The sequence below is a fragment of the Xanthomonas translucens pv. cerealis genome (assembly GCF_006838285.1).
Classification (GTDB): domain Bacteria; phylum Pseudomonadota; class Gammaproteobacteria; order Xanthomonadales; family Xanthomonadaceae; genus Xanthomonas_A; species Xanthomonas_A cerealis.
This window is the reverse complement of the sequence record NZ_CP038228.1, coordinates 2,056,812-2,114,482: the sequence shown is the minus strand read 5'-3', so window position 1 is coordinate 2,114,482 and position 57,671 is coordinate 2,056,812. Positions and strand designations below refer to the sequence as shown.

Below are 57,671 nucleotides of genomic sequence, written 5' to 3'. Positions count from 1 at the left end.
CCTGCGGTAAGGACTTCGCTATCGTAGGATTGAATGGCGTCCATATTCCCTTCATTTTCAGACATCGCAACCAAGATGTCCCGTTCCGTGGCGGTTACACTGCCAGAAGTAATTAAGGCATCCCAGCCCATGAAGTCAGCTAATTTTAGCTTTCCCCAATATACCGGGCCATACTGCTTTCCATAGCGAGCTGATGCGAAAATTTCGCCTAGGCAGCAGCCACAGGCGCAGCCCGAACTTCCAGGGAAGTTCGCAATCAACCCAATAGGATGGAAAGCATAAACCTTGGCATCCCCCGGCAAAGCTGGAGTGGTTTTTACGTCGCTCCACCACTGCAGGGATTCAATCCGATTCTTTTCCTTGTCCCAATCCGCCTTGCGCGATTCGGGGATATCGCCGTCGATCGCGTTCCATTGCGCACGCGGCGTTCCCCATTCGCTGGTGTGGTGGAAGACCAGGCGGGAAATCGCCTCCGCCAACCAGGGCTGTTTCAGGGCCTTGCGCAGTTCTGCGGGGGTGAGATGACGGTCGTCGTCCAGGTCGATGGCGTCGCATACGCGCGAGAACAGCGGGCCGCCCGTGGCCGCCTGTGCTTTGGCTTCCAGTGCGGCCTGCTCGTCGGGCTTGGCTTGCTTGGTGGCGACCACATGGCGTGCGTACAGCGCTTCCGGCGTAGTGCCGTCGGCTTCGATGAACTCGAAACCCGGCCACTCCCACGGCGAGCAGAGGGTGACCTTGGCATGATCCTTCTCCCTGGCCCAGCCCACGCCGCTGTTGCCGTCGATCTTGCCCACATCCACTTCCCACCAGCGGGTGCCGTCCGCTTCGGTCGCGACCTTTTTCAGTTTCTTGATCGCGGCGACGCGGATGAAGCCCGCCTCCGGTCCGTTGGCCTGGCTGGCCTGTAGCGGGAACGTGCTCCACGCCTTGAGCGAGCGGCCGGCGACGCTGGTGTCGGCGCCCATCAGCGCCTTTTGCACCCACACCGGCGGGCCGCTGGGAACGAGTACCTGGCGGCGCGGGTACTTGTCTTTTTCTTCCTTGGTCTTCAGCGCGTTGTAGGCCGCTTCGGTGATGCTGTCGCTATCGCTGGCACCGAGCACGCGATGCAGGATCTGGCCGCCGCCGTAGGCGTGGGTGGTGCTGTTGAAGCCGCTCAGGCTGCCCTTGTCCATGATCTGCAAAGTGCCTTTGCGCACCTGAACCCAGGCTCCGTCCTTGCCGCCGGGGACCACGGCGGCGGCCTCCTCGGTGCCGATCTGCTGGTCCGGTTCGCTTGGCAGCACAAGCTTGGCGCCCACGTCGATCTTGAGCAGCGTCTTTTGCTTGGCATCCAGCAGCTTCGCCCGCTCACGGCTCTTGGCGATGAAGGTCTTGAGATCTTCTGCGGTGAATACGTCCAACTGGACCAGTGGCCGCACGCCATTCTGCGCGGGGCCGGTTGCCGCCAATGGCTCGAGATCGGCAAAGCGCTGGTAGTGACCGAGATAGCCGATCAAGTCGCCGGCTTTGATCGGGGCAGGGGTTGGCAACACATAGACCGCGTCCTGGCGGTCGGGCTCGGCGCCGGCGGCGGTCAGCTCGGCTTTGTAGGCATACAGTCCTTTTGCGTCGGCAGGAACGGTCTGCCCGCTGACGACCTCGGAGATGACGAAATACCCCTTTTTGTTGGGATTTTCGGCACCCAGCCGCAGCTTGGCGCCGCGTGGCGCATAGCCGACCTTCTGATGCTGCGCGTCGCGCAGGTTAAGGCCTACGCCTGCCTCCGGGATGGAAGGATTGGAGGCCCTGTCGCGGTCCTTGGCCTTGTCGCCGACCACATAGGCCACGCTCTTCCAGAACGCCGGGCGCGGCTTCTTCGGATCGGCTTGGTAGCCGGCCCAGTCGAGCAGGTGGAGATAGACGCTGTAGAAGATCAGCGAAGGCTCTTTCGCCTTCTGATCGGGTGTTGCCGCAGGCTGGGCTGCCGGCTGTGGCGTGGACGGTGCCGTGTTGGCCGCGCCCGGTCCAGCAGGGGCAGGCTGCGCGGTCTGCTTGGGCGCAGGCGGAAGCTCCAGGCAGTGGCGGACCAACACGAAGCCGCGCGAGTAGGTGGCCTTGCCGGCGCTGAAGTCGACGTTCGGGTATTTCGAGTCGATGCGATAAGCGACGACCTCGCCATCGCCGATGCAGCGGATGCCGTCTTCCTGCGCCAGGGTGTTGCCGGTTTGCGTATCGAAATGGATGCCGCCGTGCCATTGCCCATTGGCGCCGATGGGGTAGAACCCGTCCTGCGCGTTGGACAGCGCATCGAAATAGACCTGCGGATCGTCGATGTCGGTCGGCTTGGCGCCGGCCTTGCCTGCTTCTGCGCTTTTCTGGAACGGATAGACCAGCTTGCTGATCTGCGCCAGTTTCTTCTGCTCGGTATCTGCCATGAAGATGTCTTCCTTGTAGAGGGATCAGCCCGAAAAATCGAGCATGCGGTCTGGCTCCAGATGCATCAGCCCATCGGGCAAGGCGAATTGGGGATTGCCGCTCTCCCCACCCAAGAACGGATGCCGACTGGCCTTGACCGTGAACTGCCCCGGGCAGGCGAAGGTGATGTCGCCGCCTTCCAGGGTGAGGCGGGTCTGCCCGGCCTGCAGCACGATCTTCTGCTGCGCCAGCACGTCGATGCGGGTGTCGGTGGCGGTGACGGTCACCGCCTGGTCGGCCAGCAGTTCCAGCGCGCCGGTGTGCGCCTGCAGGCTCACCGGGCCGGCGGCGGCGATCAGCTTGATCGGCCCGCGTTGGGCGAACAGCGCGGTGTGCTGGCCGGACACCGCCGACAGGGTCTGCCCGGCGCTCAGCTGCGCATCGTGCTGCACGGTCAACTGCAGGGCCTGCCCGGCATAGGCCACCGCGCTGGCCGGGGTGGTCCAGGCGATGTGGTCCGGCGACTCGCCGAGCAGGCGCGCCTCGGCGAATCGTTCCACCGGCGCCTGGCCGTCGCGGCCGCCGTCGGCCGGCTTGGTCGCCGGCTGGCCGCCGACCGCAGCGGTGTACTTGCCCTGCGCCTGCGGGTCGATCGCCTCGCGCAGCCGGGTCACGCTGGGATGGGCGTCCAGGCCGGGCACCTGTTGCTGGGTCAGGGTGTCGTGCAGCGCCTGGGCGGTGCGTTCGGCGCCTTGCAACTGGGCCACCGCCTCGGCCACGTCCAGCGCGGTCGAGGCGCCCTGGCCGCGGGCGCTGCTGGACAGCAGCAGGCCTTGCGCGGCATGCACGTTGCCCCAGCCCTGGGAGGCCAGTTCGAAGCCCTGGCCGCGCAGCGCGCCGCGGGCGGTGTCGCTGTGCTGGACCAGGTAGCCCAGTTCCAGCCGGGTGTCGGCCAGCGAGGTGTGCAGGCGCGTGCGCAGCTGGCCGGGGGTGTCGTCCAGCAGCCATTGCTGGGTGCCGCTGCCGTCGTGGGACTGGGTGTGCAGGCCGCTGAGCGTGCCGGGGTGGCTGGCGCTCTCGTCCAGGCCGCCGCCGAAGGGGGGGGCGACCTCGCCGTTGTACAGCTGGCCGGTGATGCGCGGCTGGTCGATGTCCCCGTGCAGGAACTCCACCAGCACTTCGCTGCCGATGCGCGGCAGGAAGTGGCTGCCCCAGTTGGGGCCGGCCACCCACTCGGCCACCGGCACCCAGGTGCCGGCGCGCTGGTCGCCCGGCGCGTGGCCGGGCGCGGTGCTGGCGCTGTCGGTCAACCCGCCGGGAGTGGGCTGGTCGCCGCGCTGCCACGGGAACTGGATCCGCACCTGGTGGTCGCGGCTCGGGCTCAGCGCCGCGTCGGCCACGCCGACCACGCGCGCGCTCTGCGGCCCGGGCATGCGCGGGCGGTCCTGCGGCAGCGCGCGCAGCGGCGTGGCCGCCGGCACTGCCAGGAAGCGGTTGCGGTAGCTGCCGTGCTCCAGCTCCGGCGCATCGAGCAGGGCGACGATGCCTTGGCCCAGGTTGTTCACCGCCACGTGCTCGATCGCCACCGGAACGAACCGCTGGCCGTCGTGCTGGGCGTGCTGGCGCAAGGTGAACGCCGCCCCGGCCGCCAGCACGCGGGCGCTGCCGGCCCCGGCGTGCAGCGTGTGCGGCACGCGCAGCGCGTCCAGCCGCGCCTGCGCCTGATCCTGCGCGGCGACCGCGCGCACTTGCTCGCTGTGCCAGGCCGTCGTAGTAGGGACTGCCCGTGAAGCTGCGCGCCCACCATCAATCCGTGTCGGTGGTTCACCGCCAGACTGACCTTTACCAATGTTCCCCGCAGCTTCCAAGTTTGGCCTATAAAGTTTGACCTATAACGCCATACGAATCCTGCATGGCCGACTACTTAAAACTCATTGACGAGAAGATCTTCTCAATACTTGCCCTTTCCTGACTCTTGTCCTCTTTGTTTATCCAAATAGTATAAGAGGCTGATTTTGAATTGTTTCCAGCCATAAAGACAACCTTTCCCTGAAGGCCGGTTCTGATCATGACGGGAGTTTTATTTTTGGCATCTAAAATGGCTTTATACATGCGGCCGTTATTGAGTTGGGTTTGGTCGAGTTTGTGTAGTAAGAACAACCCCTGTTTATCGGAGTAGCGGGGTTGGTCTTTGCTGGCTTCATTTAAATTAAATCCCTCCTGTTTTGCTGTTGCTGCTAGGTCCTGATTCTTAATTTCTATAAAAATATCGACTAGGCCCTTCCAGTCACTATCGAGTGGCGGTCCGCTATATGATTTTATCTTTTTTCCGGACCATTTAAAAGCTAGAAGGCATCTTTCCCCGCTCTCACTATCTAAGGCTTGCATATCCACATTCACAAGTCCGGCTGGAACCGAGTATGTGATGCCGCATGCAGTGATTTTTTTTTGTTGCTGCGCAGCCTCCGAACTCGGCGCTAGAATTAAAAGCACTGCTGATATTGATAACAATAAGGCTCGTGTCATGACGATGGCTCCGTAATGGCAATATAGTCTGCGGGAGGCGACTTTTCATCGTCAATGCAATTATGCAGTAAATCAATCATCAAACTTGATGGACGAGAATAGCGCGTCAAGATTCTTCTGATCTAGAGCATCTCTTTCTCTGCCGGGTTTGAACCAAGTTGTGTACGACAAGGACTGCTTATCATTTCCAGCCAAATATATTTTCTTCCCTTTCCCCGGCTTTTTTCGGTCAATCATTGTAATTTCATATAAGTCACCTCCATCCAATTTTTTGAAGTTGGAGGAATTTATGTCCAGATTCGGTTCAAATCCATCAAGCTTTTTGCAAACTCTATTTGCATTTTGATCAGCCGCCGAAAATCCATTTTTTTTGATTGCTGTTGCTACGCTAAAAATGTCTACCTGTATGAAAAAATCTACCGAAGCCCTTATCTCATCAGTTGGATAGGGACCTTTAAACGGAGACTTGGGGGCGTACCGCCTGTCGAAAGCCAATACGCATTTCCCCGGAACAAGAATGGCGTCACTGATCTTGATTTCTTTAAATCCTGATGGCACTAAGTAAGAGAGGCCACATTTTGCATTTATTACTCTTTCATTGTTATGCGCGAGCGCGGGGCCGTTCAGAAAAAAGAGAAGGCAAGTTAAGAGTAATATTTTCTTCATGTTTTTGGCTCTATAATGGCGGCATAGTCAGCAGAAACATCCTTGTTGTCATTCAATACATCGGACGCGTGGCCGAAGCAGGCACTTCTGACATCAAAATGCATTAATCCAGGGTTGATGCATTTGGTTACCTCTTTTCGGTCCAAGTATTTTTCGCCTTTGTCAGCCCAATAATTTATTCCAAGCTTGCCCAATGGCAAATATTTTTTATTTGAAAGACTAATCCTCTGTTTGCTTGCCCAGTACCAGCCCGAGGCATCACAGGTGTTGTAGGCCTCTGTCAGTAGGTGGGCGCTGGTCTCATCTGTGAGGAAACTCCTTCCACGATACGTGCCGTAATTTGTATAGTTTGGTCTTCCTGTAACCTGAATTAGACCTCTTCCCTTGAATCTCTTTCCGTCACCAGATGTCGTATTGCCCAAGCGATCTCCCTGAGGTGTATCCGGCTCATACTTATCGAAATAGGAATCAGCACCGCCCTCAACCATTAGCTCTAGCCTCCCGGTTTCGGCAGCCAATTGCCCCCAGAGATGGGCGATGCGTAACGGTGTCGTAATCAGGTACTTTGCGCACATCTTCTGAATCGGTATGTGAATGTTTTCCGGTCGTTTGGCTGAAGCGGTTTCCAGGCGACTTTTCATCGCTTCCCAAGTGAGGGCTCCGTTCTCCGTCACGGCCTGGGTCTTCTTATTCTTTTCCGGGACCGTCTTGCGAGTAGCACGTATGACCTCTCGCTTGCTTAGCCAACCGCACCTCCTGAAATGATCGATGAAGCGGATAGGATGGAAGTGCCAGTGGGCCACCTCCATGCCTTCCAGTTTGGCCTCATCCCAAAAACAAAGTGCCTCTGCATAGCTCTGGAACTTTGCAAAATCCTTCTGCGTTAGATAGGTAGTCGAGCCGGCGCTGTTGGCAGGACTGCCAGGAGGCGATTCTTTCGTGGTCCAACCCCAGCGCGTTGCGATGGTGCTCTTCTGCCATTCGGTTGGAAATTTGCAGATTGTCCCCGCCAAGAACTTTATGATTGTAACCTTCTTGAGTTGGCTTGCCGCTTCTTCGCGTGTATTGATCCCGTCGCTATTGGCATCCAGCAGCTTTTTGATGGTTACGATGGAGCATCGGCTATCGTCTGTCTGATACTCGTTAAGCAGATGCCATCCTGACCAGTGCGGGGCATCGGCGTCGCTGCTTTTCGTGACGCTACTACCGTTGAGATTCACCCACCCGGTGCCGGTGGGCGTGGCGATCTGGCGCCAGTGCGGTGTATCTGCCGGCTTAAGCGGGTCCGGACCCACTGCACGACCGAAGCGCAAGAGTTCGTATACGGCGCTTTGCACCGGAGCATCGGCCTGACCTGCATAGGCTGTGACGATTTCTGCGGACTTAGCGTACAGGTTGTACTCCGCATCCTCTTCGGTCAGCACATTGCCAAGCGTCGTTCCGTCAGCTTTGTATGTAGTGACCTTGGCATCGCCTGCCGCATAGCGGATTCCCACAAATAGCTCTTCATTCAGTGCCGTTCCGCCTGCGCTTGCGGTCTGGCTCAACGCTGGACGCTGCGCATAAACCTGAGTGGTGCCTGGCAGCTTGAAGAACATCTCGCCAAAAATAGCGTCTGTACGTCCGTTCTTGCTTGTGTCCAAATCACCACTATTGCGACCCATCAGCTTCTTGAGATTCGCATCGTTGCAGATGATCTCGAAGTGGATGATCCCGTTGGTGCCCTCAAAGCTACCCGCCGTGCCCAATTCAGCCTTTCGATGGATTTTCTCCCCCGGCTTGACGGTGCTGCGAATAGTGTTTAGGTGAAGATAAATCGAGTAGAACCGCACCTCTGTTTCAGTGGTGTCATCGGCACCAATCGAAGTGTCATGCTGTAGGACAACACACCCATCATCTGTCCATCCCAGATAGTTGAGGGCATGGCTATCGCTCTGTTGGGTAGGTTGGCGGACATAGGCGATTGTGCCATCGGCAATGGCCCTGATCGGCTCGGTACCGGTTCCTGCACTTGGTGCGCGAAGGTGAATGCCTCCATGCCAGCCAAGTAGCTCGCTGACCGGATAGGTACCACTGTCGGCCAATGGCATGGCGCGTGCCAGCCATGAATCTTCGGCCTCATTGGCATTGCGGGCAATCAGAAACGGAGGGCTGATGATCATGTCTCTACCTTGAGAAAGATAATTTCCTGACACCATCGACCGTGCCTTGTGGCAGCTTGTCGATGAGTGCAGTTCCGCTCTCCCCACCCAAGAACGGATGCCGACTGGCCTTGACCGTGAACTGTCCCGGGCAGGCGAAGGTGATGTCGTCGCCTTCCAGGGTGAGGCGGGTCTGCCCGGCCTGCAGCACGATCTTCTGCTGCGCCAGCACGTCGATGCGGGTGTCGGTGGCGGTGACGGTCACCGCCTGGTCGGCCAGCAGTTCCAGCGCGCCGGTGTGCGCCTGCAGGCTCACCGGGCCGGCGGCGGCGATCAGCTTGATCGGCCCGCGTTGGGCGAACAGCGCGGTGTGCTGGCCGGACACCGCCGACAGGGTCTGCCCGGCGCTCAGCTGCGCATCGTGCTGCACGGTCAACTGCAGGGCCTGCCCGGCATAGGCCACCGCGCTGGCCGGGGTGGTCCAGGCGATGTGGTCCGGCGACTCGCCGAGCAGGCGCGCCTCGGCGAATCGTTCCACCGGCGCCTGGCCGTCGCGGCCGCCGTCGGCCGGCTTGGTCGCCGGCTGGCCGCCGACCGCAGCGGTGTACTTGCCCTGCGCCTGCGGGTCGATCGCCTCGCGCAGCCGGGTCACGCTGGGATGGGCGTCCAGGCCGGGCACCTGTTGCTGGGTCAGGGTGTCGTGCAGCGCCTGGGCGGTGCGTTCGGCGCCTTGCAACTGGGCCACCGCCTCGGCCACGTCCAATGCGGTCGAGGCGCCCTGGCCGCGGGCGCTGCTGGACAGCAGCAGGCCTTGCGCGGCATGCACGTTGCCCCAGCCCTGGGAGGCCAGTTCGAAGCCCTGGCCGCGCAGCGCGCCGCGGGCGGTGTCGCTGTGCTGGACCAGGTAGCCCAGTTCCAGCCGGGTGTCGGCCAGCGAGGTGTGCAGGCGCGTGCGCAGCTGGCCGGGGGTGTCGTCCAGCAGCCATTGCTGGGTGCCGCTGCCGTCGTGGGACTGGGTGTGCAGGCCGCTGAGCGTGCCGGGGTGGCTGGCGCTCTCGTCCAGGCCGCCGCCGAAGGGGGGGGCGACCTCGCCGTTGTACAGCTGGCCGGTGATGCGCGGCTGATCGATGTCCCCGTGCAGGAACTCCACCAGCACTTCGCTGCCGATGCGCGGCAGGAAGTGGCTGCCCCAGTTGGGGCCGGCCACCCACTCGGCCACCGGCACCCAGGTGCCGGCGCGCTGGTCGCCCGGCGCGTGGCCGGGCGCGGTGCTGGCGCTGTCGGTCAAGCCGCCGGGAGTGGGCTGGGCGCCGCGCTGCCACGGGAACTGGATCCGCACCTGGTGGTCGCGGCTCGGGCTCACAGCCGCGTCGGCCACGCCGACCACGCGCGCGCTCTGCGGCCCGGGCATGCGCGGGCGGTCCTGCGGCAGCGCGCGCAGCGGCGTGGCCGCCGGCACTGCCAGGAAGCGGTTGCGGTAGCTGCCGTGCTCCAGCTCCGGCGCATCGAGCAGGGCGACGATGCCCTGGCCCAGGTTGTTCACCGCCACGTGCTCGATCGCCACCGGAACGAACCGCTGGCCGTCGTGCTGGGCGTGCTGGCGCAAGGTGAACGCCGCCCCGGCCGCCAGCACGCGGGCGCTGCCGGCCCCGGCGTGCAGCGTGTGCGGCACGCGCAGCGCGTCCAGCCGCGCCTGCGCCTGGTCCTGCGCGGTCGCCTCCTGGGCGAAACGCCCGGCGCGCGGCTGCACGTAGACCTCCAGCGGCGGCAGCGCGCCGGCCTCGGCCTGGGCCTGCGCGGCGACCGCGCGCACTTGCTCGCTGTGCCAGCTGGTCACGGTGCTGGCGGTGGGCACCACGCCGCGGCGCTCGCCGAAGGCGCCGATCGCATCGTCGGCCTCGGCCGCGTCGCTGCGGTGGAAGCGGATCGTGCCGCTGTCCGGCATCTGCGCCTGCGGGTCGAAGATCACCAGCGTGGCCGCGGTCGCCTCGCTGTCCTCGTCCTGCGCGTACGCGTAGCGCCAGGCCAGGCCGGCCTCGGCCAGCAGGCGGGTGACGAAGGCCCAGTCGGTCTCGCGGTATTGGGTGGTGATCGGGTGCGCGGGCAACGCAGCCTGCACGTCGAAGCGGAACGCGGCCTGCGGGTAGTCGGCGAAGATCCGTTCGCAGATCGCGCGCGCGTCCAGGTCCTGGAACACCAGCGCGTTGCGCCGCAGCTCCAGCAGCGCCGTCCACGGCGCCAGGGTCAGCCGGTAGCGGGCCAGGCCGCCGTCGCCGCCCAATTGCGCCACTTCCGTGCACAGGCCCTGCCAGTGGCGTTGCGTGCCGTCGGCCTGGCGCAGCTGCAGGTCCAGCGGCTGCTCCAGCAGCGCCTCGGCCTCGAGAAACGCCGAGGTGGCCAGGCACGCGATCTGCAGCACGGTTCAGTTGCAGGGGGAGTCTAAATATCCATTGGGTGCTGAAAGATACTTAAAAGATTCCGGATCGAAATGTAATGATAATTCGGTAGCTGCCGAGCCTGTATTATCAGGTGTTGGACAGACCCGCTTTGCGGTTAGGTCTGGCCATATTTTTACGATCGAATCGGGAACTCTAAGGTCACTGAAAGCGCCTTCTAATGCGCGAATATATGTACCGTCTCTGCATTGCGCCAGCACGAGATAGTCAACAGCGTCAGTGTCGCCGTAGCTGCTCCCTAGATAGCGGATTACGGCGTCAGCACGGCCATCCTGATTTAGATCAGGAGTAGCCACTAGGTAGGTCTGTCCATGATTAGCACTGTAGGGGCATCCTTCCTCCGCATCAGGTGGACAGGCACTAATCTGCTTACCTTTTATCATACGAAGCACAATATGCTCGTCAATCGGAGCTGACTCGCAGTGTGCTTGTAAAGAATCGCTTGAATCTTTTGTTGGCAATGCTGCTGAGCACGAGGTGGCAAAGCAAAAGCAGGAGGAAAAAATAATAGTGCTTAGGGAAAAATGCATTGATCATATCCCGGTAGTGTCAAAGTGAAAAGAGCGACGTCCAGTCCGCAAAGATCCAAGCTCATTATTGAGTGTATATTGACGTCCGTTGCGACCCGCATATGTTGGCCAAGAAGCGAGTCGGTCCTGCGTATCATTGACAGCTATTGCATCAGCCAACAGCTGTTCGGTGATAGCCAGTTCGTGGGCATCTGTCCATTGCGCGGGTGCGATGTTCCAATTTAGCTGCGGATGTCCGTTGATGGCGCTAATAAGTGAATCACGTACGCGTTGTCCAGTGACGTGTGCTGGGCGGTAAATATGCCAACGCAGCAGAATTCCAATCGCCTTCTCTGACGTGTAAAATTCGCCCAGTGTACTGTTGACTTGGATAGTGCCTGCTTGAACCGATATGGCGACTCCACGTAGATCGCGAATTCGCATGCGGACCATATCCCACATTGATTGCTGCATGCTTGCAACGGTTCGGCCAGCCATGGCAAACCGATAAAACCAGTGCCAGGTCTTGAAGTAGTTGGCCTCGGCTGGAGCGCGATCAACCATCGGCAGTTGCTGATTTACCTGCGCAGCCTGTGCAAGGATGGTAGGCGCTTGTGCTACCTGAGTTTGTTCATTGTGCTGGCGGATCCAGCCCGTGTACTTCCGGCCTGTTTGATTCCAGAGAGGGCCGACATTGGCACCTGCCCAGGCTGATGAAGGATATAGGCCGAAGTTGCCTAGTACTCGCTGGTAATCAGCTTGGTTGCGATGAAGAAAGTAGGAAAGAAAACCGGGAAGTTCGCCATTGTCGTAGCCGCCCTGTGGCATTAAACCCATGGTCCAGTGACAAGGGCCTAGAGAGATCAGCGCATCGTCATAGGCGTTGATACTATCAAACATGCCCATGCATTCTTGTTCGGATGTGGCACGTACAACGCGATATGTAGAGGCCGTTGCTCCATCTGGGGACGCGGCAAGGGTAGCGATGGTCGATGCTGGCCCAATAAGTCGCTCCGGCGTCATCTCAGCTTCTATCCAAGTGTGATTTGGTACTTCGCTCTGCGGTCCTCCGTAAGTTGTGTATCGAGCGTAGCCTCCAAGTGACTGGTAGTGGTCTTGGTTACGCGTCGCAGGGAACGTATAATGGCCTGTAAAGTCACGGCTGAACATGCGAACTCGTGCAATTACTTGGTTGGCGGCGTTGCGTATAATTGCCTGAGTTATCTCATTGTAGTTCCAAATATTAACCCCGTTGGTTGCAACGGTAGTGCGTTGACCATTGCTTGGGTTAACCTGCCAAGCCTCTATGACTACGGGGCAGCGATAATTATTGCGAAGCCAATGCTCGATCGCATTACGAGTTGCAGAATTTACTATGCCGCTGATTGGCCCAGTATAGCGAGCATTGTTGGTAACTCGGTCGAGAGAGCTGACGTAGTAGCTTTCTGGCGGATTGGAGTGAGGGCGCGTGCCAAGTGCGGCTACTTCCGGCGCAGTAATGCCTGCCTGAGGTTGCCATCCATGGAGGCGGGCATCATTAATTCGAGCTACGTTAGCCATGCCGGCGTAGATCTGAAATTCTCGAACTGCCCAATCCGTGCCGGCGCCGAAAGCACCATCAGCATTGGTCACAAATAAAAATCCGAGCGTGCGCAGATCATTTTGCAGCTGACGCACATGTTGAGGAACAGCTATCGTAGCTCCAGCTTGATTCTGGGGCGTCTGAGCAGTGGCCGTAGGGGGCGGAGGGTTATTGGTTCCTCCCCATCGTGGTGGTGAATTGCTTGCGGGATTGCCGTCGTTATCGCCGCGGCGCAAGTCGTAATTGCCGTATATCATGCATCCATCCTAGATGTCGTGGTCGTTGCCTAGTGACGTGACGCCTTGCTGGCTTGGGATGTTGAGACCCGCAATGCCCTTCGCTCGGTGGAAGCGCTGTATGGCCATACGGCTCAAAGGACCGAAGTCGCCGTCAATTTCTCCGTGATAAAATCCGAGATTCTTAAGTCTGGACTGTAAGCCCATGTGTTCACTTGTCTTTTTCTGGGATGCCAAGTCAAGCTTCCATTCCCATGGATGGTTTTCAAGCCCAAAGGGATAAACGGTAAGCTTCCCTTTGCGCGCACCCTTTGGCAGTTCATGGATGACAGTCCCGTCTGAGCTGAGCTCTCCTTCAAATATCTGCCCACCTAGTTCTAATTTGTAAGGTTTCCCTTGCAGCCCGCTTAGATTGAACTGCTGACCAACGCGAATGCCAAATTGCTTGGGCAGAAGCACTGTTTCTTTGGGTAAATGTTCGGGAATGGCTGGATTGGTTTCTGGCCCCAAGAACGGATGCCGACTGGCCTTGACCGTGAACTGTCCCGGGCAGGCGAAGGTGATGTCGCCGCCTTCCAGGGTGAGGCGGGTCTGCCCGGCCTGCAGCACGATCTTCTGCTGCGCCAGCACGTCGATGCGGGTGTCGGTGGCGGTGACGGTCAGCGCCTGGTCGGCCAGCAGTTCCAGCGCGCCGGTGTGCGCCTGCAGGCTCACCGGGCCGGCGGCGGCGATCAGTTTGATCGGCCCGCGTTGGGCGAACAGCGCGGTGTGCTGGCCGGACACCGCCGACAGGGTCTGCCCGGCGCTCAGCTGCGCATCGTGCTGCACGGTCAACTGCAGGGCCTGCCCGGCATAGGCCACCGCGCTGGCCGGGGTGGTCCAGGCGATGTGGTCCGGCGACTCGCCGAGCAGGCGCGCCTCGGCGAATCGTTCCACCGGCGCCTGGCCGTCGCGGCCGCCGTCGGCCGGCTTGGTCGCCGGCTGGCCGCCGACCGCAGCGGTGTACTTGCCCTGCGCCTGCGGGTCGATCGCCTCGCGCAGCCGGGTCACGCTGGGATGGGCGTCCAGGCCGGGCACCTGTTGCTGGGTCAGGGTGTCGTGCAGCGCCTGGGCGGTGCGTTCGGCGCCTTGCAACTGGGCCACCGCCTCGGCCACGTCCAATGCGGTCGAGGCGCCCTGGCCGCGGGCGCTGCTGGACAGCAGCAGGCCTTGCGCGGCATGCACGTTGCCCCAGCCCTGGGAGGCCAGTTCGAAGCCCTGGCCGCGCAGCGCGCCGCGGGCGGTGTCGCTGTGCTGGACCAGGTAGCCCAGTTCCAGCCGGGTGTCGGCCAGCGAGGTGTGCAGGCGCGTGCGCAGCTGGCCGGGGGTGTCGTCCAGCAGCCATTGCTGGGTGCCGCTGCCGTCGTGGGACTGGGTGTGCAGGCCGCTGAGCGTGCCGGGGTGGCTGGCGCTCTCGTCCAGGCCGCCGCCGAAGGGGGGGGCGACCTCGCCGTTGTACAGCTGGCCGGTGATGCGCGGCTGGTCGATGTCCCCGTGCAGGAACTCCACCAGCACTTCGCTGCCGATGCGCGGCAGGAAGTGGCTGCCCCAGTTGGGGCCGGCCACCCACTCGGCCACCGGCACCCAGGTGCCGGCGCGCTGGTCGCCCGGCGCGTGGCCGGGCGCGGTGCTGGCGCTGTCGGTCAACCCGCCGGGAGTGGGCTGGTCGCCGCGCTGCCACGGGAACTGGATCCGCACCTGGTGGTCGCGGCTCGGGCTCAGCGCCGCGTCGGCCACGCCGACCACGCGCGCGCTCTGCGGCCCGGGCATGCGCGGGCGGTCCTGCGGCAGCGCGCGCAGCGGCGTGGCCGCCGGCACTGCCAGGAAGCGGTTGCGGTAGCTGCCGTGCTCCAGCTCCGGCGCATCGAGCAGGGCGACGATGCCCTGGCCCAGGTTGTTCACCGCCACGTGCTCGATCGCCACCGGAACGAACCGCTGGCCGTCGTGCTGGGCGTGCTGGCGCAAGGTGAACGCCGCCCCGGCCGCCAGCACGCGGGCGCTGCCGGCCCCGGCGTGCAGCGTGTGCGGCACGCGCAGCGCGTCCAGCCGCGCCTGCGCCTGGTCCTGCGCGGTCGCCTCCTGGGCGAAACGCCCGGCGCGCGGCTGCACGTAGACCTCCAGCGGCGGCAGCGCGCCGGCCTCGGCCTGGGCCTGCGCGGCGACCGCGCGCACTTGCTCGCTGTGCCAGCTGGTCACGGTGCTGGCGGTGGGCACCACGCCGCGGCGCTCGCCGAAGGCGCCGATCGCATCGTCGGCCTCGGCCGCGTCGCTGCGGTGGAAGCGGATCGTGCCGCTGTCCGGCACCTGCGCCTGCGGGTCGAAGATCACCAGCGTGGCCGCGGTCGCCTCGCTGTCCTCGTCCTGCGCGTACGCGTAGCGCCAGGCCAGGCCGGCCTCGGCCAGCAGGCGGGTGACGAAGGCCCAGTCGGTCTCGCGGTATTGGGTGGTGATCGGGTGCGCGGGCAACGCGGCCTGCACGTCGAAGCGGAACGCGGCCTGCGGGTAGTCGGCGAAGATCCGTTCGCAGATCGCGCGCGCGTCCAGGTCCTGGAACACCAGCGCGTTGCGCCGCAGCTCCAGCAGCGCCGTCCACGGCGCCAGGGTCAGCCGGTAGCGGGCCAGGCCGCCGTCGCCGCCCAGTTGCGCCACTTCGGTGCACAGGCCCTGCCAGTGGCGTTGCGTGCCGTCGGCCTGGCGTAGCTGCAGGTCCAGCGGCTGCTCCAGCAGCGCCTCGGCTTCGAGAAACGCCGAGGTGGCCAGGCACGCGATCTGCAGCACGGTGGCGCCGCACACCGCCTCCTGCCCGTGGAAGCGTTCCACCACCAGCCCCTCGACCGGGGCGCGCAGTTGGATCAGGCGGGCATGTTGGGACGGCTGCGCCAGACTAGCGAGGGCGACGGCCAGCGTCGGCATATCCATATCGACGTACTCACGGCAGGGTGATCGTAATGTGCGCGGTGCGTTGCGGCATCTGCACCACCTGGTTGTAGGCGGCCATGCGCTGCTCGGTCTGGTGGTCCAGAGACAGGCGCAGACCGAAGAAGCCGAGCAGGCCGAAGCCGGCCACCAGCGCGGCCGGCAGCCACAGCGGCACCACACGGCGCAAGGCATGGCGCACGTTGTCCGGTTCGGCCGCGTCGGTGTACAGGTCGCTGGTCGGCCGGTTGAGCTGCTGGTAGCGGGCCAGTTGCGAATCAAGGTTCGGCGAGTACCCATTGCACCTTGCGGCCCTCGTGCAACGGAAGCTCGTCGCCCGCGTTGAACTGCGCGGCCGCGTTGAGATCGTCCATGACCAGCCAACGGCCGGCCTGGGATGCGCGTTGACCGCTCATGGCCGATACCTGCCGGCGCTGCGGCTGGTAATTTGCTGCGGCGGCGCCCGCACGTTCATTGCGCTGCATGAACACATAGCCGGCCTCTTCTTCCGGAATGGTGCCGTCCTCGTAGCGGTCGTCGCGCCAGATCAGGCGCCAGACGACATTGATGTCGATGCTTGCGTCCCTCACAATTTGGCCGGCTTGTGGTGCAGGCGAACCATCATGAAGATAATTGAGTGCGCCTATATAAGGCAAAAATCCAGTCGGTATATCCGGTTTGGAAAACAGGCTGAATTTCTTTGGCTTCGGCGCATCCACCGGCTCCCAGATGCCCGAGCAGGGAATACGACTGCCAGTGGCAACCAGCGTGTTCTCAACGGGGTCAGGTACGTCCGGGATGATCGGAGGAAAGTGCATTTTAGCTACATTTTCCTGGAACCACTTGCCATAGATATTGGGTGCGGGATCTTCGAAGTAACGACCTTCGATGATATCTGCCCAGATTTCGTTTCCGAGATGGCGCATATTTTCGAGGCATTCAGAAAATTCATGCCACAGCGGCGTCATCTCTCGATTTATATTCATTTCCCCGACTTCGACCCTCCATACAAATTCGATCCAATGACTCACTTGGCGGTTGGCCATCACGAATTCACCGTTGGCATCGAACTTGAAGACGCGCTTGTCGCCCTTGCGTAGCCTGCGCACGCCTTCTTCCTGATGGGCGAGTCCCTTCAGTATTCCGACGTAATCCAACTCTTTAATCCCGCTTTTCTCCAACCAACCTTGCGCATCGGCTTGCCGCACACTTTCTTCTGTCACATCCGCCCACGCTTGATACAGCTCAAGCATCCGGTTCCATGCAGTGAACGAAGATTCTTTCTTCAGCTGGTAGAACATCTGCCGACGTTCGAGTTCGTTGGGAAGCTTTAGACCCTCGGGAAAATTGCTGCTCACGGCGATACCACCACTTGACGATGCTCCTTGGTCGCTTGCTCGCGCTCTGCAAGTCGGACGGTTGTGACGCTGGTCGGGCCAGGCGTATGGAAGTAACCGATGATGCCGTTGACATCCTTCCAGCCGGTCGGCTTCACTTCGAAACTCATGCCACTCGCCGGGTCGATCCACGTAAACGGCTTGTTGTCTTTAATGGCAAGCTTGCCCAGAGCCGTCAGTTGTTCCGCTACCGGTTTGTCCAGGGAGAAAAATGCCTGCGTGGCGCCACCAGGCAGGTATTGCCCTGGCAATATGACGCCCACTTGCTCGGCAACCGTGCCGACCACCGCCTTGGGTCCATTTTCGCCGCTTACCTTGCCGGTGACGATAAATCCATTGCGGTTGAATTCGTCCAGTACTGCGGTGGACGGACGCCATTCCTGGGCGCTTTGAGGCGCCTCGCCAATGCCCCACCACATGCCACCTGGCGAGGTCGAACCCACGTTAACACTGTGCGTCACCCCTTCCTCGCCAAAGGCACGGAAAACTTTTTCGCCGTCACGGAGTTGCCTGTTGATCATTTTCCCTGAGTAGGCTTGTAGAGCTTGATAGACACCTTCCTTTTGCCTGTCCGCCAAGTTCGGATACCCGTCTTCCGGCTTGTACAAGTGTTCCCATTGCTCAGGTCTTTTCACCAGCGCCGGATTCTGCTTGAACCCGCCCCGGCTAGACCGCACCGGTAGCACGCCATCTTCCACCAGGCGCGCTTCGTCGGCGCGGGTGATGACGCGCTCGCCGGTGGCCACCCGGTGCAGCGCCACCCGGCTGGTCGTCTCGCCGCCGCTGCGCACGTAGGCCTGCAGTTCGCGCAGGTTCTGGTCCAGTTCCTTGATCGCCTTGGGGATCATCTGCTCGGCTGTCGTGCGCAAGGTGCCCAGACCGCCGATCAGTTCCTTGATTCGCTGTGTCAACATCCCCGGCATCAGCGCCCCCATCCGTGCATTGGCCTTGCGCAGCACCGAGGCGAGGGTATTGGTGAGCGCGGCGAACCGTTCCAGGATCTGCGCTTGATAGTCGGCAAACTTCAGCCGCAGCAGCCATGCCTCGGCGTTGCGCGTGCCGATGCGGTTGAGGAAGGCGATGATGTCCTTGGCACCTTGCAACAGGTGCGCGGCACGCGCGGCGCCGCGCAGTTCGGCGGCGGCCTTGAATACCTTGCACAGGATGCGGCCCACGCCCTTGATGACGCCACCGATCACCGGCACCAAGGCCAGCACCAGCACCACGAGCAACACCCATTCCCAGACCCGTTCGCGCGCCTCCGGATCGTCGATCAGGCGGATGACCACAGCGATGATGTCGCGCGCCGCGGTGACGTCGCCCACCAGCGGGATCATGCCGATCACCGCATCCACCAGGATCTGCGACAGCGAGGCCTTCTCGTTGAAGGCGCCTTGCACCGTGCCCCAGGTCCAGCTGCCGACATCGGCCGCCATCGCCTGGAACTGGCTCCAACTGAGTCCGCCGGGGGGAGATGCCGCAGGTGTAGCCCCCATCACTGCACTCCTTTACCGGAATCGGCGGTGGCGGCGGCCAGATACTTGTCCACCACGCCGTCCAGCCTTGCATCGGCAGGATTGGCCGCGTGATCGGGCGTGGGCGTCATGTCCTTGCGGCCGAACAGGCCCGGCATCGGCGAGAACACCACCTCGGCCGAGCCGCCGGGGACATTCGCCACCTCGGCGCGTCCCTGCGCGTCGAGCGTGCCGTGCCGTTTGCCTCCATCGGCCAGGGTGACCACGTAGTCAGCACCGGCCAGGCCCTGATCGTCGTGGTAGCGATGATCAAGCGACAGCGTTTGCAGGGGAAGGCGTTCTTCCGGCAGCGGGGGGATGGCGACGGTCTTCATCTCCCCACCCAAGAACGGATGCCGACTGGCCTTGACCGTGAACTGTCCCGGGCAGGCGAAGGTGATGTCGTCGCCTTCCAGGGTGAGGCGGGTCTGTCCGGCCTGCAGCACGATCTTGTGCTGCGCCAGCACGTCGATGCGGGTGTCGGTGGCGGTGACGGTCACCGCCTGGTCGGCCAGCAGTTCCAGCGCGCCGGTATGCGCCTGCAGGCTCACCGGGCCGGCGGCGGCGATCAGTTTGATCGGCCCGCGTTGGGCGAACAGCGCGGTGTGCTGGCCGGACACCGCCGACAGGGTCTGCCCGGCGCTCAGCTGCGCATCGTGCTGCACGGTCAACTGCAGGGCCTGCCCGGCATAGGCCACCGCGCTGGCCGGGGTGGTCCAGGCGATGTGGTCCGGCGACTCGCCGAGCAGGCGCGCCTCGGCGAATCGTTCCACCGGCGCCTGGCCGTCGCGGCCGCCGTCGGCCGGCTTGGTCGCCGGCTGGCCGCCGACCGCAGCGGTGTACTTGCCCTGCGCCTGCGGGTCGATCGCCTCGCGCAGCCGGGTCACGCTGGGATGGGCGTCCAGGCCGGGCACCTGTTGCTGGGTCAGGGTGTCGTGCAGCGCCTGGGCGGTGCGTTCGGCGCCTTGCAACTGGGCCACCGCCTCGGCCACGTCCAGCGCGGTCGAGGCGCCCTGGCCGCGGGCGCTGCTGGACAGCAGCAGGCCTTGCGCGGCATGCACGTTGCCCCAGCCCTGGGAGGCCAGTTCGAAGCCCTGGCCGCGCAGCGCGCCGCGGGCGGTGTCGCTGTGCTGGACCAGGTAGCCCAGTTCCAGCCGGGTGTCGGCCAGCGAGGTGTGCAGGCGCGTGCGCAGCTGGCCGGGGGTGTCGTCCAGCAGCCATTGCTGGGTGCCGCTGCCGTCGTGGGACTGGGTGTGCAGGCCGCTGAGCGTGCCGGGGTGGCTGGCGCTCTCGTCCAGGCCGCCGCCGAAGGGGGGGCGACCTCGCCGTTGTACAGCTGGCCGGTGATGCGCGGCTGGTCGATGTCCCCGTGCAGGAACTCCACCAGCACTTCGCTGCCGATGCGCGGCAGGAAGTGGCTGCCCCAGTTGGGGCCGGCCACCCACTCGGCCACCGGCACCCAGGTGCCGGCGCGCTGGTCGCCCGGCGCGTGGCCGGGCGCGGTGCTGGCGCTGTCGGTCAACCCGCCGGGAGTGGGCTGGTCGCCGCGCTGCCACGGGAACTGGATCCGCACCTGGTGGTCGCGGCTCGGGCTCACAGCCGCGTCGGCCACGCCGACCACGCGCGCGCTCTGCGGCCCGGGCATGCGCGGGCGGTCCTGCGGCAGCGCGCGCAGCGGCGTGGCCGCCGGCACTGCCAGGAAGCGGTTGCGGTAGCTGCCGTGCTCCAGCTCCGGCGCATCGAGCAGGGCGACGATGCCCTGGCCCAGGTTGTTCACCGCCACGTGCTCGATCGCCACCGGAACGAACCGCTGGCCGTCGTGCTGGGCGTGCTGGCGCAAGGTGAACGCCGCCCCGGCCGCCAGCACGCGGGCGCTGCCGGCCCCGGCGTGCAGCGTGTGCGGCACGCGCAGCGCGTCCAGCCGCGCCTGCGCCTGGTCCTGCGCGGTCGCCTCCTGGGCGAAACGCCCGGCGCGCGGCTGCACGTAGACCTCCAGCGGCGGCAGCGCGCCGGCCTCGGCCTGGGCCTGCGCGGCGACCGCGCGCACTTGCTCGCTGTGCCAGCTGGTCACGGTGCTGGCGGTGGGCACCACGCCGCGGCGCTCGCCGAAGGCGCTGATCGCATCGTCGGCCTCAGCCGCGTCGCTGCGGTGGAAGCGGATCGTGCCGCTGTCCGGCACCTGCGCCTGCGGGTCGAAGATCACCAGCGTGGCCGCGGTCGCCTCGCTGTCCTCGTCCTGCGCGTACGCGTAGCGCCAGGCCAGGCCGGCCTCGGCCAGCAGGCGGGTGACGAAGGCCCAGTCGGTCTCGCGGTATTGGGTGGTGATCGGGTGCGCGGGCAACGCAGCCTGCACGTCGAAGCGGAACGCGGCCTGCGGGTAGTCGGCGAAGATCCGTTCGCAGATCGCGCGCGCGTCCAGGTCCTGGAACACCAGCGCGTTGCGCCGCAGCTCCAGCAGCGCCGTCCACGGCGCCAGGGTCAGCCGGTAGCGGGCCAGGCCGCCGTCGCCGCCCAGTTGCGCCACTTCGGTGCACAGGCCCTGCCAGTGGCGTTGCGTGCCGTCGGCCTGGCGTAGCTGCAGGTCCAGCGGCTGCTCCAGCAGCGCCTCGGCCTCGAGAAACGCCGAGGTGGCCAGGCACGCGATCTGCAGCACGGTGGCGCCGCACACCGCCTCCTGCCCGTGGAAGCGTTCCACCACCAGCCCCTCGACCGGGGCGCGCAGTTGGATCAGGCGGGCATGTTGGGACGGCTGCGCCAGACTAGCGAGGGCGACGGCCAGCGTCGGCATATCCATATCGACGTACTCACGGCAGGGTGATCGTAATGTGCGCGGTGCGTTGCGGCATCTGCACCACCTGGTTGTAGGCGGCCATGCGTTGCTCGGTCTGATGGTCCAGAGACAGGCGCAGACCGAAGAAGCCGAGCAGGCCGAAGCCGGCCACCAGCGCGGCCGGCAGCCACAGCGGCACCACACGGCGCAAGGCATGGCGCACGGTGTCCGGCGGCGGCCAATGCGGTGCGAAACCGGTGCGCTTGCCCTTGAAATAGATGATCTCGTCGCCCAGCCGTGCGGTCAGGTAGCCGAGCTTCTCCGGCCCTTCCAGCCGATACTTGCCTTCGAAGCCGAGCAGCAGGCAATAGTGGTAGATCTCCAGCGAGGGCAGGCGCACGGCGCCCTGGCGGCGCAGCTCTTCCAGGCGATCGAAGAAATGCTCGCCGGCCAGGTGTTCGCCGAACAGGCGCAGCTGCAGCGGATTGCGTTCCCAGGTTTCGTGCAGGGCCGAGGGCTGCGACAGGATCGCTTCGTCCACCGCCGCGCAGAACGCGTATTTGGCCGCGTAGATGTCCTCGGACGCGATGCCGAGCTTGACCGCGCCGCGTTCCACGCCATCGAGGAATGTCTGCACCGACTGCACGAAGGATTCGGTGTCGCCGGGCATCTGCGCGCGCTTGAGCAGCAGCAACAGGTAGAAGCCGTCGGCCATCAGGTCGAGCAGGCTCTGCGGCGTGGAGGGATGCGCGCTGGCCAGGCCGTGCGGCGCCTGCGCGGTCAGCGACGGCATCGGGCCGGGGGTGGGGGGCAGGGGGTTCATCATGAGGTCACCGCAACAAGTTCCATCTTGAGGTCGTCAATGCCCGACGGCACATAGAGCATCATAGACTGCGCCTTGAGCATGCGCTCGTACAGCGGCCCGCGCGCTTCCAGGGCGAAATAGTAGCTGCCGGGACGGACCGGGATCGCCGCCGGCACCTGCGCGGCGTGGGTCAGCTTCACGCCCGGCAGGGCCGACAGCACGCACTTCTCGACGTCGTCCGGCGCACCGACCTTGAACCGCACCGGCACCGTCTGCACCAGTTCCGGCCCGGGCATGTCGGCCGACACGCTCAGGTAGAACGCGGCGTTCTCGTCGATCCGCTGCGAATCGATCCGGCCCAGGTGGAACGACGGCTTGACCTCGCTCAGCGCGATCTTGAAGTAGCGCGCCGAGATCACCGTGTCGAGCAGGTCGCGCACGATCTGGAACAGGCGCTGGAAGCAGGCTTCCGGCGCGGCGTGGCTGTACCGGGGCAGGTCGTTGAGCTGGTAGGCGTTGGAGAACGTCAGCAACGCGCCGGCCATGCGCAGCAGTTCCTGGTGCAGGCGCTCGGGGTGCAGTTGCGGATGATGGAACAGGTGCGACAGCGCGCCGAACGAGGAGCAGGCGGTATGCAGCAGCCAGAACGAGGCGATGTCGCCGGAGCGGAATTCGATGATGTGCTGCGACGGTTGCCGATGCAGCCCGTACAGCGCATCGACCTTGGCCTGCAGCGAATCGAGCAGGCCGCGCAGTTCGCGATACAGCGTCGGCGAGGCGTCGATGTGCGCGCATGGCGGGATGAAGTCCTCGTCCAGCTCGAAGCCGCCGGTCGGGGTGCGGCGCACGCGCGCCACCGGCACGGTCACGTACGGATCGCGCGGACTGTCGTCGGTGAGCAGCTTCACCGCCTTGCTCAGGTACGCCAGTTCCGATTCGGCCGCGTCGGTGTACAGGTCGCTGGTCGGCCGGTTGAGCTGCTGGTAGCGGGCCAGCTGCGAACCCTCCGCATCGCTGCAGTTGCCGCCGTCGTCGCGCAGCAACGGCAGCGCCAGGTACACCGTGGTGATCTGGATGCCGGCGGGGAGGTCATTCAGCGACAGCGCATCGGGCAGCGCGTCTTGCGCCGGCGCGTCGTACGATTCGCCATCGGCAAAGACCACCGACAGGTCGAGCGCACGCAAGCTGCCGCTGGCCATGCTTTGCGGATCGAAGCGGATCCGCCGCGTTCCCCAGCCATACGGATGCAGCGTCTGCGCCAGATCCTGCAGCCTTGCTTCGTGGTAAGTGTCCTGGCGCTGGAAATGCTGCGGCCGCAGAAACAGCCCTTCGCCCCAAAATACTTTCGACATCCTGCTTACATGAGACACGGGTCTATCCTTGGATTTGAAGAGGTCGGTCCGCACCGAGACGGCCGGCCGCGACAAGCGTGGCCTCGCGTCCATACCGCAGATTCCTTGCAGACGGACGGGATACTACAACAGCACCGTCCGCAGGCGGGCGCTAGCGCGCGGCGGCGCAACGCACGGAGGCCAGGCTGCTGGGATCGCCCGCCAGGCGGGTGACCAGCGCCGGGCTGTCGGTGGTCAGCGCGCAGGCGTGAATGCCGATGGTGATGCCCTGGGTGGGCAATTCCTTGCGCCGCGTATCGAAGGCCATGCGCCAGCGGCCCTCGGCAGGCGCGCGGAACAAGGCCACCACGCCCAGCGTGGTGGTGCCTTCGGACATCTGCTCGTTCAGTTCATTGCGGGCGCTTGGCGTCAGCACGATCTCGTTGACCGACAGCAGGTCCGCGCCCAGCGCCGCCTGCTCTCCGGCCTGATCGAGGAATGCGTTGAACGCAGCCTGCTCGAAGCGTTGCGCGCTGCGCAGGTGATAGATCTTGACCACCGCGGCGGTGGCGTGCGTGTCGGTGCCCGCATTCAAGTTGCTGCCTGCGAATAGCCGCAGCGGAATCATCGGAGGCGCCTCGGGCTTGGCTTCCTTGATGCCCACTGCCTGCAGGGTCTTGTCCATCGCCTTGCCGATGCCGCCGCTGGCGCAGCCGGACAGGGCCAGCGTGGTCGCAACGAGGGCCAATAGAAAAAAATCGAGACGACGGGCGGATATATTCATGCTTGCTCTGACGTTGCGGACGGAGGGCGATCCGCATCCAGCGATTCAGGAGCCTTCGCCCCCGTGCGGCGCGCCCGATCGCCCGTGCACAGACGCAGAATGGGGCAGACTCTGGCCGGCTTGACGCGATTGTGGGACACCACTATACCCGGTCCTATCCGCGGCTGTACACTTGCCGAACAACGCACAGGCTTGGTTCACTCCGCCTTCACATCGGGGTCGCCAGGTTAATTTCAGGATTGGTTTTCAGAGGAAGTCATGATGACGGTAGTCAAGGGGCTGGTCACATTCCGGCCGATGTTCGCACTCGTTCTACTCTCCGCTCTCGTCGGTTGCGCTTCCGCGCCGAAGAAGGCTCCGCCCCCGTCGTCGTTCGACGCCACGATGTCGCGCGCCGAAGCCGAAGTCACCAGCGGCGGCCCCGAGCAGGCTCTGAAAACCTTCGAAGACGCCGGTCGCGCTGACCCCACCCGTAAGGAGCCGTGGGTGCGCATCGCGCAATTGCAGTTCGACCGCGCCAATTACGCGCGCGCCATCGTCGCTGCGCAGGAAGTGCTGCAGCGCGATCCCAACGACCTGGTCGCTGACGGCGTGTTGACCGTCGCCGGCTTCCGTATCGCCAATCAGTCGCTGCAGCGCCTGCAGGGCCGCGGTGCGCTGGCTTCGGGCACAGCTCGCAAGGAGGCCGAGACGCTGGCCAGCACGCTGCGCGCGACCATGGGCGACGAGATCCTGCAGCCCGACGAGCCGAAGAAGCGCAAGCCCGTACGCAACACCCGCCGCGCCGCGCCGCCGGCTGCGAAAGACGCCGCGCCGCCCAAGGAAACGCCCAATGCGTCGGCCGATCCGTTCCAGAACCTGGGCGGCAACTGACCGGTCATCCGGACTCCCCTAAAGCCTTAACGTCAGGAGACACCCATGGCTAAGAAGGAAAGCATCCAGAAACGTCTGCAGAAGATTCGGCCGCCGCGCGTGCAGCTGACCTACGACGTGGAAAAGGGTGACGCGATCGAACAGAAGGAGCTGCCGTTCGTGGTAGGCGTGCTTGGGGATTTCAGCGGCAATCCCGAACAGCCCCTGGCCAAGGTCAAGGACCGCAAATTCGTCAACGTCGACCTCGACAACTTCGACGAGGTGATGGAGGGAATGGCGCCGCGCGCGGTTTACCGCGTGCCGAACAAGATCAGCGATGCCGGCGGCGAGTTCGGCGTCGAACTCAAGTTCAAGTCGATCGACGACTTCCGTCCCGAGGCTGTGGTCGATCAGGTCGAACCGCTGCGCAAGCTGCTCGAATCGCGCACCAAGCTGGCAGACCTGCGCAACAAGCTGGCCGGCAACGAGAAGCTCGAAGACCTGCTAACGGACGTGTTGAACAACACCGAACAGCTGAAGAAGCTGGGTCGGGAAAAGGAGAAGTAAGCCATGGCCGCAGAGGTTTCGAGTGCCACCCACAATTCGGCGCCCGCCACGCTGGCAGAAACAGGCTTGCTCGACCAGATCGTCGAGCAGAGCAAGGTCGCCAAATCGGAGACCGAGCACCAGCGTGCGAAGGACATCATCTCCGAGTTGGCCAAGGAGGTGCTGGAAGGTACCGTCGTGGTGTCGGACAACCTCAATCTGACGCTGGACGCGCGCATTGCCGAGATCGACCGGATCATCTCCGAGCAGCTGAGCGCGGTGATGCATGCGCCGGAGTTCCAGAAGCTGGAGAGCAGCTGGCGCGGCCTGCACTACATGTGCGAACAGACGTCCACCGGCGTGACGATGAAGATCAAGGTCTTCAACTCGCCCCAGCGGGATCTGGTGCGCGACTTCAAGTCGGCGATCGACTTCGATCAAAGCGCGCTGTTCAAGAAGGTCTACGAGGAAGAGTTCGGCACCTTCGGCGGTGCGCCATTCGGCGCATTGGTCGGCGACTACTATATCGGCCGCCAGCCGGAGGACATGTACTTCGTCGAGCAGATGTCACATGTGGCCGCCGCGGCGCACGCGCCCTTCATCTCTGCCGCGTCTGAATCGATGTTCGGTCTGGAAACCTTCACCGACCTGGGCAAACCGCGCGATCTGGCCAAGGTGTTCGACACTGTCGAATACGCCAAGTGGAAGTCGTTCCGTGAGTCGGAGGATAGCCGCTACGTCGGCCTGACCATGCCGCGTTTTCTCGGGCGGCTGCCGTACAACCCGAAGGACGGCACTACGGTGGAAGGCTTCAACTTCGTCGAAGACGTCGACGCCGCCGACCATAGCAAGTATCTGTGGTGCAACACCGCTTATGCGATGGCCACGCGCCTGACCAAGGCGTTCGAGGACTACGGTTGGTGCGCGGCGATCCGCGGTGTGGAAGGCGGTGGCCTGGTCGAAGACCTGCCGACCCACACCTTCCGCACCGACGACGGCGAAGTGGCGCTGAAGTGCCCGACCGAGATCGCGATCACCGACCGCCGCGAGAAGGAACTCAGCGACCTGGGCTTCATTCCGCTGGTGCATTGCAAGAATACCGATTACGCGGCGTTCTTCGGTGCGCAGTCGGCGCAGAAGCCGAAGAAGTACAACACCGATTCGGCCAATGCCAACGCGATCCTGTCGGCGCAGCTGCAGTACATGTTCGCCGTGTCGCGTATCGCCCATTACCTCAAGGCGATGATGCGCGAGAAGATCGGCAGTTTCGCCTCGGCGCGTAATGTCGAGGATTTCCTGAACCGTTGGATCTCCCAGTACGTATTGTTGGACGACAACGCCGGTCAGGAAGCAAAGGCGCAATACCCCTTGCGGGAAGCGTCCGTACAAGTTTCGGAAGTGCCGGGGAAACCCGGTGTCTACCGCGCGGTGGCCTTCATCAGGCCGCATTTCCAGCTCGATGAGCTGTCTGTTTCGTTGCGTCTGGTGGCCGAACTGCCGGCTGGTACCAAGAAGGCGTAGCGTTTCTTGTTGTCGTAGCGTCGAGGGACGGAGATCCCACTGTTTTGCAGCTGACGCAATGTCCTTCGGGACAGGCAAATAACCGCCAGGCCCCGCCTGGCAAATCAATCTCACGGAAGACCGGAATTTAGGAGACCAGATATGCAGCACGCGTTTCTTTCTATCGACACCATCAAGGGTGAATCGCACGACGACAAGCACACGGACTGGGTGGAGATCAAGTCGTTCTCCCAGGACTTGTTGCAGCCGCGCTCGGCCACCGCCTCCACCGCTGGCGGTCAGTCGGCCGCTCGTGTCAACCTGTCGCCGATCGAGATCGTCAAGTCGATCGATCTGTCCACCACCGCGCTGAATCAGGCGTGCGCCAACGGCACCACCTTCCCCAAAGCCCGCATCGAGTTCATGCGCGCCGACAAGGACGGCAATGCCATCAACTACTACCTGGTTGAGTTGATGAACGTGCTGGTACACCGCGTCACCACGACGGTGGACGAGGACGGCATGCCGCAGGAAGTCGTCCAGCTGAGCTTCGGCGCGATCAAGTGGACCTACAACCAGCAGAAGCCGGAAGGCGGAGTCGGCGGCAAAGCGGTTGCGCAGTGGAGTGCTACCAAGAACATTCCCAACTACACCGTTTGATGTTTGTTTTGCGATGGCGCCTTCGCGCGCCATCGCATTTCCGCGCCGCGCGCAGACACAGGACCGACGCATAGCGGGGCCGCGCCATCCGCTGGTCGCGCCCAGTCGGCAGCAAAGCGCAAGGACGACTTCACGTAGGGGCGGTCAATGAAGGGACTCGAACCCAGTCTGTTGGAAAAATTGTTCGACGACACGCCCAAGTCCACGGGTGGCTCGCATGTGTTCAAGGCCATCTCCATCGACCAGTACAAGGAATCGGTCGCTCGCGACCTGGAAGGCCTATTGAACACCCGTTCGGCCTTCAGCGAAGAAGGCCTCACCGAATTTCCCAATTGCAAGCAGTCGTTGCTGACCTACGGCCTCGGCGATTTTTCCGCGATGAGCCTGGCCAATGGCTACGACCGCACGATGATCTGCCGCTCTCTGGAGCAGGCGATCGCGCGCCATGAGCGGCGCCTGCGCAACGTGCACGTGAAGCTGGAAACCGCCGGCCAGTTCGGCGGCGGCCTGCACTTCACCATCCATGCGTTGCTGGACATGGAGCCGGCGCGCGAGCCGGTGAGCTTCGACGCCATGCTGCAACCGTCCACGCTGCAGTACTCGGTCAGCCGCCTGCGGCGCCAGGCGGCGCCCTGACCATGCAAGACCTGCTTCCCTATTACGAACGCGAACTGGGCTATCTGCGTCGCTATGGGCGCGAGTTCGCCGAGCGCTATCCCAAGATTGCCGGGCGCCTGCAGCTGTCGGCCGACGGCAGCCAGGATCCGCATGTCGAGCGCCTGATCGAGGCGTTCGCGCTGATGGGCGCGCGCATCTCCAAGCGCATCGAGGACGACTACCCCGAGTTCACCGACGCGCTGCTGGAAGTGCTGTATCCGCACTATCTGCGGCCGTTTCCGTCCTGCTCCATCGCCTATTTCGACATGGAAGGCGTGGCTGCCAAGCTCAGCGCGCCGATCCGCGTGCCGCGCGGCAGCTACCTGCAGTCGCGCCCGGTGCGCGGGATCAACTGCCGGTTCCGCACCGCCTACGACGTGGTACTGGCGCCGGTGGCGGTGAAGGCCGCCAGCTACCGCGGCGTGGCCGAAGCGCCGATGGCGGTCAGCCTGCCGCCGGGCACCGGCGCACAGATCTCGATCAGCTTCGAGCTGTTGTCCGACCAGGCCTCGTTCGCTGGTCTGGGCACCGACGCGCTGCGTTTCTTCGTCGACGGCGAGCCCTCGTTCTGCTCGGCGATGCGCGATGCGCTGGCGCTCGGGGTCAAGGCCTCCTATGTCGAGTCCGACGGCAGCGGACGCTGGCGCCGGCTGGCGGAAACCCCGCTGGCGCCAGTGGGATTCGCCGACGACGAATCGCTGATCGATTTCCCGGCGCGTTCGCACCCGGCCTACCGCCTGCTGACCGAGCTGTTCGGCTACCCGGACAAGTTCGGCTTCTTCGATCTTCAGCTCAAGCCGGTGACCGCTGGCGCCAGCCGCTGGTTCACGTTGCACCTGGTCCTACAAGCGACGCCGCCCGATCGCGCCGCCAACCAAGTGCTCGAGGAGTTGGATTCCAAGAACATCCGCCTGGGCTGCACCCCGGTGGTGAACCTGTTCGCGCAGCACGGCGAGCCGATCCGCGTCACCCATCGCAGCGTCACCTATCCGGTGATCGCCGACGGGCGCCGCGCCTTTGCCTACGAAGTGCATTCGATCGATTCGGTGCACCGTATCCGGCAGACTCCGCAGGGCGAGCTGATCCAGGAGTTCCGCCCGTTCTATTCGCTGCATCATGGCGAAGACCCCGAGCGCGCCGGCCAGTATTGGGTGGCGCGGCGCGACGAGGATGTGGCGCGGCAGAGTCCCGGTTACGAAACCGAATTGAGCTTCGTGGACCTGGAATTCAATCCGACCCTGCCGCAGACCGATGTGGTCAGCGTCGAACTCACCTGCAGCAATCGCGATTTGCCCAGCCAGCTCGCCTACGGCATCGCCGGCGGCGACTTGTCGATCGAGGGCGGAACGCCGGCGCGCGCGATCAGCTTGTTGCGCAAGCCGAGCCGGCCACTGCGGTTCCGCCACGGGCGCGGCGCGCAATGGCGGCTGATCTCGCACCTGTCGTTGAATCAGCTGTCGCTGACCGGCAGCGGCTTGCCGGCGTTGAAGGAGATGCTGCGGCTGTACGACATCTCCGGCAGCAGCGTGTCGTCGCGGCAGATCGACGGCATCGTCGGCATCGAGCAGTATCCGGTCACCACCTGGCTGTCCGGCAAGCATTTCGCATCGGTGGTGCGCGGCCTGGAAGTGCGTTTGACCATCAGCGAAAACCATTTCGTCGGGACCGGCGTGGCCGCGTTCGCGCATGTGCTCGACCACTTCTTCGGCCTCTACGTCCACGCCAACAGCTTTACCCGGCTGGTGCTCATTTCCAGCGACACAGGGGAGGAACTCGTCCGATGCTTACCGCGAAGCGGCGAATCGATCCTGGCGTAGCGCTGCAATTGCTGGCCGAGCCGCATCGCTTCCAGTTCTTCCAGGCGATGCGGATTCTGGAGCGGGTGTTCCAGCGCCAGGGGGTCAAGGCCGGTCAGGCCCTGCCCACGCGCGTGCGTTTCCACAACTCGCTGTCGTTGGCGTTTCCGGCGACCGAGCTGGACCCCGTCGGCCAAGCCTATTCGCAGGACGGCGAGCGCCTGGAAAGCGATGCGGCGCTGGCGTTCGCGATCGAGACCGAGAGCCTGGGCGAAGTGCATCTGACCCCGAACTTCATGGGGTTGCTGGGCACCTCCGGCGCATTGCCGCTGCACTACACCGAGACCCTGCACGAACGCGAGCTGTACCAGCGCGACCGTACCCCACGCGCGTTCCTGGACATGTTCTCCAACCGCGCGGTGGCGCTGCACTACGCCGCGTGGAAGAAGCACCGGTTGGCGCTGCAGTATGAGCTGGACCGGCGCGAACGCTTCCTGCCGCTGGTGCTGTCGCTGCTGGGCATGGGCATGTCGGGATTGCGCGATCGCATGGTCGATGGCGGCGGCGACGTCTTCGACCAGGCGGTGGCGTACTACGCCGGCGCCATCCGCCAGCGGCCGATCTCGGCCAAGCTGCTGCAGCGCGTGCTGGCCGACTACTTCAAGGTGCCGGTGGAGCTGGAGCAGTTCGTCGGCGCCTGGTACAAGGTGCCGGCGCAGCAGGCCACGCGGCTGGGCCAGGCCAATGCCACACTCGGGTCCAGTGCGCTGGCTGGCGAGCGGGTGTGGCAGCGCGACCTGCGCATGCGCCTGCGCTTCGGTCCGCTGCAGCGTGAGGCTTTCGACCAGTTCCTGCCCGGAGGCAGCGCCGCGAAGGCCTTGTCGAAATGGCTGACGCTGCTCACCGGCGGCGGGCTGGAATACGAGGTCAAGCTGGTGCTGCGCGCCGAGGACGTACGCGGCTCCGGCGTCGGCGCAGCACTGGGCGTACGCCTGGGCTGGGACAGCTACCTATGCTCGCGCCCGCAGACCCAGCCGCGCGCCGACACCACCTATGGTCTGCATACCCTTCAATAGCCCGGGCGCGAGCCCAACGCCGACGGCAGGCAGTGACGTCGGCGCCACATCATGAAACCGCCAGCATGGAGCGTCCTGTTTTCGCATGAGCATTAATCTCAAGACCCTGATCAGCAAACTCGACGACACCTGCCGGCAGGCGGCCGAGCGCGCGGCCAATCTGTGCATGGCGCGCGGCAACTACGAAGTCGACCTGGAGCATCTGTTCCTGGCGCTGCTGGAGCAACCGCAAAGCGATTTCGTGCTGATCGCGCGCCGCTGCGGCATTTCGCCGGAGACGCTGGAACGCGATCTCAGCGAGGAGGTCGGCCGCTTCAAGGCCGGCAATACGCGCACGCCGGTATTTTCCCAGCACCTGCCCACGCTGTTCGAGCACGCCTGGCTGATCGCCTCGCTGGATTCGGAAACCACGCGCATCCGCAGCGGTCATCTGCTGCTGGCGCTGCTGACCGAGCCGGACCTGTCGCAGCTGGCCTACCGCGGTTCCAAGCAGTTTGTGAAGATCAAACTCGATGCGCTCAAGCACGACTTCGCCCGCCTCACCGAAGGCTCGCAGGAAGCCGGGCAAAGCCTGCGTTTCGCCGATGCCGGCCAGGCCGACGCCGGCGGCGACCCGGTCGATGGCCTCACCGGCGCGCCGGACGGCAAGGGCGGCCTGACCAAGACCCCGGCGCTGGACCAGTTCACCACCAACCTCACCCAGCGCGCCCGCGATGCGCAGATCGACCCGGTGATCGGCCGCGACGGCGAGATCCGCCAGGTGATCGATATCCTGATGCGGCGGCGCCAGAACAATCCGATCCTCACCGGCGAAGCCGGCGTCGGCAAGACCGCGGTCGTCGAGGGGCTGGCCCGGCGCATCGCCGAGAAGGACGTGCCGGACGTGTTGCAGGGGGTGGAACTGCATGTGCTGGACATGGGCTTGCTGCAGGCCGGCGCCAGCGTCAAGGGCGAGTTCGAGAACCGGCTGAAGAACGTCATCGACGAGGTCAAGAAAAGCCCGCACCCGATCATCCTGTTCATCGACGAGGCGCACACGATGATCGGCGCCGGCGGCACCGCCGGCCAGAACGACGCGGCGAACCTGCTCAAGCCGGCGCTGGCGCGCGGCGAGCTGCGCACCATCGCGGCCACTACCTGGAGCGAATACAAGAAGTACTTCGAGAAGGACGCGGCGCTGGCGCGGCGCTTCCAGGTGGTCAAGGTCGAGGAGCCGAGCGAGACGCTGGCCGCGGCGATGCTGCGCGGCATGGTGCCGCTGATGGAGAAGCACTTCGGCATCCGGGTGATGGACGAGGCGGTCACCGAGGCGGTGCGCCTGTCGCACCGCTACATCAGCGGCCGCCAGCTTCCGGACAAGGCGGTCAGCGTGCTCGATACCGCCTGCGCCAAGGTCGCGCTCGGGCAGAGCGCCACGCCGGCGATCATCGAGGACACGCGCAAGCACCTGGACCGGCTGGCCGCGGAGCTGGCCGCGTTGAACCGCGAGACGTCCGGCGGCGCCCGGCACCACGATGCGCGCGTGGCCGAGCTACTGCAGGCGCAGGAAAGCGCACGCAAGGTGCTGGCCGACAACGAGACGCGGCTGGTGCGCGAGCGCGAACTGGCCGAGCGCATCGTCGCCCTGCGCGCGCAGCTGGAAGCGGCGCCGGCCGCCGCCGAACCCGCGGCTGCCGGCGCCGCCGCCGCCAAGCCGGCACGCGGCGCGGCGAAGCAGGTCACCGCGGCGGCTTCGCCGCAGCACGCGCAGCTGGACGCGCTGCTCGCCGAGCTGGGCGAGCTGCAGGGCGAAACCCCGATGGTGCCGCTGCAGGTCGACGGCGGCGTGGTCGCCGAGATCGTCTCGGCCTGGACCGGGGTGCCGCTGGGGCGCATGGTCAAGGACGAGATCCGCACCGTGCGCAACCTCGACAGCCTGCTGGTCGAGCGCGTCATCGGCCAGGACCATGCGCTGGCCGCGATCGCCCAGCGCGTGCGCACCGCCACCGCCAAGCTGGAAGACCCGAACAAGCCGCGTGGCGTCTTCCTGTTCGTCGGCCCGTCCGGCGTCGGCAAGACCGAGACCGCGCTGGCGCTGGCCGACATCCTGTACGGCGGCGAGCGCAAGCTGATCACCATCAACATGAGCGAGTACCAGGAAGCGCACAGCGTGTCCGGGCTGAAGGGCTCTCCGCCTGGCTACGTCGGCTACGGCGAGGGCGGCGTGCTGACCGAGGCGGTGCGGCGCAACCCGTACAGCGTGGTGCTGCTGGACGAGGTGGAGAAAGCGCACCCGGACGTGCTGGAGATGTTCTTCCAAGTGTTCGACAAGGGCGTGATGGACGATGCCGAAGGCCGCGAGATCGACTTCCGCAACACCTTGATCATCCTCACGTCCAATGTCGGTTCCTCGCAGATCATGCAGGCCTGCCTGAACAAGCCGGCCGAGGAGATTCCGGCCGCCGACGCATTGGCCGAGGCGTTGCGCCCGATCCTGATGCGCAGCTTCAAGCCGGCCTTCCTCGGCCGGCTGAAGGTGGTGCCGTATTACCCGATCAGCGACGACGTGCTGGCGCAGATCATCGCGCTCAAGCTCGGCCGCATCCGCGACCGCGTGGCCGCCAACCACAAGGCCGCCTTCCAGTGGGACCAGAGCCTGGTGGAGGCGGTGTTGGCGCGCTGTACGGAGGTGGATTCGGGCGCGCGCAACGTCGACCACATTCTGAATGGGACGCTGTTGCCGGAAATCGCCGAGAGCGTACTCGCGGCGATGGCCGAAGGCGGCAAAATCAACGCCATCAAGGTAGGCGCCGGCAAGAACGGCGCGTTCAAATACAAGTTATCCTGACCCCCGCAGTCCATCACCAAGGAGGAACACCATGGATTTTTACGGATACAACCGCGCCAAAGCCATTGCCCATTGCGACAGCCTGGCCGTGGGACGGGCAAGCCGCCAGACCGACAGCCTTCGCAGCTGGAACCGCCTGCGTCCGGAGCACGTAGTCGAACTGCTGAGCAATGCCGCCGCCGACGCGCGCGCCGATGCGCGCGCGCTGGCCTCGTTGATGGAGCGCACTTGCTGGCGCATCAATATGCAGGTGCCGACGCAGGGCAAGGCCAACCAACTGGTCAGCAACGTGCGCGAAGTGGCAATCACAGCCGCCGGCCGCGAGTTCAAGCTGCAATGCACCGAAAGCCCGTCGCTGCAGCTCGAACGCATCATCGCCGCCTGAGCCGCTTCACCACGCGCCACCCTCCAGGCCGCGCTCGCGCGGCCTTTGGCCGCCAGGCGCGGGCGGCCGATCTGTAATCGCAAGGAGCACATATGGACCCGGTCGCTACAGTACTTTCCGCGCTGAGCGCCGCCCCGCGGCAGCAAGAACGGCTGCTGCGGTTGCACACCCCGTTCGGCCCCGACGTGCTGGTCGCCGAGACCCTGGACGGCCACGAGTCGGTCGACGGCGGCGGCTTCCGTTTCGACGTGGGCGCACTGTCGGCCAACGCCGGCCTGCCCCTGGACGACCTGCTCGGCCAGCCGGTGCTGCTGGAACTGCTCACCGCCGAGTCGCGCAGCGCGCTGCGCCCGTTCCACGGCCATGTCACCGCGTTCGAACGGCTCGGCAGCAACGGCGGCCTGGCGCGCTACCGGCTGGTGGTGGAGCCGTGGCTGGCGCTGCTGGCCCAGCGGGTGGACAGCTACGTGTTCCAGGACATGAGCGTGGTGGAGATCGCCGAGAGCGTGTTCGCCGACTACGCCGAGCAAGGCGCGCTGGCGCCGGCGTGGCGCTGGGAGCTGTCCGACCGCAGCACATACGCCAAGCGCAGCCTGACCACGCAATACGAAGAGACGGACTTCACGTTCCTGCGCCGGCTGCTGGCCGAGGAAGGCATCGCCTATTGGTTTGAGCACACCGGCGCCGCCGACAGCGACACGCGCGGCACGCACACGCTGGTGCTGTCGGACCACAACGCCGCCTTCGCCGCGCTGGGCACGGTGCGCTACCACCGCCACGACGCGACCGAGCAGCAGGACAGCGTGCAGCAGTGGTCGCCGGCGCGGCGCTGGCGCACCGCCACGCTGTCGCGGGCCAGCTGGGACTACCGCAGCCTGAGCCTGCGCCCGGCCGGCGCCGAAGCCACGCCGCTGGGCGACATCGACGCCGCTGACGTGGACACCGCCGGCCCGTACGCCTGGCAGGACAGCACGCGCGGCCAGCGCCGCGCGCAGCAGCAGCTCGATGCGCAGCAGGTGGCGGCGCAGACCATCGAGGGCCAGGGGACCTGGCGGCAACTGGCGCCGGGCACGCGTTTCGGGCTGAGCCAGCATGCGGGCGTGGCGGCCGATGCGGCGTTCCTGTGCCTGCAGGTGCGGCACCAGGCGCGCAACAACCTGGGCGCGGAGGTGTTCGACGCGCTGGAGCAGTCGCTGGGCGCGGTGGCGGTGGCCGGCGCGCCGCTGCCACCGGCGCTGGCAGGCCTGAGCGGCGGCGATGCGCCGGCGCAGGACGACGCTGAAGTGGAGTTCTATCGCAACCACTTCACCGCGTTGCCGGCGACGGCGACCTACCGGCCGCAGACCGAGGATGGGCATGGCGTGCGCCTGCATCCCAAGCCGACGGTGGCCGGCACGCTGAGCGCGATCGTGGTCAGCGACGGCGGCCCGGTGCAGTCCGACCGCGACCACCGGATCAAGGTGCAGTTCCCGTTCCAGCGCGGGGCCGACGCCAGCAGCGCGCTGGCGCACCCAGCCGGCGAGGACAACGCGCCGGGCAGCGCATCGGCGTGGACCTGGGTGCGGGTGATGACGCCGTGGGCCGGGGACAACTGGGGCGGGGTGGTGCTGCCGCGCAAGGGCCAGGAAGTGCTGGTGGGGTTCCTGGAAGGGGACATCGACCGGCCGGTGGTGATCGGCAGCGTGTACAACGGGCGCGGCCAGGCCGACGCGGCGCACAACCAGGTCGGCGGCGGCGGGGCCGGGGCCACCGGCAATGCGCCGGCGTGGTTCCAGGGCAACGCGCACGGCGCGGTGTTCACCGGGTTCAAGAGCCAGGCGCTGGCGCAGAGCCAGGACGGCACCGGCGGCTACCAGCAGCTGCGGCTGGACGATACCCCCGGCCAGGGCCGCGCGCAGCTGTCGACCACCCAGCACGCCAGCACCTTGACCCTGGGCCACCTGAAGGGCGGCCGCGACAACCTGCGCGAAGGCGAGCGCGGGTTCGGGGCGGACCTGTCCACGCAGGCGTACGGCGCGGTGCGCGCCGGCCAGGGCCTGCTGCTGACCAGCGAGTCGGGCCAGCCGCAGTTGGCGGCCAACGAGGCGCTGTCGCAGTTGGAACAGGGCGAGCAGCTGCTGCAGGCGCTGGCCGACGCGGCCCGGCAGCAGCAGGCGCAGTTGCCGAACGAGGCGGCCACGCTGCCGGCGCAGGACGGGCTCAAGACCCTGCAGGCCAGCCTCAAGGCGACCCAGAGCGGCAGCGCCGCCAGCCAGCTCCAGGGCGGCGACGGCCAGGCCCCGGGCTGGAGCAGCCCGGCCCTGCTGGGCAGCGGCAGCGCGGGCGTGATGAGCCTGACCCCGGCCGACCAGGTGTGGGTGTCGGGGACGCAGACCGCGCTGCTGGCCGGCACCGCATTGAACTGGGCCAGTCAGGCGCAGCTGGTGCTGGCGGTGGCCGGGGGGCTGGTGCTGTACACCCAGGGCAGCGACCCGGTCGCCGGCAGCCCCAACCAGGAACGCGGCATCGCCCTGCACGCCGCGCAAGGCACGCTCAGCGCCCGCGCGCACAGGAACCACGCCAAGCTCGCAGCCAAGACCCAGGTCAGGATCGTCAGCACCACCGCCGACGTCCAGCTCGCCGCGCCGACCAAGCACCTGCTGGCCACCGCCGCCGGCGCCTACATCAAGCTGGACGGCGACGACATCGAACTGGGCGCGCCGGGGACGATCGAGTTCAAGGGCGGACATCGGGTGTGGACGGGGCCGCAGGGGGCATCCATGAGCCCCGTGATGCCATCCGCCAGCCACAAGCTGTGTGAATACACCGCGCTGGCCGCGGATTCTGCTGGTGCTGGAACGATGGGAGCGGCGTGACGTGCAGCGCTGGCCCATCACTGAAAATACATTTCTTGAATACGATTTTGCCGTCGTCAATCCGATTCAACTGGACGATGCCGGGTGGGAAGACTTGCCGAACCTTCCGATCGTGCCTAGCCGCTATCAGTCGCAAGCGCAGCTTTTCCCGCGGCTGATCGATCTTGGTCAGCTGGATCGGCACGCCCGTATGGACTTGTTCGAGCGCCACGTTTCACTGCATTCCTTCGCACAGGTCTTCTACTTTTGCATCCTCCTGAAATCCGCCGCGCCAGCCGTCGGTGTGGCGGGGCATCTGGCCCGCCAGATGCAGCAATACGACACGGTCCGGCGGATGCATGACGTAGTGCGTGTCCACGACGCTCGCGTGCTTCAGCATCTTGACTGGATACTGAGCGGGGAACAATGGGAGGCCTTGCTCGGCCCGATCGATCGGCTGGCGTGGCCCCAGGAGTGTCCGATCTGGACCCACCGCGAGAAAACCTCGCTCGCCACGACTGCGCCATTGCATCTGACGTTCTCTGCCGATCAATGGCGACAGATTCTGAGGTTGTCGGAACTCAACCAATGCCTGGCACGCCTCGGTCGTCTCATCCCTGATCTGGAAAAAAGCAACAGTACCGCGCAAAAAGTGGATCGCCTGCTCGTCAAGGCACTGCAGACCTACGGTTTGCGGGATCGCCGCGATCGTGCGCTGTTCGTGGAGCAGGCGTTCCAATTCGGGGAAGGCATTCACGAGCAACAGGAGGTGCGCCGGAAACTGGAGCGGGCCTGCGAAGGTGAAGCATCGTATGTCGGCCTCTGTGCCGAAATGACAACTCCGCTGCGGCCGCTCGCTGGCGCGTGATGAAGAAAGGACACAAGCTATGAACGTATCGGTTGGAGAGATTCAAAAAGCCAGTTGCCAGTTCTGCAACAAGAAAGGGCTGCCCGTTCTCCCGTTGCGCTATGCCTTGGCGCGACAGGGAATGGGCGGGGCGCCAAGTGTCGCGTCGCCTTTCGTCGTTGCCGAAAAAGAACAGAGAAAAGAACAGTTTTCCTTGCCGAAAGACCTCGCCGACTACACGCTCCGGATATTGCGCGAGGGGTATCTTTACGTCTACGACGAATTCCGAAAGGAGTGGTCCGCCTATGTCGTGACGCAAGGCGGCTACTTGTTCGAGTTCGATCCGGATGCGCAAGTACCTCCCGGCGGTTGGGGCAAGGTGAACTTCAATTGCTCGCGGGCGGGGGATGCTTTCATCGCACGCTGCATCACGGTCAAGGATGCGGCGCGTGCGACCAAGATATGGCTCGGCTTCTCCGATGTCACGTGGACGCCGGACGTTCTGAAAAAGAATGCGGATGCGGCCTATCGGCAAGCGCATATGCGTTGTATCGATATCGCCCAGTGGCGTGCTGGCGGCGAGCTGAAGCACGCGGCCGATTTCTCCGAGCTCGCCAGCCGCGTGGCGGAGTACGCGACAACGCCCGAGAAGTTGCATGGCGAAACCAAGGCATACGTCAATAAATTGCTTCCAGTGCCTTTCAAAAGCGCTGGCGAACTGAATGGTAACGACGCGATTGCCAAGCGCGCCCGCCAGGCAAGCTCGAAATTGCTGCAGCAGCTGCTTCCGGCTGCTGCAGGAGCGGCGCTTGCCGGCAAGGGCCGCGTGACCTCCGCCGCGTGGGCATTCTCCACGCAGCCGTTCTATGCCGATGGCAGCGACGCCGCGGAGATGGTCAAGTGGGCAACGCAAGCGGCGTCTCCGTTTCGCGCGGCCTTGGTGGCGCTGGACGACCCGGCCGGCGTGGCGATCGAACTCAACGGTCTGGCGCTGCAGCGCAGTACCGAGTTCAGCGAAGACCCGCAACGCAAGTGGAAGCATGAAACCGCAGTGCTGATCGATGCCCTGCGTGAAGCGGTGCAACACGGCGCCGTCGAAGACGACGTGCGCTGGAACACGGCCATGTCGCGCACAGCCGACGGCATGGCCAATATCGACGAATCGCAGAGTGTGGCCGATGCCGGCTCGTATCTGTGGACGTCGATGACCGAGGGGTCGCAGGCGGCGATGCGTGAGCGTATCGCAAAGCAGCAGCAGCGCGATCAGGCGCGTGCGCAGGAAGATGCCAGGATTCGTGAGCGCAGCCAGGCCAATGCCGCTGCGCTGGGCAAGGAGGAGTGGAAGAAGTACACGCAGTATTTCGACCAGAACGCACAGCGGCGCGTGGTGGAGCAGGAGTATCCCCAGCAACTGGAAGCGTTCGGCACCAGCGTGCTGGCGAAGCTGGATGCGCCCTACATCGCGTGGCTCAAAAGCACGTCATTGTCGAACTATCTGAGCCATAACTTCGATCCCAATGCGCTGGACAGCGGCGCCTCCTACACCGCGCTGGCTACCCAGATGCTGTCCAGCGCCAGCGGCAGAGGGGCTGTCTTCGATTACCTGCTCGAGAGCCTGCAACAGGACCCGTCGAAACCGGAATCCTGGGTGACGCGCGCATTGAACCTGAATTACGCGCCATTGATCCAGGCGACATGGAACGATGCGGCAAAGAAAGGCAGCGAGACCGACCCGTTCCTGCCCGAATTTGTCGAGAAATTCCACGACAAATTCAAGGACGTTCTGGTCGCCGGTGCCAAGGGAGAGCTGACCAAGCCGTACACCGATGGCATCGCCAGGCTGATGTACCAGTTGAGCGGGCCGATCGTGCACGAACTGGGCAAGGCCTTGGACAGCGGCGCCACGTTCGCCGCACTCGGCTTGCCATCGAAGTGGCAACTGGGGCTGCTGGGCGCGGTGGCGCGCTCGGAGAATCCGACCCTGCGGATGATCGATCTGCGCGGCACGCGGACCTTGAGCGAGGCCACCAAGCTGCTGGCGAACCTGGTGGCGTCGTTGGGCGGCGGCCAGGAGGGCGCACTGCGCGGTGCGGTGAGGCCGACGCTGCGGCCGGTGATGGACACCGCCGAACGCTACCCGTTCCGGGCGGTGATGCTGATCGACGAATCGAAGGTCGCGCAGCTGCAGGGCAAGCGCGGCGCTGCGTTGAAGGCCGGGATGGCGGACGTGCTGAGCGCCCAGCAGTTCGATACGCTGATGCAGGACACGGTGGGCAAGATCGCGAGCGTGGAGGTCAAGGTGGCGGTGGCGCAGGCGATCCTGTCCTCGATCACGTTGTACCTGTCGTACGGCAAACTGATGAAGGCCGAGGACGACAAGGTGTGGAGCGAACGGGTCAACATGGCCGGCGGGGTGATCGGACTGGTCGGTGGCCTGACTGAAACGACGGGCATGGTCTTGGAGAAGACACCCTGGGGCCAGACCCGGTTGAGTTGGCAGTTCAGGTTCCAGGCGGTGGTGATTGAGTCGCGGGCGAGCTGGTTTACTGGAGCTGGAAAGCTGATGGGCGTGGCTGGTGGGGTGATTGGGGGGGTGTTGGCGATTAAAGATGGCATTGAAACAGTAAAAAAACATCTTGTGATCGGAGCGATGCTTATAGTCCTGGGATCCGCATCCGTATATGCTGCTTTTTTACTTTTAATGGTTGGCATGGCTGGAGTTGGGATAATAATAGGTTTAATTATCGCTGTGATTATGGCTGTCGTGTATTGGTTAAAGCCAAATGCCCTTCAGGATTGGTTGGTTGACACTCAATATGGCTTTCGCGATGAAGGCGGGGGCACTGAATCTGCATTCAGAGGATTGGCGCAACAGCAAATCGCCTTAGAAAGCATAGCGAAATAAAAATAAGGTTAAATCATGTACACAGGCTGGGTTAAAAGGTTTCCAATTAATAGAGAGTTGAAAGAGGAAGAGAATTCGACATCTCTGCAGAGCGGCTTACAGCCCGATTGCGCGCCATCCCAGCGGCTAGGATTGGTTGGAATTAATTCCACGTATATTGAATGGATTGATAGGCGTTTTTTGTACAGAGGTATGCTAAATACTTCAGTTTATGTTATTGGCATGATTGGATTTATTATTTTCTCATTTTTTTGCCTTTACGAGTCGAGTAAGGGAGGGCGACCTGCGGTTACTTTTGCAATTGTGTCTATGGCACCTGCTTTGGCGGCATTTTCGCTATACTTTATATTGCCTAGGCGCGAATTCTTCCGCTTTGTTTATTACCCAATACGCTTTAACCGCAAGACCCGCAAGGTTTATGTCTTCCGTGAACCCTGCGACGGCGGTCTGCTGATCGTCCCTTGGGAAGATGTTTTCTTCCACATCGGCCGCGGCACCGACATGAAGTTCCTGCGCGATATCCGCGGCGAGATTCTCGACGGCACGATCGTCAAGGACACCTTCGCACTAGGCCATTGCGCCGAGCGCGACGAGCCGGTCAAGGAGATGTGGGAGTTCATCCGTCGCTACATGGAGGAAGGCCCGGAGGCCGTGGCCGAGCATCCGATGGACAAGTATGTCGAACTGTCGGTGGCGCCGACCTGGAAGAACTGCCTGATCTCGGCGGTCGGCTTCACCAATGCGGACACGCCATTCAAGCGCGTGCTGCTCTCGCCCTTCATCGGCACCTTCACCGTGGTGCGCTGGCTGGTGTTCAAGAGCTGCAAGCAGCCGGTGTTCCCGCCAGAGGTGGAAGCCGAGTGCAAGGTCGAACCGAACGATCCGAACATCTGGCCGGTCCCCAAGTCGATCGGCGAGTTCGTGACCACCGTTCCTGGCTTGATGACCTATGCGATGCGCAAGGCGAGAGGCATCAGAACGCCGCCGGACGCGCCAACGGATCTGGCGTCGCAGTTCAAGGACTGGGGCAAGAAGTGACATGGCGCGCGTTGCGGCCAAACCCGAATCCTGGGTGACGCGCGCACTGAACCTGAATTACGCGCCATTGATCCAGGCGACATGGAACGATGCGGCAAAGAAAGGCAGCGAGACCGACCCGTTCCTGCCCGAATTTGTCGAGAAATTCCACGACAAGTTCAAGGACGTGCTGGTGGCCGGTGCCAAGGGAGAGCTGACCAAGCCGTACACCGATGGCATCGCCAGGCTGATGTACCAGTTGAGCGGGCCGATCGTGCACGAACTGGGCAAGGCCTTGGACAGCGGCGCCACGTTCGCCGCGCTCGGCCTGCCATCGAAGTGGCAGCTGGGGCTGCTGGGCGCGGTGGCGCGCTCGGAGAATCCGACCCTGCGGATGATCGATCTGCGCGGCACGCGGACCTTGAGCGAGGCCACCAAGCTGCTGGCGAACCTGGTGGCGTCGTTGGGCGGCGGCCAGGAGGGCGCACTGCGCGGTGCGGTGAGGCCGACGCTGCGGCCGGTGATGGACACCGCCGAACGCTACCCGTTCCGGGCGGTGATGCTGATCGACGAATCGAAGGTCGCGCAGCTGCAGGGCAAGCGCGGCGCGGCGTTGAAGGCCGGGATGGCGGACGTGCTGAGCGCCCAGCAGTTCGACACGCTGATGCAGGACACGGTGGGCAAGATCGCGAGCGTGGAGGTCAAGGTGGCGGTGGCGCAGGCGATCCTGTCCTCGATCACGTTGTACCTGTCGTACGGCAAACTGATGAAGGCCGAGGACGACAAGGTGTGGAGCGAACGGGTCAACATGGCCGGCGGGGTGATCGGACTGGTCGGTGGCCTGACTGAAACGACGGGCATGGTCCTGGAGAAGACACCCTGGGGCCAGACCCGGTTGAGTTGGCAGTTCAGGTTCCAGGCGGTGGTGATTGAGTCGCGGGCCGGTTGGTTTACTGGGGTAGGTAAAATGATGGGAGTTGTTGGTGGAGTAATTGGCGGTGTGCTGGCTATCGTCGATGGATTTAAGACACTCGCAAAGCATCCTGTAATTGGAACTTTAATTATGTCGCTAGGATTTATTTCTGTTGTCGCCGCATTCTTGCTTCTTACCTCCGCTACGGGAATTGGAATAATAATTGGTTTAATTGTTGCAGTAATTATGGTTGTGGTATATTTAATTAAGCCAAATGCATTGCAGGATTTTTTGATAGATACTCTTTATGGGAGGAGTGATGGGGGTGGAGAGAAGAATGGTTTCAAAGGTTTGGCGCAGCAGCAGATTGCATTGGAAAATATCGCTAAATCTTAGGTGGTCAAATGTTTACTGGATGGTCGAGACCTTTTAGAGTTGACAGGCCTTTGGAGGAGGGGGAAAAATCTTCGGCTCTTCTGCGGGATATGCAGGAAAATACAATTCCTTCTCAGCGGCTTGGATTGATAAATATAAACTCGTCATACATTGACTGGGTCGATAGGCGTTTCCTTTATCGCGGAATGTTGAATACCTCATTTGTATCCATTGGGGCGATTGGATTTATTGGAATTGCATTATTTCTTTGTTTTGAGTATTTTTTTGGCGACTTTACTGAGGGGGCTAAATGGGGTTTGAAGTTTCTAGTTCTTTTTGCGCTTCTGTGTGGGGCGGTTTTATACTGGGCCTTACCTAGGTATGAATTTTTTAAATTTATTTACTACCCAATCCGCTTCAACCGCAAAACCCGCAAGGTTTACGTCTTCCGCGAAGAACGTGACGGCGGCCTGCTGATCGTTCCGTGGGACAAGGTCTTCTTCCACATCGGCCGCGGCACCGACATGAAGTTCCTGCGCGATATCCGTGGCGAGATTCTCGACGGTACTATCGTCAAGGACACCTTCGCGCTAGGCCACTGCGCCGAGCGAGACGAGCCGGTCAAGGAGATGTGGGAGTTCATCCGTCGCTACATGGAAGAAGGCCCGGAGGCCGTGGCCGAGCATCCGCTGGACAAGTATGTCGAACTGTCCGTTGCCCCGACCTGGAAAAACTGCCTGATCTCGGCGGTTGGCTTCACCAATGCGGACACGCCGTTCAAGCGTGCGTTGCTCTCGCCGTTCATCGTCACCTTCGCCGTGGTGCGCTGGCTGGTGTTCAAGAGCTGCAAGCAGCCGGTGTTCCCACCGGAGGTGGAAGCCGAGTGCAAGGTCGAACCGAACGATCCGAACATCTGGCCGGTCCCCAAGTCGATCGGCGAGTTCGTGACCACCGTTCCTGGCTTGATGACCTATGCGATGCGCAAGGCGCAAGGCATCAGAACGCCACCGGACGCGCCAACGGATCTGGCGTCGCAGTTCAAGGACTGGGGCAAGAAGTGACATGGTGCGCGGTGCGGCCAAACCCGAATCCTGGGTGACGCGCGCATTGAACCTGAATTACGCGCCATTGATCCAGGCGACATGGAACGATGCGGCAAAGAAAGGCAGCGAGGCGGACCCGTTCCTGCCCGAATTTGTCGAGAAATTCCACGACAAATTCAAGGACGTGCTGGTCGCCGGTGCCAAGGGAGAGCTGACCAAGCCGTACACCGATGGCATCGCCAGGCTGATGTACCAGTTGAGCGGGCCGATCGTGCACGAACTGGGCAAGGCCTTGGACAGCGGCGCCACGTTCGCCGCACTCGGCTTGCCATCGAAGTGGCAACTGGGGCTGCTGGGCGCGGTGGCGCGCTCGGAGAATCCGACCCTGCGGATGATCGATCTGCGCGGCACGCGGACCTTGAGCGAGGCCACCAAGCTGCTGGCGAACCTGGTGGCGTCGTTGGGCGGCGGCCAGCAGGGCGCACTGCGCGGTGCGGTGAGGCCGACGCTGCGGCCGGTGATGGACACCGCCGAACGCTACCCGTTCCGGGCGGTGATGCTGATCGACGAATCGAAGGTCGCGCAGCTGCAGGGCAAGAGCGGCGCTGCGTTGAAGGCCGGGATGGCGGACGTGCTGAGCGCCCAGCAGTTCGACACGCTGATGCAGGACACCGTGGGCAAGATCGCGAGCGTGGAGGTCAAGGTGGCGGTGGCGCAGGCGATCCTGTCCTCGATCACGTTGTACCTGTCGTACGGCAAACTGATGAAGGCCGAGGACGACAAGGTGTGGAGCGAACGGGTCAACATGGCCGGCGGGGTGATCGGACTGGTCGGTGGCCTGACTGAAACGACGGGCATGGTCCTGGAGAAGACACCCTGGGGCCAGACCCGGTTGAGTTGGCAGTTCAGGTTCCAGGCGGTGGTGATTGAGTCGCGGGCGAGCTGGTTTACTGGAGCTGGAAAGCTGATGGGCGTGGCTGGTGGGGTGATTGGGGGGGTGTTGGCGATGAAGGATGGTGTTGAGACGTATAAAAAACATCCTTTTATTGGAGTGCTTCTAATAGGACTTGGGGTTGCATCTGTATTTGCTGCATTTATGTTGATTTTTACGGCTACTGCTGGGATAGGTTTAATCATTGGCTTGTTAATTGCCGCTATTATGGCTGTCGTTTATTGGCTAAAACCAAATGCCCTTCAGGATTGGTTGGTCGATACCCAATATGGCTTGGTTGACCAAGGGGGAGGTGGGGAGTCCGCTTTTAAGGGGCTTGTGCAGCAGCAAATTTCTCTTGAAAGTCTGAGTAAGGGGTAGAAATGTATACGGGCTGGATAAAGCGTTTTCCAAAAGATATTGAATTGCAGAAAGACGATTCAGGTAGGGAGCTTCCAAACAGAAGTTCGGGCAGTTCAATTGCTTCTCAGCGGTTAGGTCTTATCGCAATTAACTCAACTTACATTGATTGGGTTGATCGAAGGTTTCTGTATCGTGGCATGTTGAATATGTCCATGGTTTTTATTTGCCTCTTAGGGTTCATGGGATTTTTCATTTTTCTTCTGATGAAAATGACGGAAGGAGGGCGCGGTAGCGTGGCTATAGGAATTTCATCCCTATTTCCGTTACTTGCAGGCTTTGGGTTGTATGCGCTTTTCCTTAAGCACGAATTCTTCTGCTTTGTTTACTACCCAATCCGCTTCAACCGCAAAACCCGCAAAATCTACGTCTTCCGCGAAAAACGCGACGGCGGCCTGTTGATCGTTCCGTGGGACGAGGTCTTCTTCCACATCGGCCGCGGTACCGACATGAAGTTCCTGCGCGACATCCGCGGCGAGATTCTCGACGGCACGATCGTCAAGGACACCTTCGCACTGGGCCATTGCGCCGAGCGCGACGAGCCGGTCAAGGAGATGTGGGAGTTCATCCGTCGCTACATGGAAGAAGGCCCGGAGGCTGTCGCCGAGCATCCGCTGGACAAGTATGTCGAACTGTCCGTTGCCCCGACCTGGAAGAACTGCCTGATCTCGGCGGTCGGCTTCACCAACGCCACGACCCCGTTCAAGCGCGTGCTGCTGTCGCCCTTCATCGGCACCTTCACCGTGGTGCGCTGGCTGGTGTTCAAGAGCTGCAAGCAGCCGGTGTTCCCGCCGGAGGTGGAAGCCGAGTGCAGGGTCGAACCGAACGATCCGAACATCTGGCCGGTCCCCAAGTCGATCGGCGAGTTCGTGACCACCGTTCCTGGCTTGATGACCTATGCGATGCGCAAGGCGAGAGGCATCAGAACGCCGCCGGACGCGCCAACGGATCTGGCGTCGCAGTTCAAGGACTGGGGCAAGAAGTGACATGGCGCGCGTTGCGGCCTGGTTGGCGCTGTCGCGCACAGCTGATGGCATGGCCAATATCGACGAATCGCAGAGTGTGGCCGATGCCGGCTCGTATCTGTGGACGTCGATGACCGAGGGGGCGCAGGCGGCGATGCGTGAGCGTATCGCCGAGGAAGGCATCGCCTATTGGTTCGAGCACACCGGCGCAGCCGACAGCGACACGCGCGGCACGCACACGCTGGTGCTGTCGGACCACAACGCCGCCTTCGCCGCGCTGGGCACGGTGCGCTACCACCGCCACGACGTGACCGAGCAGCAGGACAGCGTGCAGCAGTGGTCGCCGGCACGGCGCTGGCGCACCGCCACGCTGTCGCGGGCCAGCTGGGACTACCGCAGCCTGAGCCTGCGCCCGGCCGGCGCCGAAGCCACGCCGCTGGGCGACATCGACGCCGCTGACGTGGACACCGCCGGCCCGTATGGTTGGCAGGACAGCACGCGCGGCCAGCGCCGCGCGCAGCAGCAGCTCGATGCGCAGCAGGTGGCGGCGCAGACCATCGAGGGCCAGGGGACCTGGCGGCAACTGGCGCCGGGCACGCGTTTCGGGCTGCGCCAACATGCCGGCGTGGCGGCCGATGCGGCGTTCCTGTGCCTGCAAGTGCGGCACCAGGCACGCAACAACCTGGGCGCGGACGTATTCGACGCGCTGGAGCAGTCGCTGGGCGCGGTGGCGGTGGCCGGCGCGCCGCTGCCGTCGGCGCTGGCGGGCCTGGGCGCCGGTTATGCGCCGCCGCAAGACGATGCGTCGGTGGAGTTCTACCGCAACCACTTCACCGCGTTGCCGGCCACGGCGACGTACCGGCCGCAGACCGAGGACGGCCATGGCCTGCGCCTGCATCCCAAGCCGACGGTCTCCGGCACGTTGAGCGCGATCGTGGTTAGCGACGGCGACCCGGTGCAGTCCGACCGCGACCACCGGATCAAGGTGCAGTTCCCGTTCCAGCGCGGGGCCGACGCCAGCAACGCGCTGGCGCACCCGGGGGCGAGGACAACGCGCCGGGCAGCGCCTCGGCGTGGACCTGGGTGCGGGTGATGACGCCGTGGGCCGGGGACAACTGGGGCGGGGTGGTGCTGCCGCGCAAGGGCCAGGAAGTGCTGGTGGGGTTCCTGGAAGGGGACATCGACCGGCCGGTGGTGATCGGCAGCGTGTACAACGGGCGCGGCCAGGCCGACGCGGCGCACAACCAGGTCGGCGGCGGCGGGGCCGGGGCCACCGGCAATGCGCCGGCGTGGTTCCAGGGCAACGCGCACGGCGCGGTGTTCACCGGGTTCAAGAGCCAGGCGCTGGCGCAGAGCCAGGACGGCGCCGGCGGCTACCAGCAGCTGCGGCTGGACGACACGCCCGGCCAGGGCCGCGCGCAGCTGTCGACCACCCAGCACGCCAGCACCTTGACCCTGGGCCACCTGAAGGGCGGCCGCGACAACCTGCGCGAAGGCGAGCGCGGGTTCGGGGTGGACCTGTCCACGCAGGCGTACGGCGCGGTGCGCGCCGGCCAGGGCCTGCTGCTGAGCAGCGAGCCGGGCCAGCAGCAGTTGTGGCGGCCAGCCAGGCGCTGTCGCAGCTGGAACAGGGCGAACAGCTGCTGCAGGCGCTGGCCGATGCGGCCCGGCAGCAGCAGGCGCAGTTGCCGAACGAGGCGGCCACGCTGCCGGCGCAGGACGGGCTCAAGACCCTGCAGGCCAGCCTCAAGGCGACCCAGAGCGGCAGCGCCGCCGGCCAGCTCCCGGGCGGCGACGGCCAGGCGCCGGGCTGGAGCCGCCCGGCGCTGCTGGGCAGCGGCAGCGCGGGCGTGATGAGCCTGACCCCGGCCGACCAGGTGTGGGTGTCGGGGACGCAGACCACGCTGCTGGCCGGCACCGCGCTGAACTGGGCCAGTCAGGCGCAGCTGGTGCTGGCGGTGGCCGGGGGTCTGGTGCTGTACACCCAGGGCAGCGACCCGGTCGCCGGCAGCCCCAACCAGGAACGCGGCATCGCCCTGCACGCCGCGCAAGGCACGCTCAGCGCCCGCGCGCACAGGAACCAGGCCAGGATCGCAGCCAAGACCCAGGTCAGGATCGTCAGCACCACCGCCGACGTCCAGCTCGCCGCGCCGACCAAGCACCTGCTGGCCACGGCCGCCGGCGCCTACATCAAGCTGGACGGCGACAACATCGAACTGGGCGCGCCGGGGACGATCGAGTTCAAGGGCGGGCATCGGGTGTGGACGGGGCCGCAGGGCAGCAGCACCCGCGTGCAGCTGCCCTCGGCGGACAAGCCGGTATGCCTGGAATGCATGCGCGATCTTGCAACCCGGCACGAAGCCGTCGCGTCCCGCGGGTGATCGGTCATGCATCCGCTCTTCGAATCGTGGTCAACCTTCCTCGCCCCCCATCGCCACCGTGAGGGCGCCGGGGCGTTCCTGCTGCTGGATGCCGCGCAGTTGCCCATCAATGCGATGCCGTGGAAGGAGATGATCGGCGAGCAGCGCGTCCACAATGTGCTGCGAGATCAACCCGAAAGCGTCGATCCATCGGTGTGCGCGCTGCTGATGGACTACGAGGCCGCCTGGGTCGATGCGTTGTTGAACAGGCATTTGCCGCGCAGGCCGTTCGCCTTCGTCGCACTTTCCAGTGCGCTGCCCATCGCCCAACTGGCCCAGGCATTGGCGAAACGCGCCGAGGTATCGCTGCCCGGCGGCAAGAAGGGATTGCTCCGCTATTACGATGCGGCAGTGCTGCAGGCGCTACCCAGGGCGGTGGAGGCCAGCAAGCTGGATGCCTTCCTGTCCTGCGCCGATGCATGGGTCTGCATCGGTCGCGACGCCGCCCCACTGGAACTGCGTCCCTCGCCGGAACGCAGGCCCGGCCGGCCCGCCGCGCGCCTTGCGCTCACCGCACCCGAGCTGCAACGGCTGGACGCGCTCGGCCGGCTGGATCGCATTGCCGCAGAGCTGAAGCGCCACGGCACGCTGCCGGTCGATGCCGATCCCTTCCAGACGTGGAAGAAACTGTCCGTGATGCAGGACGTGCTGCTGGAGGCGGGGCTGGAAGCGGAACCACTGCTCTATCGCTGCTGCACGGCGGTGGTGCACCGGGATATCGATGACAGCTGGCACGCACAGCTGTCCTCCATCGTGCACGATCACTGCGCCGATGACGACGCGCTCTGCGAGGAACTGTTCGACTGGGCCTATGACGCGGCGAGCATGCAAGAGCGCCTGCCATGAGAAGCCATGCATCCCAAGGTGCCGCCCGATCCGCCGATGGCGAGGTGGTTCCACGCCTTCGGCGCGCTGGCACATCGCTGCAGGCGCTCAGGCTTCCATGCCTTGCCTTATGCGCGCTGCTTGTCGGATGCACGGGCGGTACAGCGCAGTCGAGAACGGTGTGCGTGACTGGATATAATGAGTACGAAAAGCAGATCTATGAGTTTTGGCTGGATAATGAATCAAAGGCGGGGTGCTTTGGCAATCCGCCAGGTAGGTCGGAAGGAAGCCATTGGGGAGGCGGCGGGAAATTTTCTTGCGGATGTAATGTCACGCCTGGAAAGACTGTTAATTTGCAATGGTCTTTTGTGCAGTCTGTAGATGAGTTTGACGCCGGGAAAAAAGCTAAGGAGTACACTACAAAGGTAACCATCCCTCAGCCGGAATCAAGGAATTCTCGTTATTTTAGGGTCTATTTTCGGAAGGATGGAACGGCGTCTTTGCAATGGGTGGACGACATGGGCGCGGATGAGCTTCCTCCAACCCCATCTATTGGTAAAGAAGTAGGATCTTTGAGGTACCTATGAGCATGCTTAGATTTTTGATGGTGGCGTTTATCTTCTTTCTGGGCGGTTGCAAGGATGGTTTTTCTCAGTCTAGAACTGTATGTGTCACTGGCTACAATGAGTATGACCGACATATTCATGAGTTCTGGCTTGATAGTGAATCTAAATCTGGATGTTTTGGGAATCCTCCTGGACGTAAAGACGGAAATCCCTGGGGTGGTGGTGGAGCATTCTCCTGTGGCTGTAATGTTACGCCCGACAAGGAGGTTGACTTATATTGGCGATTTGAAAGGACCAAATCTGAGTACGACGCTGGAATTAAGCCGGAAGAGCACACAATACGGGTTAAAATCCCGCATCCGCAATCGTATGGTTCTCGCTACTTTAGGGTGTACCTGCGCAAGAATGGAACTGCTTCGCTACAATGGGTAGACGACATGGGCGCGGATGAGCTTCCCCCAACCCCATCTATTGCTAAAGAAGTAGGATCTTTGAGGTACCTATGAGCATGCTTAGATTTTTGATGGTGGCGTTTATCTTCTTGCTGTGCGGTTGCAAGGATGGTTTTTCTCAGTCTAGAACGGTTTGTGTCTCTGGCTATAATGAGTATGACCGACATATTCATGAATTCTGGCTTGATAGTGAATCTAAATCTGGATGCTTTGGGAATCCTCCAGCGAGAGAGCAAGGGAGAGTGTGGGGTGGTGGAGGTAAGTTTTCATGCGGCTGTAATGTTACGCCCGGCAGGGCGGTTGAATTATATTGGCGATTTGAAAGGACAAAATCTGAGTACGACGCTGGCATTAAGCCAGAAGAGCACACAATACGGGTTAAAATCCCGCATCCGCAATCGTATGGCTCTCGCTACTTCAGGGTGTACCTGCGTAAGAATGGAACCGCTTCGCTACAGTGGGTTGATGATATGGGGGCAGAAGAGTTGCCCGCAACGTCCGATGGAAAAGGAGATTCCAGGTGAGTCAGGTGGAAAAAGAAAGTAAAGATCCAGACCAAAAGCGCGCATTTCTTGATCGCGCAAAAGTCGAGGCTGAACAGAGATGCCCGGCCTGCCAGCAGGTGCTATTGCTAAAGACGTATGATCTTTGAGGTACCTATGAGAATTCTTAGATTTTTGATGGTGGCGTTTATCTTCTTGCTGGGCGGTTGCAGAGACGGTTTCTCGCAGTCGAGAACGGTGTGCGTCACCGGTTACAATGAATATGAAAAGCAGATTTATGAGTTCTGGCTTGATAATGAGTCAAAGGCGGGATGTTTTGGTAATCCTTCAGGGCGTGGCAAAGACACGGGTGATTGGGGTGGTGGCGGCGCATTCTCCTGTGGCTGTAAAGTAACGCCTGGAAAGACCGTCAATTTACAATGGTCTTTCGTGCAGTCGGTGGAGGAATTTGATGCTGGAAAAAAAGCTAAGGAGTACACTACAAAGGTAACCATACCTCAGCCGGAATCAAGAAATTCTCGGTATTTCAGAGTCTATTTTCGGAAAGATGGAACTGCGTCTTTGCAATGGGTGGATGATATGGGGGCAGAGGAGTTGCCCGCAACGTCCGATGGAAAAGGAGATTCCAAGTGAGTCAAGTGAGAAAGGAAAGTAAAGATGCAGACCAAAAGCACGCATTTCTTGATCGCGCAAAAGTCCAGGCTGAACAGAGATGTCCGGCCTGTCAGCAGGTGCTTTGGTTAAGTTTTTTCTTTGATGGTTTCGGATATAGCGATAAATCCGGACCGGCAAGCAATATAGCTAAGTTATACGCCGCTTTAATAGATGATGTTGACAAAGGTGCACGTCGCTTTTACTACCCTGGTCTTGGCGCAGAGTTCGATCCAGAGAACGCCGCACTTGCAGCCGCCCTGGGCGATAAGGCCGGCAAGGAGATCGAGGATAAGGTCATCTCCGCACCGAAGGATACCGCCAAGGGCGCGGTGACGGATGCCTGGAAGGAAAGCGAACGGCTGCGTGACAAGTCCTACGCGAATCGTGCGGCCTGGACGATAGATCGCGTCAAGAAGCAAGCGAAGCAGATCGTCAAGACGGCCCAGAAGCCCGTTACCACTGTAGCTAAGGAAGGCTGGAAAAAATTGCGCAAGGAATGGCGTGGGCTCTGGAAGGACGTAGTCAGGCACCCGTGGCGCGCAGCCAAGGATGCTGGCGCGGCCGTGGCCAAGAATACCGCTGGCTATGGAGCCGAAAGCGTCGGACTGATCCGCGACTCGACCCTCGGTGCGGCGCTGTTCAACACAGGCGTGGATACGCGCCTGAAGTCGGCCGAGACCGATTTCAAGGCCGCGTTCGCACTGGCCAAGGCCAAGCTGCCGGTGCACAGGGTCAACGTGGCGATCTTTGGCTACGACATGGGCGGCGGGATCGCGCTTGCGTTCAGCAAGCTGCTGATCGACGACATTTGCGCGAGTGGTCGCTACCAAGCGGTCGAGGTCAAGATCCGCTTTATGGGCCTGTTCGATTGCGTGACGAACCGCTACGACGACAACCTGCTGACCGGATTCATCCCGCTCAGTAACAAGGTGTCGTCGGAGATGAAGTTGCTGCCCGAGGTCGAACGCTGCGTGCATTATGCGGCGGCGCATGAACTGCGCTTCTATAAGCCATTGACGATTATCGGAGGTACTGCCAGCGCCACGGGCAACCGGCAGGAGCTGCTTTTTCCCGGTAGCCAGGTGGATGTGGGGGGAGGTGCCGAAGCCGAGGAAGCGGGTGTGCTGGATGGACTTGCACGTTACCCGGTAGAGATGATGTACAACCGGGCTTACGGAGCTGGCATTCCGATGCCTAGTTTGACAGAGTTGAGAGGACTTAACCCGGCGCTGCATTCGCAACTGACATCGACTCCTGAAATTGACGAATTCCAGCGCAAATACAGACGAGCCGTTACTGCGCTTGTGGAGGATGTAAAAGAAATCAGCCCAGCGGTAATTCGCTTGAATCTGCCATACGTCTGCACCTACACCAAGCCCGGCCAACGCACCGCCGAGCAGGAAAGCCAGTGCTACGTGCCGCCGGAGCAGCTGGTGGTGCGCACGCTGCCCAAGGACATTCAGGGGCAGATGAAGGGACATATAATTATCTACATCCAGTGGCTGCGGATGTGGTACGAACAGTTCGCAAAGACCGCCAACGAGCAGACAGGCTCCTGGTTGTTGGGTGCCCCGAAATATCCCGCCGCCAAAGGCCGGTACGACAAGCTCGCGGCCGAACTGAGGTACCTTGAACGCAACGCGCGTTCGGTCGATACCTTTAATATGGAACAGGCAAAGAAACAGATCGACGGAGAGGTCGCCTCCAATATCTTTGTCACCGATCCGCAAGGCCAAGCGCTTTATTGGATATGGAACAACCCAGGTAAGCGACTGCCAGAGGTCGAGGCGCTGTATGGTGGATTTCTTAAATATGTACACGACAGCATGGCAGAGAGCAGCCTTGAGGGTGCGTACGGTTCGTTCGCGGCATCCAAGCATTATATGAACCGCCGTCCGATGCAGAAGATTGAGACCAAGCCCGACAAGAGTTTCTTGGGGGATTTATGGGAATCCTATAAAAGCCTCTACAAATAGTTGCATGGGGCCAATATATTGCAGTGCCGTCAGCGCTCGCAGCCCGGCCGGCGCCGAAGCCACGCCGCTGGGCGACATCGACGCCGCTGACGTGGACACCGCCGGCCCGTACGCCTGGCAGGACAGCACGCGCGGCCAGCGCCGCGCGCAGCAGCAGCTCGATGCGCAGCAGGTGGCGGCGCAGACCATCGAGGGCCAGGGAACCTGGCGGCAACTGGCGCCGGGCACGCGCTTCGCGCTGAGCCAGCATGGGGGCGTGGCGGCCGATGCGGCGTTCCTGTGCCTGCAGGTGCGGCACCAGGCGCGCAACAACCTGGGCGCGGACGTATTCGACGCGCTGGAGCAGTCGCTGGGCGCGGTGGCGGTGGCCGGCGCGCCGCTGCCGCCGGCGCTGGCAGGCCTGAGCGGCGGCGATGCGCCGCCGCAAGACGACGCTGAAGTGGAGTTCTATCGCAACCACTTCACCGCGTTGCCGGCCACGGCGACGTACCGGCCGCAGACCGAGGACGGCCATGGCCTGCGCCTGCATCCCAAGCCGACGGTGAGCGGCACGCTGAGCGCGATCGTGGTCAGCGACGGCGACCCGGTGCAGTCCGACCGCGACCACCGGATCAAGGTGCAGTTCCCGTTCCAGCGCGGGGCCGACGCCAGCAGCGCGCTGGCGCACCCGGCCGGCGAGGACAACGCGCCGGGCAGCGCCTCGGCGTGGACCTGGGTGCGGGTGATGACGCCGTGGGCCGGGGACAACTGGGGTGGCGTGGTGCTGCCGCGCAAGGGCCAGGAAGTGCTGGTGGGGTTCCTGGAAGGGGACATCGACCGGCCGGTGGTGATCGGCAGCGTGTACAACGGGCGCGGCCAGGACGACGCGGCGCACAACCAGGTCGGCGGCGGCGGGGCCGGGGCCACCGGCAATGCGCCGGCGTGGTTCCAGGGCAACGCGCACGGCGCGGTGTTCACCGGGTTCAAGAGCCAGGCGCTGGCGCAGAGCCAGGACGGCGCCGGCGGCTACCAGCAGCTGCGGCTGGACGACACGCCCGGCCAGGGCCGCGCGCAGCTGTCGACCACCCAGCACGCCAGCACCTTGACCCTGGGCCACCTGAAGGGCGGCCGCGACAACCTGCGCGAAGGCGAGCGCGGGTTCGGGGCGGACCTGTCCACGCAGGCGTACGGCGCGGTGCGCGCCGGCCAGGGCCTGCTGCTGAGCAGCGAGCCGGGCCAGCAGCAGCTGGCGGCCAGCCAGGCGCTGTCGCAGCTGGAACAGGGCGAACAGCTGCTGCAGGCGCTGGCCGATGCGGCCCGGCAGCAGCAGGCGCAGTTGCCGAACGAGGCGGCCACGCTGCCGGCGCAGGACGGGCTCAAGACGCTGCAGGCCAGCCTCAAGGCGACCCAGAGCGGCAGCGCCGCCAGCCAGCTCCAGGGCGGCGACGGCCAGGCGCCGGGCTGGAGCCGCCCGGCGCTGCTGGGCAGCGGCAGCGCGGGCGTGATGAGCCTGACCCCGGCCGACCAGGTGTGGGTGTCGGGGACGCAGACCGCGCTGCTGGCCGGCACCGCATTGAACTGGGCCAGTCAGGCGCAGCTGGTGCTGGCGGTGGCCGGGGGTCTGGTGCTGTACACCCAGGGCAGCGACCCGGTCGCCGGCAGCCCCAACCAGGAACGCGGCATCGCCCTGCACGCCGCGCAAGGCACGCTCAGCGCCCGCGCGCACAGGAACCACGCCAAGCTCGCAGCCAAGACCCAGGTCAGGATCGTCAGCACCACCGCCGACGTCCAGCTCGCCGCGCCGACCAAGCACCTGCTGGCCACGGCGGCCGGCGCCTACATCAAGCTGGACGGCGACGACATCGAACTGGGCGCGCCGGGGACGATCGAGTTCAAGGGCGGACATCGGGTGTGGACGGGGCCGCAGGGTGGTAGCGTTTCGACTGAAATCCCGAAAGGCAATTTCAAGGGCTGTGAGCAGCAACTGACACAAGGCGCCGCCCGACACGACGCTGTTGTAAACGTGGACTAAGCTCTCATGAGAACAGAAAGCTATGCTGTCCGAGCGTGATAAACAAGTGGAAGCGCTTTCGGAGAAGCTGCATTGCATTGCGCGCAGTGCCGGTGTTTCTCGATGCTGTGTCTTGATGCAATCGAGTGCGCAGATATCTGAGGGCGCGGCGAAGTTGCAGCAAGCCCTTGACAATTCGCGGAACGAAGTGGTGCCAGTCAATCTTGCACCCATGCCGAAGAGCGATTGGCCGTATCTTGTGGTTTTGGATATAGCCAAGGGGCACGATGCTTGGATATCTGCACTAGCGATGGAGGCAGCGCAGCGCGAAGTTCAATGGGAATCGCTACAGTCGGGGCGCCCGAATCAGGTATGTGCATGGATCCTTGGCGAGCGTGATCCGCGAGAGTTGTCACGCCGAATCGCGAAAAACGCAATTCAAAGAAATCCTCAGCGGAAGCGCAGGTGGCTGCGGTTCTACGATCCTTGCGTTATCGACTTGTATTGGGACCTGCTTACTCCGACGCAAAGGCTGCTCTCGGATCAAGAAATGGGATCATGGTTGTATGTCGATCGATATGTGGAATTGCGAGCTCTGTCTGCCCCAGAAGCATCTGGACAAATGACTGGTGCAACTCTGTCGAACGAGCAATGGGATGGTTTGGAATACGTTGGGTCAATTAATCAGTCCTGGATACGTCTTGGAAAAGAAGGCGTGATCCCTGAGTTCGCTCAGCTGACTAGCGCACGGCGAACGATGGTCGCAACCGTGCCAGCTCTCGGTATTGATGACAGCATCGACCTCGACCTTTTTGCCTATCACGCAATAAAATATGGCCCAGGCTTCCATGCGGATACCAGCGTCCAGCAGGTCCTGCGTCGGCTAAGCGCTGAAGAAGGGTATGCTTATTTAATGCAGGGTTTCAGCGAAGAACACTGGGCGGATATTCGAGATCGGCGTTCGATTTCGTTAATCACGGTTAATAAAAATGGAAGGTGACTAGCATGGATGACCAGAAGCCCAGCAAAGCGCCGCCGCAGAGCTCGCCGTCCCCAAGCGGCGGTTGGGAAAGCCCGACGGTGGGTTTCCCTGGCGTTGGCGGTGACGGCAAGCCACTAACAGACCTGCCCGTCGTTTCTGTCAAGCCAGATGACAGCTCCAAGGACCTTTGCGACGCCTGTCGCATGACGGGGCTGGCGATCATGCCGGTTCGCTATGCCGTGCTTCCTCAAGATTGCATTGCGTATCCCGTCAAAGATGGGCGTGCATGTAGTGAGAGCATCGGTCAGGCGGGCTATTCCTATGGGCTGCGAGTGCTGCGGCAGGGCATGCTGTATGTGTTCTACGAGAGCGGGCCTTTTGGCAAAAATTTTTGGCAGGCTTATGCAGTCGCGCAGAATGGCGAGATGCGTCTTCAGCCCTCCGCACAAAGCGCGCAACCGATAGTCGGGGGCGGTTTACCTCCCTGTAAGCGGGAAGGACACGACTATCGTCGCACCCGTTTCATTGTTATTCCAAAGCCCCAGCAGTGCTGCAAGGTGTGGATCGCCTTTTCTAATGATCCTTGGACACCTGCAACCCTCGATAGGTATGCGGGGGACACTAAGCAGCGTGCGGATCGCATGCAGTGTATTGAACCGGCCTCCTGGGTGAGCTCGCCGACACG

At 63.2% G+C, this 57,671-nt stretch carries 40 protein-coding genes and 3 pseudogenes (2 of these 43 cut by a window edge); 27 read left to right on the top strand and 16 right to left on the bottom strand.

Annotated features, from left to right (window positions below; all coding sequences use genetic code 11):
• The 16 genes and pseudogenes from E4A48_RS09350 to tssJ form a co-directional block, all read right to left on the bottom strand.
• Nucleotides 1-2,417: the 5' portion of a calcium-binding protein gene (locus tag E4A48_RS09350; RefSeq protein WP_142742313.1), read on the bottom strand. The gene continues 625 nt to the left of window position 1, outside the view; 2,417 of the gene's 3,042 nt are visible here — the first part of the coding sequence; the start codon lies at nt 2,415-2,417; its stop codon lies beyond the left edge, outside the window.
• A 24-nt stretch (nt 2,418-2,441) separates the two neighbouring features.
• On the bottom strand, nt 2,442-4,145 hold the full coding sequence (locus E4A48_RS09345; protein ID WP_260608107.1) for a type VI secretion system Vgr family protein: 1,704 nt from the start codon (nt 4,143-4,145) through the stop codon (nt 2,442-2,444).
• Between the two features lie 172 nt (nt 4,146-4,317).
• Nucleotides 4,318-4,923 (bottom strand): hypothetical protein, encoded by a 606-nt coding sequence (locus E4A48_RS09340; RefSeq protein WP_142742312.1) that lies wholly within the window; start codon nt 4,921-4,923, stop codon nt 4,318-4,320.
• A gap of 72 nt (nt 4,924-4,995) precedes the next feature.
• Complete coding sequence (locus E4A48_RS09335) at nt 4,996-5,589, bottom strand: hypothetical protein (RefSeq protein WP_142742311.1); 594 nt, start codon at nt 5,587-5,589, stop codon at nt 4,996-4,998.
• On the bottom strand, nt 5,586-7,751 hold the full coding sequence (locus E4A48_RS09330) for a peptidoglycan DD-metalloendopeptidase family protein (RefSeq protein ID WP_185910743.1): 2,166 nt from the start codon (nt 7,749-7,751) through the stop codon (nt 5,586-5,588). The genes E4A48_RS09335 and E4A48_RS09330 overlap by 4 nt, the downstream gene beginning before the upstream one ends.
• 4 nt (nt 7,752-7,755) lie before the next feature.
• Nucleotides 7,756-10,149 carry a type VI secretion system Vgr family protein gene (locus E4A48_RS09325; protein ID WP_142742309.1) on the bottom strand — a complete coding sequence of 798 codons (2,394 nt, stop codon included), beginning with the start codon at nt 10,147-10,149 and terminating at the stop codon, nt 7,756-7,758.
• Nucleotides 10,150-10,152: 3 nt separating this feature from the next.
• The gene (locus E4A48_RS09320) at nt 10,153-10,716 is read right to left on the bottom strand and encodes a hypothetical protein (protein WP_142742308.1); all 564 of its coding nucleotides are present in this window, start codon (nt 10,714-10,716) and stop codon (nt 10,153-10,155) included.
• Between the two features lie 3 nt (nt 10,717-10,719).
• Nucleotides 10,720-12,534 (bottom strand): peptidoglycan-binding domain-containing protein, encoded by a 1,815-nt coding sequence (locus E4A48_RS09315; protein ID WP_142742307.1) that lies wholly within the window; start codon nt 12,532-12,534, stop codon nt 10,720-10,722.
• Nucleotides 12,535-12,543: 9 nt separating this feature from the next.
• On the bottom strand, nt 12,544-15,471 hold the full coding sequence (tssI, locus tag E4A48_RS09310) for a type VI secretion system tip protein TssI/VgrG (protein WP_142742306.1): 2,928 nt from the start codon (nt 15,469-15,471) through the stop codon (nt 12,544-12,546).
• Between the two features lie 10 nt (nt 15,472-15,481).
• A pseudogene (locus E4A48_RS09305) lies at nt 15,482-15,679 on the bottom strand (DotU family type IV/VI secretion system protein); the annotation flags it as partial.
• A 67-nt stretch (nt 15,680-15,746) separates the two neighbouring features.
• Nucleotides 15,747-16,826, bottom strand: a complete 1,080-nt coding sequence (locus E4A48_RS09300) for an Imm71 family immunity protein (RefSeq protein ID WP_142742305.1) — start codon at nt 16,824-16,826, stop codon at nt 15,747-15,749.
• Nucleotides 16,823-18,301, bottom strand: coding sequence for a hypothetical protein (locus tag E4A48_RS09295; protein WP_142742304.1), 1,479 nt, complete (start codon nt 18,299-18,301; stop codon nt 16,823-16,825). The genes E4A48_RS09300 and E4A48_RS09295 overlap by 4 nt, the downstream gene beginning before the upstream one ends.
• Before the next feature lie 59 nt (nt 18,302-18,360).
• Nucleotides 18,361-21,173 (bottom strand): annotated as a pseudogene (locus E4A48_RS21440) (type VI secretion system Vgr family protein).
• A gap of 10 nt (nt 21,174-21,183) precedes the next feature.
• Complete coding sequence (icmH, locus tag E4A48_RS09285; protein ID WP_171815516.1) at nt 21,184-21,975, bottom strand: type IVB secretion system protein IcmH/DotU; 792 nt, start codon at nt 21,973-21,975, stop codon at nt 21,184-21,186.
• Nucleotides 21,972-23,306 carry a type VI secretion system baseplate subunit TssK gene (gene tssK, locus E4A48_RS09280; protein ID WP_039004879.1) on the bottom strand — a complete coding sequence of 445 codons (1,335 nt, stop codon included), beginning with the start codon at nt 23,304-23,306 and terminating at the stop codon, nt 21,972-21,974. The genes icmH and tssK overlap by 4 nt, the downstream gene beginning before the upstream one ends.
• 151 nt (nt 23,307-23,457) lie before the next feature.
• Complete coding sequence (tssJ, locus tag E4A48_RS09275) at nt 23,458-24,069, bottom strand: type VI secretion system lipoprotein TssJ (RefSeq protein ID WP_039004878.1); 612 nt, start codon at nt 24,067-24,069, stop codon at nt 23,458-23,460.
• A 384-nt stretch (nt 24,070-24,453) separates the two neighbouring features.
• Here tssJ and E4A48_RS09270 point away from each other — a divergent pair, with 384 nt between their 5' ends.
• The 27 genes and pseudogenes from E4A48_RS09270 to E4A48_RS09140 form a co-directional block, all read left to right on the top strand.
• Entirely contained in the window at nt 24,454-24,942 is a 489-nt protein-coding gene (locus E4A48_RS09270) for a tetratricopeptide repeat protein (protein WP_039004877.1), read from the top strand.
• A gap of 45 nt (nt 24,943-24,987) precedes the next feature.
• Nucleotides 24,988-25,488 carry a type VI secretion system contractile sheath small subunit gene (gene tssB, locus E4A48_RS09265; RefSeq protein WP_003467601.1) on the top strand — a complete coding sequence of 167 codons (501 nt, stop codon included), beginning with the start codon at nt 24,988-24,990 and terminating at the stop codon, nt 25,486-25,488.
• A gap of 3 nt (nt 25,489-25,491) precedes the next feature.
• Nucleotides 25,492-26,988: a type VI secretion system contractile sheath large subunit gene (gene tssC / locus E4A48_RS09260; protein ID WP_039004876.1), complete on the top strand. Its 1,497-nt coding sequence runs from the start codon at nt 25,492-25,494 to the stop codon at nt 26,986-26,988.
• Between the two features lie 141 nt (nt 26,989-27,129).
• On the top strand, nt 27,130-27,627 hold the full coding sequence (locus E4A48_RS09255; protein WP_003467612.1) for an Hcp family type VI secretion system effector: 498 nt from the start codon (nt 27,130-27,132) through the stop codon (nt 27,625-27,627).
• A 147-nt stretch (nt 27,628-27,774) separates the two neighbouring features.
• A complete protein-coding gene (tssE, locus tag E4A48_RS09250; RefSeq protein WP_019302186.1) occupies nt 27,775-28,263 on the top strand; it encodes a type VI secretion system baseplate subunit TssE in 489 nt (162 codons plus the stop codon).
• Between the two features lie 2 nt (nt 28,264-28,265).
• Nucleotides 28,266-30,101 (top strand): type VI secretion system baseplate subunit TssF, encoded by a 1,836-nt coding sequence (tssF, locus tag E4A48_RS09245; protein WP_039004873.1) that lies wholly within the window; start codon nt 28,266-28,268, stop codon nt 30,099-30,101.
• Nucleotides 30,065-31,156 (top strand): type VI secretion system baseplate subunit TssG, encoded by a 1,092-nt coding sequence (tssG, locus tag E4A48_RS09240; protein WP_039004871.1) that lies wholly within the window; start codon nt 30,065-30,067, stop codon nt 31,154-31,156. Before tssF ends, tssG begins: the two co-directional genes overlap by 37 nt.
• An 85-nt stretch (nt 31,157-31,241) precedes the next feature.
• Nucleotides 31,242-33,983 carry a type VI secretion system ATPase TssH gene (tssH, locus tag E4A48_RS09235; protein WP_047325149.1) on the top strand — a complete coding sequence of 914 codons (2,742 nt, stop codon included), beginning with the start codon at nt 31,242-31,244 and terminating at the stop codon, nt 33,981-33,983.
• Between the two features lie 31 nt (nt 33,984-34,014).
• Complete coding sequence (locus tag E4A48_RS09230) at nt 34,015-34,368, top strand: hypothetical protein (protein ID WP_029996228.1); 354 nt, start codon at nt 34,015-34,017, stop codon at nt 34,366-34,368.
• 92 nt (nt 34,369-34,460) lie between these two features.
• Nucleotides 34,461-37,223, top strand: coding sequence for a type VI secretion system Vgr family protein (locus E4A48_RS09225; protein WP_142742303.1), 2,763 nt, complete (start codon nt 34,461-34,463; stop codon nt 37,221-37,223).
• Nucleotides 37,198-38,070 carry a hypothetical protein gene (locus E4A48_RS09220; RefSeq protein ID WP_142743137.1) on the top strand — a complete coding sequence of 291 codons (873 nt, stop codon included), beginning with the start codon at nt 37,198-37,200 and terminating at the stop codon, nt 38,068-38,070. Before E4A48_RS09225 ends, E4A48_RS09220 begins: the two co-directional genes overlap by 26 nt.
• Before the next feature lie 19 nt (nt 38,071-38,089).
• Nucleotides 38,090-40,954: a T6SS effector BTH_I2691 family protein gene (locus tag E4A48_RS09215; RefSeq protein WP_142742302.1), complete on the top strand. Its 2,865-nt coding sequence runs from the start codon at nt 38,090-38,092 to the stop codon at nt 40,952-40,954.
• 15 nt (nt 40,955-40,969) lie between these two features.
• Nucleotides 40,970-41,992 carry a DUF6708 domain-containing protein gene (locus E4A48_RS09210; protein WP_142742301.1) on the top strand — a complete coding sequence of 341 codons (1,023 nt, stop codon included), beginning with the start codon at nt 40,970-40,972 and terminating at the stop codon, nt 41,990-41,992.
• A 1-nt stretch (nt 41,993) separates the two neighbouring features.
• The gene (locus E4A48_RS09205) at nt 41,994-43,280 is read left to right on the top strand and encodes a hypothetical protein (RefSeq protein WP_260608105.1); all 1,287 of its coding nucleotides are present in this window, start codon (nt 41,994-41,996) and stop codon (nt 43,278-43,280) included.
• Nucleotides 43,281-43,288: 8 nt separating this feature from the next.
• Nucleotides 43,289-44,320 carry a DUF6708 domain-containing protein gene (locus E4A48_RS09200; protein WP_142742300.1) on the top strand — a complete coding sequence of 344 codons (1,032 nt, stop codon included), beginning with the start codon at nt 43,289-43,291 and terminating at the stop codon, nt 44,318-44,320.
• A 1-nt stretch (nt 44,321) separates the two neighbouring features.
• A complete protein-coding gene (locus E4A48_RS09195) occupies nt 44,322-45,614 on the top strand; it encodes a hypothetical protein (protein WP_260608104.1) in 1,293 nt (430 codons plus the stop codon).
• A gap of 2 nt (nt 45,615-45,616) precedes the next feature.
• Nucleotides 45,617-46,639 carry a DUF6708 domain-containing protein gene (locus tag E4A48_RS09190; RefSeq protein WP_142742299.1) on the top strand — a complete coding sequence of 341 codons (1,023 nt, stop codon included), beginning with the start codon at nt 45,617-45,619 and terminating at the stop codon, nt 46,637-46,639.
• 145 nt (nt 46,640-46,784) lie between these two features.
• Nucleotides 46,785-48,999 (top strand): annotated as a pseudogene (locus E4A48_RS09185) (type VI secretion system Vgr family protein); the annotation flags it as partial.
• A gap of 6 nt (nt 49,000-49,005) precedes the next feature.
• Complete coding sequence (locus E4A48_RS09180) at nt 49,006-49,884, top strand: DUF4123 domain-containing protein (protein ID WP_142742298.1); 879 nt, start codon at nt 49,006-49,008, stop codon at nt 49,882-49,884.
• Nucleotides 49,885-50,048: 164 nt separating this feature from the next.
• The gene (locus E4A48_RS09175; protein ID WP_260608103.1) at nt 50,049-50,450 is read left to right on the top strand and encodes a hypothetical protein; all 402 of its coding nucleotides are present in this window, start codon (nt 50,049-50,051) and stop codon (nt 50,448-50,450) included.
• Nucleotides 50,447-50,935, top strand: a complete 489-nt coding sequence (locus E4A48_RS09170) for a hypothetical protein (protein ID WP_260608102.1) — start codon at nt 50,447-50,449, stop codon at nt 50,933-50,935. The genes E4A48_RS09175 and E4A48_RS09170 overlap by 4 nt, the downstream gene beginning before the upstream one ends.
• A 102-nt stretch (nt 50,936-51,037) precedes the next feature.
• On the top strand, nt 51,038-51,427 hold the full coding sequence (locus E4A48_RS09165; protein ID WP_185910742.1) for a hypothetical protein: 390 nt from the start codon (nt 51,038-51,040) through the stop codon (nt 51,425-51,427).
• Nucleotides 51,428-51,540: 113 nt separating this feature from the next.
• Complete coding sequence (locus E4A48_RS09160; RefSeq protein ID WP_260608101.1) at nt 51,541-52,017, top strand: hypothetical protein; 477 nt, start codon at nt 51,541-51,543, stop codon at nt 52,015-52,017.
• Nucleotides 52,014-54,014, top strand: coding sequence for a phospholipase effector Tle1 domain-containing protein (locus E4A48_RS09155; RefSeq protein ID WP_221887395.1), 2,001 nt, complete (start codon nt 52,014-52,016; stop codon nt 54,012-54,014). The genes E4A48_RS09160 and E4A48_RS09155 overlap by 4 nt, the downstream gene beginning before the upstream one ends.
• Nucleotides 54,015-54,018: 4 nt before the next feature.
• Nucleotides 54,019-56,025 (top strand): type VI secretion system Vgr family protein, encoded by a 2,007-nt coding sequence (locus tag E4A48_RS09150; protein ID WP_142742296.1) that lies wholly within the window; start codon nt 54,019-54,021, stop codon nt 56,023-56,025.
• Nucleotides 56,026-56,047: 22 nt separating this feature from the next.
• A complete protein-coding gene (locus tag E4A48_RS09145; protein WP_142742295.1) occupies nt 56,048-57,004 on the top strand; it encodes a DUF4123 domain-containing protein in 957 nt (318 codons plus the stop codon).
• Nucleotides 57,005-57,009: 5 nt separating this feature from the next.
• On the top strand, nt 57,010-57,671 hold the start of the coding sequence (locus tag E4A48_RS09140) for a T6SS effector BTH_I2691 family protein (protein WP_142742294.1). Its footprint extends 2,488 nt past the window's final position; 662 of the gene's 3,150 nt are visible here — the first part of the coding sequence; the start codon lies at nt 57,010-57,012; its stop codon lies beyond the right edge, outside the window.

Bases quoted from the DNA above. Each gene is read 5' to 3' on its own strand.
- tssF (WP_039004873.1), top strand. From the start codon at position 28,266: ATGCAAGACCTGCTTCCCTATTACGAACGCGAACTGGGCTATCTGCGT.
- E4A48_RS09205 (WP_260608105.1), top strand. From the start codon at position 41,994: ATGGCGCGCGTTGCGGCCAAACCCGAATCCTGGGTGACGCGCGCACTG.
- tssE (WP_019302186.1), top strand. From the start codon at position 27,775: ATGAAGGGACTCGAACCCAGTCTGTTGGAAAAATTGTTCGACGACACG.
- E4A48_RS09170 (WP_260608102.1), top strand. From the start codon at position 50,447: ATGAGCATGCTTAGATTTTTGATGGTGGCGTTTATCTTCTTTCTGGGC.
- E4A48_RS09200 (WP_142742300.1), top strand. From the start codon at position 43,289: ATGTTTACTGGATGGTCGAGACCTTTTAGAGTTGACAGGCCTTTGGAG.
- E4A48_RS09320 (WP_142742308.1), bottom strand. From the start codon at position 10,716: ATGCATTTTTCCCTAAGCACTATTATTTTTTCCTCCTGCTTTTGCTTT.
- E4A48_RS09330 (WP_185910743.1), bottom strand. From the start codon at position 7,751: ATGATCATCAGCCCTCCGTTTCTGATTGCCCGCAATGCCAATGAGGCC.
- E4A48_RS09270 (WP_039004877.1), top strand. From the start codon at position 24,454: ATGTCGCGCGCCGAAGCCGAAGTCACCAGCGGCGGCCCCGAGCAGGCT.
- E4A48_RS09315 (WP_142742307.1), bottom strand. From the start codon at position 12,534: ATGATATACGGCAATTACGACTTGCGCCGCGGCGATAACGACGGCAAT.
- tssH (WP_047325149.1), top strand. From the start codon at position 31,242: ATGAGCATTAATCTCAAGACCCTGATCAGCAAACTCGACGACACCTGC.
- tssB (WP_003467601.1), top strand. From the start codon at position 24,988: ATGGCTAAGAAGGAAAGCATCCAGAAACGTCTGCAGAAGATTCGGCCG.
- E4A48_RS09190 (WP_142742299.1), top strand. From the start codon at position 45,617: ATGTATACGGGCTGGATAAAGCGTTTTCCAAAAGATATTGAATTGCAG.
- icmH (WP_171815516.1), bottom strand. From the start codon at position 21,975: ATGATGAACCCCCTGCCCCCCACCCCCGGCCCGATGCCGTCGCTGACC.
- E4A48_RS09195 (WP_260608104.1), top strand. From the start codon at position 44,322: ATGGTGCGCGGTGCGGCCAAACCCGAATCCTGGGTGACGCGCGCATTG.
- E4A48_RS09165 (WP_185910742.1), top strand. From the start codon at position 51,038: ATGACCGACATATTCATGAATTCTGGCTTGATAGTGAATCTAAATCTG.
- tssG (WP_039004871.1), top strand. From the start codon at position 30,065: ATGCTTACCGCGAAGCGGCGAATCGATCCTGGCGTAGCGCTGCAATTG.
- tssC (WP_039004876.1), top strand. From the start codon at position 25,492: ATGGCCGCAGAGGTTTCGAGTGCCACCCACAATTCGGCGCCCGCCACG.
- tssK (WP_039004879.1), bottom strand. From the start codon at position 23,306: ATGTCGAAAGTATTTTGGGGCGAAGGGCTGTTTCTGCGGCCGCAGCAT.
- E4A48_RS09295 (WP_142742304.1), bottom strand. From the start codon at position 18,301: ATGGCGGCCGATGTCGGCAGCTGGACCTGGGGCACGGTGCAAGGCGCC.
- E4A48_RS09150 (WP_142742296.1), top strand. From the start codon at position 54,019: ATGGGGCCAATATATTGCAGTGCCGTCAGCGCTCGCAGCCCGGCCGGC.
- E4A48_RS09255 (WP_003467612.1), top strand. From the start codon at position 27,130: ATGCAGCACGCGTTTCTTTCTATCGACACCATCAAGGGTGAATCGCAC.
- E4A48_RS09145 (WP_142742295.1), top strand. From the start codon at position 56,048: ATGCTGTCCGAGCGTGATAAACAAGTGGAAGCGCTTTCGGAGAAGCTG.
- E4A48_RS09335 (WP_142742311.1), bottom strand. From the start codon at position 5,589: ATGAAGAAAATATTACTCTTAACTTGCCTTCTCTTTTTTCTGAACGGC.
- E4A48_RS09160 (WP_260608101.1), top strand. From the start codon at position 51,541: ATGAGAATTCTTAGATTTTTGATGGTGGCGTTTATCTTCTTGCTGGGC.
- tssI (WP_142742306.1), bottom strand. From the start codon at position 15,471: ATGGATATGCCGACGCTGGCCGTCGCCCTCGCTAGTCTGGCGCAGCCG.
- tssJ (WP_039004878.1), bottom strand. From the start codon at position 24,069: ATGAATATATCCGCCCGTCGTCTCGATTTTTTTCTATTGGCCCTCGTT.
- E4A48_RS09230 (WP_029996228.1), top strand. From the start codon at position 34,015: ATGGATTTTTACGGATACAACCGCGCCAAAGCCATTGCCCATTGCGAC.
- E4A48_RS09210 (WP_142742301.1), top strand. From the start codon at position 40,970: ATGTACACAGGCTGGGTTAAAAGGTTTCCAATTAATAGAGAGTTGAAA.
- E4A48_RS09180 (WP_142742298.1), top strand. From the start codon at position 49,006: ATGCATCCGCTCTTCGAATCGTGGTCAACCTTCCTCGCCCCCCATCGC.
- E4A48_RS09215 (WP_142742302.1), top strand. From the start codon at position 38,090: ATGAACGTATCGGTTGGAGAGATTCAAAAAGCCAGTTGCCAGTTCTGC.
- E4A48_RS09225 (WP_142742303.1), top strand. From the start codon at position 34,461: ATGGACCCGGTCGCTACAGTACTTTCCGCGCTGAGCGCCGCCCCGCGG.
- E4A48_RS09340 (WP_142742312.1), bottom strand. From the start codon at position 4,923: ATGACACGAGCCTTATTGTTATCAATATCAGCAGTGCTTTTAATTCTA.